The organism is Fischerella thermalis PCC 7521, assembly GCF_000317225.1.
Classification (GTDB): domain Bacteria; phylum Cyanobacteriota; class Cyanobacteriia; order Cyanobacteriales; family Nostocaceae; genus Fischerella; species Fischerella thermalis.
Genome location: NZ_AJLL01000091.1, coordinates 1 through 41,268, shown reverse-complemented (window position 1 = coordinate 41,268; position 41,268 = coordinate 1). Strand labels below are relative to the sequence as shown.

Below are 41,268 nucleotides of genomic sequence, written 5' to 3'. Positions count from 1 at the left end.
TGCTAAATCACCACTACCTTCTTCAACTGACAACTCTGTAACATTAGAGACAAAACAAAATATTGCTGACTGGTTTTACATTCCTTCATGGAAACGTTCATTGCTACCTCAATCTTGTAGGAAATCAGCAGATGAGAAATGGCTTTTGTTTATTGATGAATGTGGATTGGGTTGCGAGTTAGCTAACAGATTAAAAAAACAAGGAAAAAATGTTACTACGGTGAAGGTGGGAGAAAAGTTCACCAAACTAAGTGAAGGGATTTATACAATTAATCCCTACAATTATGAGGATTATGATACTCTGCTGACAGAACTAATAGCCCTAAATGAAACTCCCCAAAATATTGCCTATTTATGGAGCATCAGTAGCTTGGATACTCCTAAATTAGGTGATTTTTTAGAATTCAAAAGTTTGCTATTTTTAATACAAACCCTTGATAAACAAAAAATTACTGAGCGTTTGCAAATTTGGGTTGTATCCAACCAAATCCAAGAGGTTAATGGTAATGAAACTCTCGATCCAGAAAAAGCAACGGTGTTGGGGTTGTGTAAGGTTATTCCTCAAGAGTATCCTAATATTATCTGCCGGAATATAGATTTTGTTTTAAAGGATAGTCGAGATTTTAATAGTAATATATTAGATCAATTACTAAGTGAATTCTCGGCTTTATCATCTGATACGGTTGTTGCTTATCGCCACAACTACCGTTGGGTACAAGTATTTGAACCAGTACACTTATCAGCAGTTGAAGAAAATACCCCACTGAGAAAACACGGTGTTTACCTGTTTCCTGGTGGATTGGATAGTTTTGGAGTTGTGATAGCAAAATATCTCGCAAAAACTCTCCAAGCAAAACTCATATTTATCGATGATTCTACTTTTCCAGAAAAGGATGAGTACTTGCAATGGCTAGAAACTCACACTCAAGAAGATGAAGTGAGTGGCAAAATTAGCAAATTGCAAGCATTAGAGGAATTAGGTGCAAAAGTTTTAGTGGTACGTGCAGATCCAACTAATTCTGAACAAATGTATCACAGCCTTTCACCGGAGAATATTGGTCAAATTCATGGGGTGATTTATTCAACTGGAATCACGCGCGAAAATGTATTTTGCTCAATACCAGAAATTGGTAAAACCGACCTAGAACAACTGCTTGATGCTCAACTTCGTAAGTATGTTGTATTAGAACAAGTTTTACAAAATAGAAAGTTAGATTTTTGTATCATATTTTCTTCTTTATCTTCCATTTTGGGAGGATTTGGGTTAGGTTTATACTCAGGAATTAATCAGTTAACTGATTCTTTTACCCAAAGACATAATCAAACAAATTCTTTTCCTTGGATTTCCATTAATTGGGATAAGTTACAACTCAATGCAATCCAAGAACAAAAAACACTTGGACAGACATCTGGGGTAGAATTAGCGATCACCGAGACTGAAAGTGTAGAAGTATTTAAACGGGTATTCTCTATAGGAGAGGGAACTCAGGTTGTTGTTTCTACGATAGATTTAAAAGCCAGATGGGAACATACATTTAAACTGGACTTAGATCCAAAATCTTTTAATCAAGGAGTCTGTTCGTCTCGCTATTCGCGACCTAATCTGAGTAATTCTTATATTGCTCCAACTAACGAGTTAGAAAAACAAATTACCGAAATTTGGCAAGAAGTTCTCGGGATTGCACAAGTTGGTATTTATGACAATTTCTACGAGTTGGGAGGAGATTCTCTGATTGCTACTCAATTGGTTTCTCGATTGCGAGCAAAATTTCCAGTAGAGTTACCATTACGTGAGCTTTTACTACAAGCAATGATACCTATCAAGCAGGCAGAAATGATTGAGCAGCTTTTGATGGAAAAAATTGAAGAGTTATCTGAGGAAGAGGTAGAAATTCTTTTGGCGAACCAGGGGGGTGTTGATTGAGAATTAGCATCATTGGGGTAAAGGGTTGTGTAAAATGTAGTTTTTTTAAACGCAGAGGAACGCGGAGTATTTTGATCAACTTTTGTAGTGAGAAATAGGAGATTCAGTTTATGCTTTTGGTTACAAATCCTCCAAATTATGATTCTATTGCCCGGTTACAAAATGAATTTAAGAGTCCAGATGAAGTTGTAGTAGAAGCTATCATTCCTGCTTTAGAGCAAATACTTTTACCACATATTCCTGAGGGAGGGCGTATTCTCGATCTTGGTTGTGGTAGCGCTCAGTTGGTACATCAGCTTCAGATCAGAGGATATGAAATGACTGGACTTGATGCTTCTGAGGCGCTGTTACGCTATGCTCGAACAAATGCACCTGAAAGTGAATTTATCCTTGGTGATATACGTGATTTTAAGTTAACACAAACCTTCGATGCGGTTTTTTCCAAAGATGTTTTACTCTTTATTCTAAGTATTGAAGAATTGACAGCTGTTTTTCAAAATGTTTATGCTGCGCTGTGGGATGATGGTTTATTTGTGTTCACTATACCAATAACAGATTGGTTGCATGATATTGCTCAACAAAAAAGTTTCAATCATGTCTATGTTAATGATGAATGTGCTTTTATTGAATTATTTGATTATAAACCGGAAGAAAGGATGTGGGAAATCAAAGTCACTGGTTTTGAGTTGGTAGAAGGTATTTGGAAGCGTTCTGATACAACTTGGTTAAGAAAGGATTACTTTTTAGCGGAAGTTCAATCAGTTTTAGAAAAGGTGGGATTTACAGAATTAGCTCATTACAATATTAAAGATTTTGGGGGTAGTGAGGAAGCTGGAATGGCTTGTTTTGTTTGTCAGAAAAAATCTTTGACGCAATAACGAGTCATGAAAGAATAAAACCGCAGAGGCACAGAGGACACAGAGAGGGACACAGAGAGAATAAAGAGAAGGAAAAAATTACTTAACTGACCTGTATTGCCCTTTGAATATCTATCTGTGTACCCTGCGGGAAGCCGCCCTTACGGGCGTCGACATCGCCTTGCATCGGTGTTCGTTTTTTATCTATCTTGTAATGTATCGAATAAATTCAAAATAGCTATTAATAAATACTAACTATTAACATGAATAAAAAATCTTCTAATTTATCACCTGCAAAAAAAGCCCTTCTAGAAAAATGGAAGGGAGGCAAATTTCGGGCTGATACTATCCCTAAACGTAACAATTCTAATAACATTCCTTTGTCTTTCTGCCAACAAAGACTATGGTTTATTGACCAACTTTATCACGGAAGTTCTTTCTACAATATCCCCAGTGCATTTCATTTAAAAGGGCTACTTAATATTACGGCACTCCAGCAAAGTCTGAATGAAATTCTTAGACGTCATGAAGTTTGGCGTACGAATTTTGTGCTTGTAAATGAACAGCCTGTTCAGCAAATTGCATCGGAATTAATTTGGGAGTTACCCATCATCAACCTGGAGCATTTGTCTGGTGCAAATTGGGAAGAAGAGATTAAACAATTTGCGGCACAGGAAGCAAAAAAACCGTTTAATTTAGCTAAGGGACCTCTTGTCAGAGCAACTTTATTGCGTTTGGGTGAAGAGGAACACGTTTTCCTTTTGTCTATGCATCACATTATTACGGATGGATGGTCTGTTGGTGTGTTTATGCAAGAATTGGCAACACTTTATGTAGCTTTCTCTACAGGTCAGCCTTCACCCTTAAGCGAACTCCCCATTCAGTATGCAGACTTTGCTGTTTGGCAACGCGATCGCTTACAAGGTGAGTTGCTGCAAACTCAACTCAATTACTGGAAGCAACAACTGAGCGGTGAATTACCCGTACTACAGTTACCAACAGATCGTCCACGTCCTGCTGTTAGTACTTTTACTGGTGCTAAACAATACTTTAGGTTATCCAAAACCCTGACAGATGCACTGAATCAATTGAGTCAGCAAGAAGATGTGACTTTATTCATGACTCTGCTGGCAGCATTTAATATACTGCTCTACCATTACACAGATCAAGAGGACATTTTAGTTGGTTCTCCCATTGCTAACCGAAACCGAGCGGAATTAGAAGGAATGCTGGGTTTGTTTGTTAATACGTTGGTGTTGCGTAATGATCTCAGTGGCGATCCCAGTTTCCGCGAACTTCTCCATCGCGTGCGTGAGGTGACTCTCAATGCTTATACACATCAAGATTTACCTTTCGAGAAGCTAGTAGAGGAATTGCAACCGGAGCGAGATTTGAGCCGGAATCCACTATATGAAGTGATGTTTGTCCTGCAAAATACGCCGATGTCGATGCAAGAAGTTTCTGGGTTGACTTTGCGTAGTTTGGAGTTCGATAGCGGTACAGCACAGTTGGATATTTTTCTGTCGATGTGTGAATCTCAAGAGGGATTGACAGGGTTTTTAGAGTACAATACAGACCTATTTGATTCAGCAACGATAACTCGATTCATCAACCATTTTCAAGCTTTATTAGAAAGCATTGTTGCCGACCAACAGCAGCGTATTTCACAATTATCACCACTGACTGCCAAAGAGCGAGAGCAACTTTTATTTGGGTGGAATCAAACTAGTGCAGATTATCCCCGAAATACGTCTGTCCATGAATTATTTGAGCAGCAAGTTGAGCGATCGCCTAATGCCATAGCCATAATTAATCAGTCAGAACAGCTTACCTATAAGCAACTCAATCAGCAGGTCAATCAGCTTGCTCATTATTTACGCAAACAAGGTGTCACAAAAGAAACGCTCGTCGCCATTTGTCTAGAACGTGACCTAGAAATGGTTGTGGGAATTCTAGCTATCCTCAAAGCTGGCGGTGCATACCTTCCCCTTGATCCAAGTTATCCAATTGAGCGCTTGAGCTTTATGCTCTCTGATTCTCAAGCGTCATTGGTAATTAGTCATTCGTCATTGGCTAATAGCTTTAGACAAATGACTTTTGACCAAGAACAAGTGAGGCTCATTTATATAGACAATGAATGGGAAATTATTAACCAAGAGAGTCAACAGAACCCAATTAGCATTTATTCAGGTGATCATCTCGCCTATATTATCTACACTTCTGGCTCTACTGGAACTCCTAAAGGTGTGCTGGGAACTCATCGCGGTACAGTGAATGGCTTGCACTGGTTATGGAAAACCTATCCTTTCACACAACAGGAGGTTTGTTGTCAGAAGACAGCTATAAACTTTGTAGATTCAGTGTGGGAGATTTTTGCTCCCCTACTCCAGGGAATTCCGATTGTAATTATCCCGGATGCAATTGTCAAAGACCCACAACTGTTTATAGAAACTCTGGCACACCATAAAGTTACGCGTATTGTACTTGTCCCTTCACTGCTACGCTTACTATTAGATACTTACAGCCATCTTGCTAAGAATCTATCGCATCTCAAACTCTGGATCACAAGTGGAGAGGTGTTGTCTGTTAACTTAGCCAAAACTTTCCGAGAATTGCTACCTGAAGCAAAACTGATCAACCTTTACGGCTCATCGGAAGTTTCTGCCAATGTTACTTACTGTGATCTGAGTTTGTTACCAGATCAACTAACCACGATTCCCATCGGTCGTCCCATTGACAATACTCTGGTCTATGTGTTGAGCAGCTGTTTGCAACCAACTCCTATAGGAGTTGTGGGTGAACTCTATATTGGTGGTGATGGATTGGCAAAAGGTTATCTGCATCGTCCGGAGTTAACTCAAGAAAGATTTATTGATAACCCCTTTGTCCCAGGAACCAAACTTTATAAAACTGGTGACTTGGTACGTTATCTCAATGATGGCAATCTTGAGTTTTTGGGTCGTCGCGATCGCCAGGTAAAAATTCGAGGTTTCCGGGTTGAATTAGGAGAAATTGAGGCAGCGATCGCCAAACATCCATCTATCCGGGAGTCTTTTGTCATCGCCCAGGATCATAATCCAAAAGACCAGCGTCTCATAGCTTATGTAGTTACCAAGCAAGACATTGACATACCACAACTGAGCAACTATTTACAAGAAAAGTTGCCCAATTATATGGTTCCGTCTGCCTTCGTAATTTTGGATGCACTACCGTTAACACCGAATGGCAAAGTAGACAAACTAGCCCTTCCTACAGACGATGTTATCCGACCTCAGGCGATCGCATCTTTTGTGGCTCCTCGGAATTTTACGGAATTGACTTTGGTGAAAATTTGGGAAAATCTCCTCAATACTAATCCGATTGGAGTCACAGATAACTTTTTTGACTTGGGTGGTCACTCATTTTTAGCTGTGCGATTAATGGCTCAAATTTATGATCTATTTGGTCACAATCTTCCCCTATCTACTCTTTTTGAAAATCCCACAATTGAAAAACTAGCTGCGATTGTTAGCCAGCCATTCTATGAGAACTCCGGTTCTCACTTGGTAGAAATCCAGTCTTCTGGTGACAAGATTCCTTTCTTCTGTATGCATGGTGCTGGTGGAGGTATTCGTAACTACTTTAATTTGTCCAGAAGACTTGGTGAGGACTATCCATTTTATGCCTTGGAAGATAACCCCGACCAAGACAAACCTGAAATTATTTCAGTAGAGGAGACAGCAACTCGCTACCTCGAAGAAATTCGTCAGGTACAACCCCATGGTCCTTATCTTTTAGGAGGTTTTTGTTACGGTGGTGTGCTTGCCTTTGAAATGGCACAACAATTGCAAAGGCAAGGTCAAACAGTAGGTTTGCTAGTTGTCATCGACGCTATATTACCGGAAACTGGGGTTAAACCCGGAGAAGATGACGATGCAAAATTCTTACTCCGCATGGCTGAATCGATCAAAACTAACAATAACATCGACTTTTCTGTTGGTTTTGATGAACTTCGAGGTTTACCACTGAATGAGCAACTTCATTTAGTAAATAAAAAAGCAAACTTCATTTTTAGTGATACAGAGATTAAGGATTTTCTCCGCTATTACAAGCTTTTCAAATCTCATGTTCAAGCGATGCGAGATTATGTTCCGCAGGTTTATCCTGACTCCATGACTTTATTTCGAGCTAAGGAGGAAATTGTGCATGACTTTGAAAGTGCAGAATTTAATACTAGTGATCCTTGGCTAGGTTGGGGTAAATATTCTCGCCAACCTATACAGGTTATTGAAGTTCCAGGGGATCATTTCTCGATGTTTGTTGAACCTCATATTCAGGAATTAGCCAAACAGCTAAGAATTTGCATTGATCATGCTTTGTTTAATATTGCCAATCACTAATAAGACGTTTGTGAAAGTTTGTACACAACTAAACATGAACTACACCCGTGTTCAAGTTATACCCCCACAGGCGTTAGCGTAGCTCCTCCGTAAGCAGGCTCGCCCACAAGCAGGGAATAAATTAAACGAACACCGATGCACACTGATTAACACCGATGGATTATGAGTTTGCTGTTAAGTTAATCCCCGTTTGCCATTTTCAAGCTATATGTTCACGAGCGATCGCCCACAATGAACGCATGAAAACTTCTTTGCCAATCCCTATTTTCAAGATATACCAATGAAACTGCCCCCAGGACCTAAAACCCCCAGTTGGCTGCTAAATCTGCAATTCGAGGCTAACCCCTTTGGGTATATGGATAATATTTACAGACGCTATGGTGATATTGTCACGATAATGTCTGATTCTACACCAGTAGTCTATGTGAGTAATTCTTTAGGAATAAAGCAGATTTTCTCTAATACCAAAGAGATCTCAGCTAGGGGTGCGTTGAATCAAGATTTTGCTTTAATGACAGGTCAGCAAGGAATACTTCAATTGGATGGCTTGCGCCACAAACATCGGCGCAAACTGTTAATGCCTGCTTTTCACGGTGCTAGGATGCAAGCCTACGGGCGACGTATCTGTGAACTGACAGACAAAATCATGAATCAGCAGGCGATCGCGAAATCTTTTGTTGCCTACCGTACCATAGAAGATATTACTCTGCGGGTGGCTATAGAAGTTGTTTTGGGGTTAGAGGAGGGAGAGCTTTACAATAAGATAAAACTTTTATTGGTTTCTATAGTCAGATATCCCCAATCTCCTTTATATGAGTTCGTGACAAAACTTCCCTGGGGACGACAGGATTTAGGTCGGTGGAGTCCAAGGGGATATATGCTGCACCTACGGCAAGAACTTTTTGATTTACTGTATGCAGAAGTTAAAAAACGCCGTGAACAAGCAGATCCTTCACGCACCAGCATTCTCAGTGATCTCATATTTGCCCGTGATGAAACAGGCGCAGTTATGAGCGATGAAGAAGTACGCGACCTGCTACTTTCGCCCGTATTTGCTGCTCAGGATGCTTCTGCTACTGCGATCGCTTGGTCATTATACTGGATTCATCGACTGCCGGAAGTTCGCGAGCAACTGCTGCGGGAACTCGATAGCCTTGGTGAATCAAAAGATCCCATGAGCATTATTGAGCTACCCTACCTCAATGCTGTCTGTAATGAAGCTCTAAGAATTTACCCAACTCAATTATTTACATTTCCCAGGTTAGTAGAGTCAGCAGTTGAGGTCATGGGCTATGAGTTGAGTCCAGGTACAGTGTTAATTGGCAATATTTATTTAACTCATCAACAAGAAAATTTATACCCAGAGCCTAAGCAATTTCGACCAGAGCGTTTTCTGAAACAACAATTCTCTCCTTATGAATTTCTTCCCTTTGGTGGCGGTTCTCGTGTTTGTATCGGGGCAACTTTTGCTCTGTTTGAAATGAAACTTGTCTTGGCAACGATTCTTTCACGCTATCAATTAACACTGGTTAGTAAACGACCAGAACGACCCAAGTATGGAAATTTAATTTGTTACCCTGCCAGTGGAGTCAAGATGGTCATGCATGGTCGGCGTCAGCACCAAGGACAATCACAATCATTTGTTGTTGGTTCAGTGTAGCTCTAGAGTTGGTTTTTATATCCATTCATCATAGAGGTAAGGAATATGGTTCAAAGTAAGAAAGGGGCTGTAGTAATTACAGGAACATCCACAGGTCTGGGTCGAGCAACCGCACTCAAGCTTGCCGAACAAGGCTACCGCGTCTTCGCTGGCGTCCGTACAGAAAAAGATGCTGAATCGCTAAAACAAGCTGCATCTGCTGATTTAACACCAATCATCATGGATATCACAAAAGCAGATCAAATTCAATCTGCTTCAGAATTTGTCTCACTAGCGGTTGGCGACGAAGGACTAGTTGGACTAATTAACAACGCAGTTGCAGCAGTAGATGGACCGTTAGAATGTGTGGCGATAGATGAGGCAAGATGGCAATTTGAAGTCAATGTTATCGGTCAAATCGCAGTCACACAAGCATTTTTGCCCATGATCCGCAAAACCAAAGGCCGAATCATCAATATCAGTGCGATTTGTGGCAGATTGGCTCTACCCTATAGAGGACTCTTATCTGCTTCCAAATTTGCGCTGGAGGCAATCACAGATTCATTGCGAATGGAATTACGTTCTAGCGGCATTGAGGTTCTTTCTATCTTACCAGGGGCAATAGTCACCCCAGAACAAGCTGACAAAGTAGAGGCAGGCTATCAGAAAACATTAGCAAATATGTCACCTGAAGCTAAAGCTATATATGGTAAGAATTACAGAATATATATGCAACGGGCAGTAGAGGGAAATCGCAACACAGGTTTATCAGTTGAAAAAGTGACAAATGTCATTTTAGAAGCTATGGAAACTCCCAAACCGAAAAGACAATATTTCGTCGCGGAATCACCTTGGCAACTTAAGCTAAAAGCATTGTACAAAAGATTACTTCCTCACCAGTATTTTTACGATACATTTTATTTTGATAATCTGCGAAAAGCATTGGGGTTGGATTAACGGCATTGCATATTTGCAGGATGTTTAGGAAGTATCCCAAATGTTTGAGTTTATTTTTAAACCCAGAGGTTAATTCCTCACCCCTACTTTGTGCAACCACAATAAACATGCAAACTCAACTCCTGATCACAGACTGTCGTTTTTGCTCACAAATTTCTAAAGCTAATGGATACGCTGCGTCTGATGGTAGTGTGTCAGGTGCTTATGAAGCCAGAGTAGAAGCTTGTGGTGAGGTTATGAGTGCATTCAACTCAGCCAAACAGATGCAGTTAGAAGTTGTGAAGCAATATTGTGTTAGCGCTTTAGTCAAGGTTGAGTAAACAGTAAAAATGACTCTACAAAAACAATCTCAAGTCACAAACGAAATCCTCCAAGGCAATATCTTTAAGCTGATGTTTAAGTTATCAATTCCTAGTATTCTGGGAATATTGATGCTGAGCTTAAATACTTTTTTTGATGCTTTATTTGCAGGTCAATTTATTGGTACAAATGCCCTGGCAGGTATTTCACTGGCATTACCACTCACAGGTATAGTAGATGGATTTGCTCTTTTAATTGGAGTAGGGTCTGCTTCTGTTCTCAGTCGAGCGATTGGTGCTGGAGATATCAAAACTCAGTCCAAATTATTTGGCAATTTGATGCTAATGGGTATTGTGGTTTCCTTTTTTATCACAATTCTTGGTTATAGTTTTGGCGAAGAATTAATTGTATTCATGGGGGGAAGTGGCGAAGTTACTGCTGCTGGCACAGAATATTTTAAAATTTATATACTAGGTTCAATCTTTTATATCCTAGCGTTATCTTCTAGCGAGCTTATTAAGGCAGAAGGGAAAATCAGACTAGCAACCGGGTTTGAACTGACTTTTGTCCTGATTAACATCATCTTAAATTCTATATTTATTACTGTCTTTAATTGGGATATTGCGGGAATCGCGATCGCTACAGTTATTGCGATGGTTTTTTATAGTATTTTCAACTTCACTTATTTTTTTTCTGGTAAAAGTTCTACCCCGATTAATCTCAAAAAGTTAGCTATAGCAATAGATTTACTACCTGCAATATTTTCCGTAGGAATATCATCGCTACTTTTCCCAATCATGGGGTTTGTTCAAAATTTTGTGGTTTATCAATCAATTTCTTATTATGGAACAAATAACGATATTGCCTTTTTCGGAGCCACAGTCAGATTAACTTCATTTTTCCTCATTCCCTTATACGGAATTGCACAAGCCTTGCAACCGATAATCGGTATAAATTATGGAGCTAAAAATTATCATCGACTCAAGAAAGCCTACTTAACTTTTGCTGCAATGGGTGTGATTTTATTAATATTAATTTGGCTGCCTTTACAATTATCACCAAAAACATTTCTTTGGTTACTTTTACCAGATGTGATTTTTACAAAAAATGATATATTCAATTTTAGAATTCTCAGTTTATTAATACCAATATGGCCTTTAGCAATTTTTGGTAATACCCTCTTTCAATCTATAGGTAAAGGTAAGATTGTCGTCACAGTAATTTTATTAAGGAGTCTACTTTTATTTTTGCCATTTGTACTCCTTATGTCAAAAATATTAGGTTTAATTGGTATATACTATGGCATATTCTTGACAGAGTTTTTAGTTGGAATAATTGCTTTGATATTAATATGTTTAGAATTTAGAGCTTTCAGTCAAATAACAAATGAAAAATTAAGTTTATAAATTTTGAATAGCAAGAGTTTGAGTCAATACTTGGGCAAAATATCTCTCCAACTCTTATTCCTCCGCGGTTTTATTCTTCCGTGATTTGTGCGTAAATCCTATGAGTTTGAGATTCTAGTCTACAAAACTGTACAAATACAAGCATTCACAAATGAAAGGGAGACACTTGCATGAATGAGTTAGTGCAGCGATTGTCAGAAGGAGAACATCCTGTTGAAGCAAGTTTACGACCTGAAAAAACAGCTACAGCACTCAAAGAAAGTATTGACCGGGGGTATGTACATATTAAATTCACTGATACTAGGGGAGGTACTGATTTAGGTGTCAGACTCGACCGAGAAGCATCTAATTTTAATGAAGCTGACTTTGAGCATCAAACAGGGAAGGTTCAGCTAGTTGGTAATTTGACTTTGAACTACGTGAAAGTTCGATGTATTGCAGATATTGACCTAGCAACTTTAGAAGGTAAGGGATACCTGGAACCAGTGGAAGCGTGAAAGCTCTGGTCTTAGGAATTGCAGTTTAGCGATAACAGGAGAAAAATTATGTACCAAGACGACAAAGAAGACACAACCATTTACAAAGTCGTAGTCAATCACGAAGAACAGTATTCCATTTGGCCAAGCGATCGCGAAAATCCCCTTGGTTGGACAAATGTTGGTAAAAGTGGTTCCAAACAAGAATGTCTAGATTACATCAAAGAAGTCTGGACTGACATGAGACCGCTTAGTCTCCGGCAAAAGATGGCAGAATCTGGACGTAACATTTAGTACTTGGTCAATTTCAAGAAGCTTGTTAGAAATGGAGATTTCCTTATGGTAGCCTCGTCTGTTTCTCAGGCACGGGTATGGTTTATCACTGGTAGCTCAAGGGGTTTGGGTCGAGTGTTGGCAGAAACATTGCTTGAGCGAGGTGAAAGAGTGGTTCTCACCGCACGGAACCCACAGCAGGTAGAAGATTTAGCAGCAAAGTATCCAAGTTGTGCATTAGCAGTGCGACTTGATGTCACAAAACCTGAACAGGTGCGAGAAGCCGTAAAACAAGCAATTGCCAATTTTGGACGCATTGATGTACTAGTCAACAATGCCGGATATTCAACTGTGGGGACAATAGAAGAAGTTAGTGATGACGCGGTTCGCCATCTGTTTGAAGCAAACTTTTTTGGTGTCTTAGAAATGCTGCGAGCAGTGCTACCTCATATGCGACAGCAACGCAGTGGACACATCCTCAATATTTCATCAATGCTTTGTTTTGCAGCTAGTGCTACCAATGGATTTTATTCTAGTAGCAAACTTGCACTAGAAGGAATTTCCGGAGCATTAGCTAATGAAGTTGCACCCTTTGGTATCAAAGTCACCATAGTTGAACCTGGTGCATTCCGTACAGATTTTATCACGCGTTCTGTTGTCGTAACTGACACCCACATTGAGGACTATAAGGCATCAATTGGTGATATACGTCAGCAGTTGCGGAATGCCGATCACGATAAACTCGGTGATCCTAAGAAAGCATCACTGGCAATGATTCAAGTAGTTGATAGCGATAATCCACCAATGAGATTGGCACTGGGAGCAGATGCAGTCGATCTTATTGATGGCGCATTGGAGTTTATTAAAGCAGAACTAGATGCTTGGAAAGAAGTAGCTGTAAATACTGCCTTTAAAGAAATTGTAGTGGGGGGAAAAACCTAAGTTGCTGGTAGTTCGTCAAGCTAGATTTAAGCACAATGAAGCTAGACGTTCTCATGATTAATATCATATCTGTGAAGACCGGTAATTGGTAATGGGTAATAGGTAATGGGAAAAATCTCTTGCCCAATGCCCAACTGCATCAGAATAATATCGTAAGTAATTAGCCAGAATTGATATAATACCGTGCTTAAAAAATGAGACGTTGCATAGCAACGTCCACACATTGATTATTGGTTGGAAAATACTAAATTACAACCCACCAATAACACCGCCGTCATTGCGGGTAATCACTACCGTTGCAGAACGTGGGCGACCAGATGGGCCATAGCCTTGAGTATGAGGCCAATTGCTTGTCAGCGTGGGATTTGAGGCATTACCACTATCACCAGGGTGCTGGATGTTGACAAACATCGCTTTACCATCGGGTGTAGTGATGACACCAGTTACCTCACAATCCATAGGGCTAGTTAAGAAAAGCTTAACCTGTTTGGTGTTAGGGTCAGCACACAACATCGTGTTACTACCAATGTTTGCTAAGTCACCACGACCATCACCTGCATGGTCAGTTTGAATCCACAAGCGACCGAAGTCATCAAACCACAAACCATCGGGTGAACTGAGGTCATCACCTTGAATATTACCCTGAAGATTTGGTTCGGGTCTAGTTTTGTCACCAGCTTCAATGAAAATATCCCATTTGAAGGTAGTTGCTGCAACACTGCGTCCATCTTCACGCCAACGAATAATATGACCATAGCGGTTATCAGGACGGGGGTTAGCAGCATCTACGGGAGGACGCGCACTACCCCCTGCTGTTGTGCCGTCTGGATTATTAGAAGAGGGTGGATTTGTGCCACGACGAGTATTATTGGTCAGTGTGCAATAAACTTCAATCTCTTTATACCCACCAATCTGAGGACGCACTGCTGTCCACTCTGGTCTATCCATCATGGTTGCACCAACTCTATCCGCAGCCTGACGTGTCTTCACCAATACTTCAGCTTGGCTTCTAAAACCATTTTCAGGTGTCAGACCGTTTTGACCATATACAAGAGGTAGCCACTCACCAGTACCGTTGTCATTAAATTTGGCGACGTATAGAATACCGTTGTCGAGTAAATCGCGGTTAGAAGCAGGATTTCCAGGTCTTAAGGGCTGAGCGCAAACAAATTTGTAAATGTATTCGTTGCGTTCATCGTCACCCATGTAGAAAGCAACACGGTGATTGTCATCAACAACAACCTGGGCGCTTTCATGCTTGAATCGTCCCAATGCTGTGCGCTTGATTGGTTTGCTTTGGGGGTCGTATGGATCAATCTCAACTACCCAACCAAATAAATGAGGTTCAAGGGGGTTGGTACGGTTGTTGAAGCGTGGATCAACCTCATGCCAGCGATAGTTAAACCCGTCAGCAGAAAGACCGTAACGATTTTGTCCTGCTAGAATCTCTGAATCTTCAATGCCTGAAGTAGAGGCTAAAGGTTCGCCACCGTTACCGAAGTAACCGTTCCAATTCTCTTCACAGGTTAAATAAGTACCCCAAGGTGTGTAGCCGTGGGCGCAGTTGTTGAGTGTACCATAAGCGGTGTAGCCATCATTTATCCCAATTTCAAAAGATCCTTGTGGGGTGATGTCAAACTTCTTCGACTTCAACAACGCACTGCCAGCAGCAGGCCCAGAAACTCGCATCTCTGTGTTAGCAGTAATACGACGACCATAAGAAGAGTTAGGATTGTAAGTCCAATCACTGCCCTTCTTGGAAATTTCAACAACAGACACACCATGAGCAGCCTGAGATTTCCGCACCTTGGCAATTGTGACCGGACTCAAACCTTCAAAACCATGCAGAATCGATTCCTGGGTATATTCATGGTTCACACACAACAAGCCGGTATTGATTGGCCGATTTAAAAAGCGTCTTAACGATCTTGCTTGTGAACTGACTGTCCGACCAACAACCTTTCTTGGTGATAAGGGGAAGTAGTGCATCCCATCAGCGTGCATCCCAAACTGCTTTTCTTGAGCAGCTGCATCTTGAGAAGCATCTGCTAGCCAAGTTGGTGCGTCAGGGATGATTGGATCTCCCCAAGCAACCAACACTTTCACTGTATAACCTTCAGGAACACTGACAAGATCCTTTTCTAGAAGTCCTGTTGCTGGGTTGAGTAAATTTGGTGGAATACTTTTGAAGCCAATACCACCAAATCCAGTTCCCTTGGGAATTGGAACTGCTTCAACACTTTGCAGAAAGCCACCGACAGAAACTTCGCCTACAACGGTTAACACTGATGCACTGGCTGCTGTGAAGATGAACTTACGACGACTCATACTCACGCGGTCAATCACATCACAAATCGATTCGTTACAGGATGGATTGAGGGTTACATTATTTTTAGGGTGAAAGCGTCCTTTCATTCTCAGTTCTCCGTTTAAGGCTTGCGGAATTGCGCTTCAATTTATTTTTTTTGCATGAGCAATTTGTTAGGCAAAACTCTATTTTTAACAGTCAATTAATATCAGCAAATGACAAGTTAAGACTGATTAAAATTGCTCAAAAATAAAAAATACTATCATGTATAACTTATCTGGCTATTATTAATAGCAGGTTATGCATTGATTAATTGAATTTGAAAATTCAATTAATCAATAAAACCTGAATGTCTTTTCTACTGATTTAAACACAGAATATTTAGATAAATTATTTGATAGTAAATAAACACAGTCTAAATTAAATTTATTTTCAAATAAAAATTAAAAGAGAAAAGCGATCGCTGCTAGATGCCCATCTAGATGCGCTCGCTTAAACTGTTTACTACAGATAAATATAGTAACATGGTTATTGAAAGTTAAGCAATCAATGTAGATGCTAACTTCAATAATTTAATAAGAGTTTTTTGTCAATTTTATGAATAGTAAATGTGACATGATACACCCCTTTTTGTTACTATAAAATAACAAACATTCTATCTTTAACCGAATCTGCCGCTAACATAATCTCGTGTATCTTCCTGCTTAGGATTTTTGAAAATTACCTCTGTTGAACTATATTCGACTAAATATCCACTTTTGCTACCTGTTTCTGTGGCTTGTGCATTAAAAAACGCTGTCTTGTCCGAGACTCGCGCAGCCTGCTGCATATTATGGGTAACGATAATAATGGTGTATTGTTGCTTCAGTTCTTGAAGCAATTCTTCAACCCGCAAAGTTGAAATTGGATCAAGAGCAGAGCAAGGTTCATCCATCAGTAACACTTCTGGTTCAATTGCTAAAGCACGAGCAATACATAGGCGCTGTTGCTGTCCACCAGATAGAGATAGACCGCTTTGCTTGAGTTTATCTTTAACTTCGTTCCATAAAGCAGCTTGCCGCAAACTCCGCTCTACTAATTCATCCATGTCACCGCGATAACCATTTACTCTTGCTCCAAAAGCAATATTTTCATAAATTGATTTTGGGAAAGGATTAGGTTTTTGAAATACCATACCAACTCGACGGCGTAGAGCTATTGAGTCCATTTTAGCTATATCTTTATCTTCAAAGGTAATTCTGCCCTCAATACGTGCGCCAGGAATTAAATCATTCAAGCGGTTAAAGCATCTTAGTACAGTGCTTTTACCACAACCAGAAGGGCCAATAAAAGCTGTGATTTTGTTTCTGCTGATGTCTAGGTTAACATCACGAACCGCCTTAAAATTACCATAGAAAACAGATAATTGTTCAGTTCGCAATATATATTCAGAAGTAGCTATTTTTGAGTTGATTACCATCTGCAATTTTCACTAAATCGACAGTATTAAGGTTTGCTCGAAGTGCCAAAGTTAATCGTAGGTTAAATTATCCGCGTGCCTTCTGAAATTTATTACGTAATACAATCGCTGTTGTATTCATAAGTAGCAGCAAAATCATCAAAACAATAATTGCAGCAGCAGCATTAGTATGAAATTCTGGCTGAGGACGGGAAACCCAGTTATAAATTTGAATTGGTAATGCTGTAAATGGACTTTGCAAACCTTTTAAAGAAAGTTCAGGAACAAAAGCAATGAAAGTCAAAGCTCCAATTGTAATTAGAGAAGCAGTTTCACCAATTGCTCGTGAAAGGGCTAAAATTGTGCCAGTGAGAATCCCTGGTAAAGCGAGGGGAAAAACTTGTATTCTGATTACCTGCCATTTAGTTGCACCCAACGCATAACCTGCTTGTCTGATACTATCAGGAACAGTACGCAATGCTTCACGAGTAGCAATAATAATAACTGGTAAAATCAACAAACTAAGTGTTAATGCACCTGCTAGTACACTACGTCCATTAGTTATGGGAAACATCCAGCGGACAAAAAGTTGCAAACCTAGCAAGCCATAGATAATTGATGGTACTGCGGCTAAATTGGCAATATTAATGTCTACAAACCGAGTTAACCAATTGTCAGATGCGTATTCTTCTAAATATATTCCCGCCCCTACTCCTAAAGGAAAAGAGACTAAAGCAACTGTAATTAGCAACCAAATACTACCTACTAGAGGGGACAGTATTCCAGCAGCAGACGGATTGCGAGAAGGATAACTAGTAATGAAAGACCAATTTAATCGAAAAAGCCCATCTCTAAACACAGTGATTAACAAAATTACTAGCATCGCCAACCCGAAAAAAGTTGCTGTCCAAGCTGCAAATTCAAGAATTTTGTCGAGTCTGTAGCGATCAGAGAGAGAGGCATTAAAGTTTGGATTTGCTTCAGAATAATTTTGAAAAGCTTTGGGATCTTGCGCTGTCATTCATATTTCTCCCGGAAACGACGAACAAACCAGTAACTAAAAATATTTAAGGCTAGGGTAATGAGAAACAAAGTCATACCCACCGCAAAAATTGTGTTGTATGCTAGTGAACCTGCTGGCGTATCTCCTTGACTTACCTGGACAATGTAGGCTGTCATTGTTTGAACTGGTACTAGCGGATTGAAACCTAAGCGGGGATTTTGACCCGCAGCAATAGTCACAATCATAGTTTCACCAATGGCACGGGAAATAGACAATATAAAAGAAGCCACTATCCCAGATAAAGCTGCTGGTAATACTACTGAAACTATTGTTTCCCGCTTGGTTGCGCCTAATGCGTAGGAGCCATTCCTTAAACTTTGGGGAACTGCATAGATAGCATCTTCACTTAAGGAAGCCACTAGTGGAATAATCGAAATTCCCAATACTATCCCTGCACTCAAAGCATTGAATCCCTGTAGTCCAGGGATAAATGTTTGCAGAAATGGTGTGACTGTAAGTAGGGCAAAGTAACCAAAAACAACAGTGGGAACCCCAGCTAGAATTTCTAGAGCTGGCTTGAGCCATTTACGAAGTCCAGCAGGAGCATATTCACTCAAACAAACAGCGATTAATAAGCCAACAGGTAATGCTACTGCGATCGCAATTGCAGAAGTAAGCAACGTGGCACTTAACAGTACCATAATTCCAAACTGCTGATTAGCGAATAGAGGTGTCCATTGCGTTTCCGTTAAAAATCGCCCAATAGGTACTTTTTCAAAAAATGAGACTGTCTCAAAAACCAGTGTTAAAACAATACCAATTGTTGTTGCTACTGAAATAAAAGCAAACGTTGCAAAAATTGCTTTTACTCCAGCTTCTACTAGCTTATTTAAGCTACGATTAGGCTGCCACAGGCTAGAATCTTTTGGTGTTGAAAGAGGATTGATACTCATTGTTAACACACCGCATAAACTTGAAGTTCCTTTGTCTTTATAAACTAATAAACAGAGTTAAAAGGCTGGCTAGTTTATTATTTGGACTACAGCATTTAGAAATTATTTGCTAACACTCCACAAGTGATAGCTCACAATAAGAGCCTAAAATAACTGTTTCCCTAGCCTCTGTGCCTCTGTTTTATCAATAAAAAACTCTTATTTTTCTTTTTTGAGTAAATCTTTCAGGGTGACACCCACTGTAGAACCTTGACCTTCAAACACCGAACCTACCTTACCTTTGTTGAAACGCTCTTGAACTTCAGAAATGATGTCCTGAGGTAAAGGTACATAGCCCACTTCTTTGACTAACTTTTGATTTTCTTCAGCTAAATGAAAGTCAACAAATGCCTTGACTTCAGGACGAGTTGCGGCAGATTTTTTGACATAGATAAACTCTGGACGAGATAGAGGCTGGTAGGTACCATCGGCTACTGTTTCTGCGCTGGGAAGAACACAACCTTTACCGTTATCAATAGCAACTAGTTTTAATTTGTCTTTGTTGTTTTCGTAATAAGCAAGCCCAAAGAAGCCAATACCATTAGTATCTGAACTGACACCTTGTACTAAAGTGTTGTCATCTTCACTCGCAGTGTAATCACCCCGACTCTTGCCTTCGGCACCGACAATAGCTTTGGTAAAGAAATCATAGGTACCGGAGTCTGTACCTGCTCCATAAAGCCCTAATCGCTGGTCAGGGAAATCAGGACGAATTTGTCTCCAACTAGTAACTTTGCCCTGGGCTGCTGGTTCCCACATCTTTTTCAGTTCAGCAACTGTGAGACATTTGACAAAATTATTTTGTGGGTTAACTACAACTGACAGACCATCAAAAGCCACTGGTAATTCAATGTATTCAACATTATTTTTTTTACACAGTTCTACTTCTTCGGGCTTAATTGGACGGGAAGCATTGGAAATATCAGTTTCATTATTGCAGAACTTCTTGAAACCGCCACCTGTGCCAGAGCTACCCACAGTGACTTGCACGCCAGGGTTGGCTTTTTGAAACTCTTCTGCCATTGCTTCAGAGATCGGGAAAACTGTACTGGAACCATCTACAGTGACTTTCCCAGATAGATTTGAACCGGCTGCTGTGTTTGCTGCTGGAGTTGCATTACCATTAGCTGCGGGATTTGAGTTGTTGGTAGCCTGATTATCGCCACAAGCACTAATAGCCATTGACAAGACGACTAAAGGGGCAACTAACTGTACTTTTGAAGTGAACATAATAATTTTTGGCTACAAATTCTGAACTTAAGTTACGCTTGAATATTATCATCAAGGGATACTTAGGAAGTTAAGATAAGGTTAAGCAAAATAAATTAACTAACAATAATTTTATTAAGAAATATTGTTCAATTATTAAACTTCAGTGAAATTTTTTGCACATGATAATCTTGGTGCAAATTAAGTTCAAATACAAGCAAACATATCAGTAAAAGCTATTTTTTTAGTTCAACTGATCTTACATGTAGTATCAATGATACTTGAGATATTTAGGTTAAAATTAGGTTAAGCTAAGATTAAAAATAATAATTTTATGGTTTTTTATCCAGTAAACATATAAAGTATCTGAGCAGATCACTTTGCTAAACCGCAAGAGCGACATATCTGTACATCTTTCATTTCATACTCGATGACATTGTCCACAGCATCCATTTGTAGTTGAGAGCAAGTTTGCAATAACTCTTTGAACTTTTGTCGCCCGCGTTGTACTCGTGATTTCATTCCAGACACCGATATAGCTAATTCTTGGGCGATCGCTTGCTCAATATTTAAAAGCGATCCCGTACACCGAGAGCAAGTCGATCAATCGATTGCTAGTAATTAGTTCAAGGTCGTAGTAGTGGTCATCACAGCACTCCTGTGTTGATGTTTACCTACATAGACGGCAGACTTTCAAAAAAGGACGCAAAGTTAGAGAATTTCTATTTTTGCTGCTATGGCAGAGATTTTTATTGTGCAATTTTTATGCAAGTATTTTGTCATAATGTTAGTTATTCCTGCTACAGAATCTCAAACTACATTCGTGTATCAATATCAACTAACAACTTGTTGCACAAGTATTCACTGTTAGTTTCCAAAAACACATGAAAATCAAAAGACGATACTTTGTCTTGTCCAGCCTCATAGCAGTTCTAGTGGCATCGTGGGGATTGCTCCTCAATACAGCACCAGCAACTCAAACGCTAATAGCTCAAAAACCAGTCACACTAACTGTATCTGCGGCGGCTGACCTCAACTATGTGTTTAAAGAAATCGGTGCTTTATGGGAAAAAGAAACAGGAAACAAAGTCACCTTTAACTTTGGTTCTACAGGACAACTAGCGCAACAGATTGAACGAGGCGCACCAGTAGATTTATTTGCGGCTGCTAACAAATCCTTTCTTGAAGACCTTGACAAAAAAGGGTTAATAGTATCTAGTACCAAAACTTTGTATGGCAGGGGACGGATTACTGTCTGGACAAGAGAAGACAGTAAACTTAACCCCAAAGATATTAGAGAGTTAACCAAACCGGAATATAAGAGAGTAGCGATCGCCAATCCGGATCATGCTCCCTACGGTATCGCCGCCAGAGAAGCATTTCAGTCAGTAGGTATCTGGGATGCAATCAAGCCAAAACTGGTACTAGGCGAGAACATCCGCCAAACTCAACAATATGTAGAAACTGGTAACGTTGATGTCGGTATCGTGGCTTTATCTTTAAGCGTCAACAAGCCAGGAAAATGGGAGCTAATTCCGGAAAAGCTACACAAACCCATTGACCAAATGTTGGCTGTAGTCAAAAAGAGCAAGCATCAAACACAAGCTAGACAGTTTGCCCAATTTATTAACGGGCCAAAAGGCAGACCGTTGATGAAGAAATATGGCTTTGTTTTACCTGGGGAGACAGCAAATTAATGGATTGGTTTCCTTATATATTGTCATTGCAAGTCACAGCACTAGCTACAGTTTTTCTGTTAATTATTGGACTGGGACTAGCAATTTTTTTAGCTCGTGTTCGTTTTCCAGGGGAATTAGTCATCTCTACAGTGCTGAACTTACCCTTGGTACTACCTCCTAGCGTCGTTGGTTTTTACCTATTGTTAGCATTAGGTCGTGGTAGTCCGATACGAGAATGGTTCGGTATAGATATTTTATTCACATGGCAAGCAGCTGCGATCGCTAGTGCAATTGTCGCGTTACCTCTAATTGTGGAAGCAGCTAGAGCCGCAATTTTAGATGTCAACCCCGAACTAGAAGCAGCAGCACGCACCCTGGGAGACTCAGAAATCAAGGTATTATGGCGAGTTACCCTACCTTTAGCTCGTTCGGGAATTTTAGCAGGCTTTATTTTAGCAGTCGCCAGAGCTTTAGGTGAATTCGGAGCCACGTTAATGGTTGCAGGGAATATCCCCGAACGTACCCAAACTTTACCCCTGGCTATTTATGATGCTGTGCAGAATCAAGAGTATGGCAAAGCCAACTTGATGGTGCTAGTAATGACCTTTTGGGCATTTCTATTGTTGTTATGGGCGCGTAGCCTGGAACAGCGTCGGCAAAAGCGTTTTACTCAGAAAATAATCAAAACTAAGAATGCAACTGTTAGTAGACATTCACAAACAACTAGCCAGTTATCCCCTAGAAGTGAAATTTAATCTAGAGGGGCGAGTCCTGGGAATATTGGGCGGTTCTGGTTCTGGCAAAAGTATGACTTTACGTTGTATTGCAGGGCTAGAAACTCCTAAGCGGGGTCGCATTGTCGTTAATGGAAGGGTTTTGTTTGATTCATCCAAACGAATTAACCTACCAATTCGCTTACGCCGCGTGGGGATTGTCTTTCAAAACTATGCTTTGTTTCCCCATTTGACAGTCGCCCAAAATATTACCTATGGATTACAAGATTTGTCTAGCGCAGAACGTCAGCACCGTTTGCATGAACAAATTGCCAAATTACAACTTTTTGGATTAGAAAATCGCTATCCCCAGCAACTATCTGGCGGACAACAGCAGCGTGTCGCTTTAGCCAGGGCTTTAGCAGTAGAACCAGAAATCTTATTGTTAGATGAACCTTTTTCGGCTCTGGATACCCACCTGCGACACCACTTGCAAGAACAAATGATTGAGACGTTGAGCAGTTATCAAGGGGTAACGTTATTTGTCACCCATAATTTAGAGGAGGCTTACGAAATTTGTGAACAACTGTTAGTTATGTCCCAAGGGCAAGCGATCGCTTACGATCAAAAACAAGCTATTTTCGAGCGTCCAGCTACTTACACAGTCGCCCAACTAACTGGTTGTAAGAACTTTTCTAAGACAAGAGCAATTTCCCCCACACAAGTAGAAGCTATTGACTGGGGTTGTACTCTCAATGTGATTGAGCCAATTCCTGAATCTTTCGCTTATGTGGGAATCCGCGCCCATCATCTCACCTTTACCAATGACCCCAACACTGAAAATACCTTCTCCTGTTGGTTAGCTCACACACGGGAAACGCCCCACAGAATGACGCTTTATCTCAAGCTACATAACCCGCCAACTCAATCAAACGATTACCATATGCAAGCGGAAGTATTTAAAGAAAAATGGGCAACTATCAAAGACCGTCCTTTCCCCTGGTATGTCAAGTTAGATTCGCTCAGGCTGTTTTTAATGCAGGCATAAGTGTCTTATTTCCTGCCATCCTTTCTAAGTGTTCAATTGAACATAGATATGGCTTAACTCATCAACCATCAATTTTCTGAGAATCAAAACATGAAACAGGAAGTTCTTCGTAATAACTTAAAACAAATCAGAACCCGCTTGGGTATGAACCAACAGGATTTGGCTAACTTGGCTGGCGTTACCCGTCAGACTATTAGTGGCGTAGAGTCAGGACAGTATGCTCCCTCAACTACAATATCCTTGCGTTTGGCGAAAGCTCTTGGCTGTCAAGTAGAAGATTTGTTTTGGCTAGAAGAAGATTTACCAGAAATTGCAGCTGTACCTGCTCAAAATTTACCAATAGGGCAGGACTTGCGAGTAATTTTGGCAAGGGTAGGGGGACAATGGGTGGCACATCCTCTAATTGGTACAGATGCCTTTCGGACTGAGATGATTCCTGCTGATGGTGCGGCAAATCACTTGTCTTTAATGGATACTGTTCTGGTCAAACTTTTAGATGACCCCAAAAAATTGTACAACACCGCAGTTTTGGCTGGTTGCTCTCCTGCACTTTCTCTCTGGGCAAGAGCCGCCGAACGCTGGCATCCAGAATTACGGGTACACCTGACTTTCGCTAACAGTATGACCGCCTTAGAACGCTTATATCGGGGTGAAGTTCACATCGCTGGGATGCACCTATACTGTCCACAAACAAAGGAGCATAATACACCCTTTGTGCATCGTGTATTAAAAGATAAAGCAGCAGTGCTGATTAACCTTGGTGTTTGGGAAGAAGGAATTTTAGTACAACCGGGAAATCCCAAGCGATTAAAAACCATTGCTGACTTAGCACAACCTGGGGTGACGATAGTTAATCGCGAACAGGGTTCTGGTAGCCGGGAGTTACTAGAGAGGAAACTTCAAGAGGAAAAAATATCTTTTACTGCCGTACAAGGATTTGATCAAATCGTCAACGGTCATCAAGATGTTGCATTGGCTGTGGCTACTGGAAAAGCTGATGCAGGCGTGAGTTCGGCATCTATCGCTACTGCCTTTGGACTAGAATTTATCCCCTTACATCAGTCACGATATGACTTAGTAATTCTCAAGCAATATTTGGAAGAAGCACCTGTACAACGATTACTCGGTACTTTGGGACATCGACAGGTGATTTCACAACTGCAAGCACTTGGTGGTTATGATACCAGCTTGACGGGGGAGGTAGTAGCGACAGTAGAGGCTGTTAGTAACGGTAAGCACAATTAGCAAGATACATTTAACTATGGCGCAGGGTACATCGAAATCTGCTATCAAATTTGGGTGTTGCTGAATCAAGATATGAATTTACAATTCACGGGTATGACCAGACGTAGTAGAGACGTAGCATTGCTACGTCTCTACAAAAATGTATGCAAACATAATTCATGACCAAATTCAGCAACGCCAAAATTACTATAGAGACGGATTATGTCGGTACTTGTGTAAAATTCGTTAGAAAATCGAGGAGTTTCACAGATAAATTAAACAATTAACTGGTATCGAATCAAGGCAAGTGGCGTAAAACTAGGCTCCAAAGAAATCATGTTGCTTGTGCAATGTTAGTTTGGGTTAGGTTAAAGAATCTAGCCTATACCACTGGTTAAACTATTTATCAAATTAAGCATAACTGGCTTTAGGAATTTGTTGGTGAATTCCTTAGTGTTCATACCAATTCTATGCAGCGCCCTTAAAAAGTACTTTTGTGCTTTTTGACTAAAAACCCTTAAAAAGTACTTTTGTACTTTTGTGTTAATAGACTTTTTTGGCTGAACGTACAGAAATGTCTGGGAATAACGCTACCGCTCATGGAGTCCGCAATTGCGTTCTTTTGCTTGCTAATGCACAAGTAAGGCTTATGTGGTCAAAATGCTGGAAGATATGGGAATGCAATATGCGTTTGGTTTTTTGGGAGGCGCGATCGCCCCCCAATGGCACGCACTGCAACATAGTTCAATCAAAGTACTTCACTTTCGTCGCGAAAACAGAACTGGGGATCGCTAACGCGTTCACCGAGCTGTTTGCTGCACGGTGGGAAGGTGCGGAGGTAATTATCCCTGAGCAATAACTTTTCCCACGAGTGATTTTCTCTCATTCTGCAACAACCACAATTGAGGAAACGAAATATGCGTAATATGCGTAATGACTTTTTAATTGATACGGAATCGGCGTGTACTGTATCTGACGAAATAGCAGTGAAGACAGCCAACCCAGTTCTGTAGAGAGTGGGGCTGGCTTTGCTGCAAAAAAGGTTGATACAGACAGCGTAGCTAAAACACGGAAGCTCTTGGATAGGGCAATAGTATTAGCCTGGAAGGCTGTGAAGTCAAACCGCAGACCACCAGCGCTTCGCTGCATCTGGTCGCAAGAGTTTGGCACAGTGGGCTGCACAGAGAGCCAGAGATGAAGCAGGTCACGACCGACTCGCCTTGCTTGATATCCAGTCGATGGGATATGACGCTGAGGCTGTCGTAAAAGCACTCGTTCCTCCTGCTGTAATATTAATCTTCAGTAATTTTTTTATCTGGTAGCATATCCATCATATAAAAATAAAATTCAAATTTTAGGGATCTTCGTGTATATCAGTTTCAACATCATTATTCAGACCTAATTCAGCAAGCGCAACTTTAGTTTCCTCAACCGTTTGCTGGGTAATTTTTCCCTCAACTAAAAATTCCACTTTTAATGCTAATTTTAAGTTTTTATTAGTAGCAAACTTGGTAAGCACCTTTGTGTAAAAGTTCATCCATTTTTGCGGTGTAATTGCACCACTCCATCTTAATAATTGTGGTGATGGAACTGGGGTTATAGTCTCAGGTTCATCTGTTGGTTCTAGTTCATCTTTGAGCTGATTAATATTATTGCTAACATAAGATGTAGGATTCTCTCCCACAGTGTTTGTAATAGGTGTAGAACCACTATTAGTATTAGCTTGTGTGTAAGCTCCAACTTGCCATGCTTGGGGTACAGCAACACTTGCAGCTAAAGCTTTTTGGTAAGCTTCTGCTGTTTCTTGTGTAATGATGAACATATCCTCAGAAATTTCTACATCCGCAGCATTAAATGTGCATTGGTAGTGGAATGGTTCATAACCATTGCTGCTTTTGCCAACATAGGCTAAAGTTCCATCTTTGACACCGCGTGCGATCGCATCTTTTACAGCGTCACCATTCAGCAATACACCAGTCCAGTTGTTAGCAGTGGGACCGCCTTTGGCTAGATGATAAAGTAAGGTGAGAGCATGAGTTTTACCTCCACCGAACTGGGTAGACAAGTTAAACACAGCAGAAGTTTCTGTTTTTTCACCGGAGAGACGACGAACAACTTGGGCAGAAAATTCAGTTAAATATTTGGTGATATAGGTACGATTAAAAAATTGTTCTGGATCTTGGTAGTAGGCAGGTGCAGTTTTATCTCGTACTTTGTCAAGATGGACAGCAAATTCGGAAGCATCTAAGGGTTTACCTTCCCTTAAGTCTTCGCGGGGTGTCAAGCCGTCAATTTTGTACCAAGGTTTAATTGCCATAAGTGATTCACCTGCTAGAGTATGCCGAATTTTCCAGTATTTGTTTCCAACTGCCACCAGTGGTTAAAGCTGTTGTCATTAGAAACCCAATCCCTTTTTGCGAGCTAATACCCCATCTACCCAGCGTTTTTCATCTGTACCAGTGGGGTACAATCCGGATAGGGATTGAGCAAGTCCCCAAAAGCGTTGGTCATTTCCTGCGCCTTCTTCAAGAAGGAAGCGTTTCAGGGCTTCGCTACGTCCGGCTGCAAATAAAATCATGCTTTGGTGAATGCGGTCTAATGTAGTATTCCCTAGTTGGGGTACTGTTTTTTCACCCCAGTCTGTATCCTCTTCTGTTTCAGGGATACCCATGACTGCAAATAAGTTGAGTTGTTCAACTTCTTTCTTTTTGCCTTTTTTACCTTTGGTTTTGCTGGGTGCTTGGGACTCTTCTTTACCAAATAAATATTGTGTGCGTTCGGATACAGGTAAAAGTCTAGCTGTACTGCCTTTGACTTCTACTAAGCGGGTAAGTTGTTCTAAGTGTGCGCCTAGTCCTTGGGCTATTTTCCGGGCTGCGTCAAATTCTAGGGTGTAACCGCCGGTTTTACTGGTTTTGCTGCTGGTTTCGTCGTCTTCGTCGTCGGGTTCTGATTCGCTGGTGTTGTTGTTGTCAATGTTACCTGTGGAAAGTGTCCATAACCACATGGCGGTGATGCGGGCATCTTCTTCAAAGCTGGTAGTATCTGCATTTGAAAAAATCATACTCAGAGCTTCTTTTGATACTGCTGCCCAAACGTATTCTAAGTATTCTTTGAGGGTGACAAGTTCGCCAGAGGCTTTTTCAACGCTGGAGTAGCGGGAGAAGATTTCTAAGGCGGGGCCAAGACAGGCGAAGATGGCATCTGCACCAACTACGCCTTCTGATGCAAGGCGTGGCATCCATTCATGTATGCGTTGGGGGAGTTCTTGAAGTACATCGCGCCAGTCGCCGATGTCGTTAGTATTGCGGGGACGGCAGACTATGTGAACTGATGAAGCGAGGGCGGCTGAGTTCATGGCGCGTAAACGAGAACCCATTTCTGTATCTATTGCCCATGAACCTGTAATTGTCCATCCAGCATCTATCATTGCTTGTAGTTGTGCTTCCCAGCCTGATGTTGATTTATGGGCAAAGACGATAACACTAATTCCATTCTCTGACAGAATGCGTTTACCTTCTGCCATTGCTTGCGCCATTGTTTGTTCAAAGTATTGGCGGTCTTTACCTTTAATTTCATCAACTATACATTCATCTTTTTTAGGTGTTAATTTTTCAATAAAGGAAATGCCGACAGATAGCGGTAATGTTCGTTTCAGCCACACATAAAAAAAGTCTGATAAGTCCGAATAAGGTATCGCATCATAATATGGTGGGTCTGTAATGAAACCTTGTGCTGATTCATTAGGAAGAGAATGGTAATTAGCAGAAAATTGCTCAGTTTGTCCGCTTGTAGCAATGATACTAAAAGCTCTAATCACTTCGAGCATCGTTGTTAAAGTCACATAGTAGTTACCTGCGGCATCAGCAAATATATTCGGTTCTGCAAAATCCCACATCATTGAAATAGCTTGACGAGTAAAAGCGTGGCGAACCTGAGTCTTTGTGTTTTCCCACATACATAAAGAATTGCAAATATCACTCAATCGGCTCACTCCCATCCCCAGTATTGTTTGTGCCGCTATTGCGAATCCTGAATCATTATCATTAGCCAGTTTGTTGCCTACTTCTTGTACTAATCTAGCCAATGTCGTTAAAGCTAAATTTTGACGATGAGTAAATAAATCATGAAACTTATCCATCCCATAATTTCGCTGAGAAAATGCCCTACCTGCTCCACTTCCACCACCTTTAGGAGTAGGTTCATCAGGAATTAAACTTAAATTTCCTGTATGTTGATTAACTCTCTTTTTTAATTCAATACTTGCATTTTTAACAGCTTCTAAATCTTGTTCATTGGGTAAACGATAAAATCTTCCTTGTTGACTTGTTCTAGTCGTCACCACACAAAATAAACGTGCATCATTAGCACCACCTTGACGGGCTTTTAATTGTATTCTCACAGATGCCACAGGAGTAGTATAACCACAACAAGGACAAGTGGCAGAACCTCTTTTAACAGTGCCATCAAAACTAGGATTTTTTACTTCTATTTCTGGGTTATCTGCAACTACCCATTTATTTTTATGCTTTTCAATAATTTCAAAATCTACCCGCTTTTCTTCCGGTTTTGGAATTATCCTTAAACCAATATTGCGATTACTTTTTTTACACAAATATAAAGACCGCATTAACGGCACTTCCGCACCACATCCTGGACCTTCACAAATAATAGTCCTCGCCCATAAATAAGCAATTGGTGTACTACCATCCGGGTCTTTAGGATAAAATTGGGCTAATTCTTTTTCTGCTTCTTCTTTTACCCACTGTCCCCATTTTCGCACTTCATCCGCTAAAGTTTGCCCATATTTAGGAATATATTCCAACACAACTTTATTTAACAACACTGCTACCGGATTTATATCAGAAGCAAAAGCATCCGCACCTACTCGTAATGCTTCCAAGGGAATAGCACCACCACCAGCAAAAGGGTCAACAACTAAGGGTTTTGTTCCTGGTATTCCTCCTAAAGCTTCGTGTGCAGCTTGAGTTAAATTCCGACTGGTTTCTAAATAATCAGTTTGTGTAGAATTATCCCAATTTGCAAAATCAGCAATAAAATCTAGGAGGCTATTTCTTAATATATTCCAGTGTTGAGGATTATGAGAATTTAACTGATTTTCTGGTTTAGCTAAAACTTGCCATTTATTCCAAATTTCAGTAGAACAATTTTTAGAGAAATCACTATTTATAGCTATAGCTTTTTTAGCAAAATTATTAATATATTCCGTAGCTAAATCTCGAAAAGACTGGGGACAATTTTCATCAACAGGGTCAGGCCATAAAGCCGCACAAATAACAGCACGACAAGCGGCTAAAGGTCGTCTAGCCCACCAAATATGTAATGTGGAAATATGCCCATGTTTGATTGATTTCTCCCGTCGTGCGTGAGCAGAAATGCGTTTAATGGGTAGGTCAACTTCGATTAGGCGTTTGGGGTATTGAGTCATTTTAAACAAGCTTCTTTAAGTTGATTTACAAGAGAAGATATCTCGTTTTCGGGTAAATTTTTAACATAATCTCTAGACACCTCAGTAACTAATGCTAATTCTTCAACAGAAAGCTTTTGTGCTAATTTTTCAAACCATTGATGGTGGTCTATATCAACTAAGCAAGAAAACTGAAAATCATCCAAGTCTAGCTGATATTCTTTTTGAATATAAGTTTTAACCGCCTGATTATTAAATAGTTCTTTCTCAGGAGCTAATTTCCCTGGAAGAGTGAAAATATTCTGTTTTGGAATAGCTTTTTGATCCGCATCCAATACACCAACTACTTTAATTTCGGTATCATTTAAAGCTCTAACTGTATTTTTTACTCCTGCGGGGTATATTCCAACCGTACTTAAAAAGTTAGAATCCACACGCCGAATAATTTCAGTAAGAATAGCTTTAGCTATAGATTTAGTTTTTTCATCTTCTACGAAAATTACTAAAGCTTTTGAATGTCCATCTGACATTCTCTATAACAGTATTTGTATGACAACGAAATCCTTGAACGTGCATCTTAACTAAAACATTACCAAAGTTATTATAAAGATTTGCTTCTTGAAATTTTGATTTTAAATCGTTACATTTGTCTACATTAGTCTTTGGTTTACTCATGATTTCCTCCTAAAATTTTTTCGGACCCAACGTGATAATGCTCAATTTTAATTAACGGTTCCCACCCCAACCGCACAGGGTCTTGAATAGTGTGAACTTCTGGTGATGAATCACAATTAAATACCACATATAACCAGTAATCACCCTTTAATCTTTCTGCTGTTTTATATTCATTTGTTGTTAACGCTACTTCACCAATACTTGCCCGTCCTTTAACTTCAATAAACCTCACTGCACTAGCTTTGAGTGGGTCGCCAGAATCAATTTCACGGGATATTAAATCAAATCCGCGATTCTCTTTTTCTACACTGACAACTTGCCATCCTCTAGCTGTTTCATATTCTATAACTGCTTGAATTGCTATTTTTTCAATCTCATCATCAGATACCATCGCTGCAATTTCTGGGGAACTTCTTTCAGGATGGGGTAATACCCAAGCACGTCCATGATGACGAATATCAGTAATTGCACAACTGGCTTCTTGCTGCAATTCTTCCCGTCGCTGATCTAACCTCCCATTTAATTCAAATAATCGGTCTTCTAACTGCTTAATGCGACCATCCAACCCTTGTTCTTTAGAACCAGATTCTTTGAGTTGAAATAATTCTGCATATTGAATCTGGACTTTATCAATAATCACATTCAGACTAATTTCCATGTGGTTAGAAATTGTCTCTACTTCCTTCTGTCGCTGAGTGCGAATTTCTGTTAAAAAGCTATTTAATTCTTGTTCTATTAATGCTTGTTCAGCTTGTTCTCGACTAGGTAAATTAGTATCATCTGGTAAATTATTAACTAAGTTCCCATTGTCCATACCTTCCCCATTTTGGACATTGGACTCTACACCCTTAGCAGGTACTAAATCTAAAAATAAAGTTGGTTGGCGCACAGTCATTGTCCCATCTAAATCTGTCTGCACCACATATAAACGTTCATGGAGTTTTCTACCTCGTCCATCTGCGATCGCAGCCGAGAAAACATCTAACCTAGCTGGTGTCTCACGATGTAAATCAAAAAACACCGCACCCCGCCGCAAGTCTTCCTGTACCTGTGCTGAAACTTCATCCCGCACACATTCAAATAAGGGATGTCCTGGTGTCACCCATTCCAATGTCGGGTCATCTGTCAAGATATTTTTATCAAACGTAATCTTTTTATACTCCCGTCCCAACTTACCAAAGCGATTTTCTAACCTATCTCCCGTTCCCCATAAAGTCCGAGGAACACGCCCAATTCTGTATATTTTCTTACCCTTGGCTGTTTCCTTGGGATGAATCCCCGCTATATGTGCTGCTTGCACAAAGAAATCATGGATAACTTCAGGTACTAATCTCCGTTCCTTAGCTTCAGCAGATTTACCAATAATTTGTGATAAATTTAATTCCCGTTTAGCAAGTCCTTCTAAAGCTGAATCACTAATTTTACGGAAACGTTCTGTATCTACCTGTTCCACAATCCGATTGAGAATTACAGACTCAGTGAGGTTATGAGCATACATATCCCGCATCATCCGTTCTAACTGATTAGCAGGGAAAATATCACCAAGTACGTTAAATACTTTACCCGTTCTCTCTGGGTCTAAATCTATTTCAATAGCACGAATCCGCTCAAAAAGTTTCCATAATACTTTACCTTCGCTAGTATTAATGGCTACAAAGTTAAAGATTAGACAATCCTTATCCTGTCCATAGCGGTGAATCCGTCCCATACGCTGCTCTAACCGCACTGGATTCCAGGGAATGTCATAATTAATCATGAACCAACAGAATTGTAAATTAATACCTTCCCCTGCTGCTTCTGTGGCTACTAAAACTTGACAATCTTCTCTAAATTCGCGTTCTGAATATATACGAGTATTGGGAGTATCTCTATCACCAATTTTCATTCCTCCATGAATTTGCGTAACAGATAATCCCCATTCTTTTAATTTTCCTACCAAGTAATCTAAAGTATCTTTATGCTCAGTAAAAATGAGCATTTTCATTTTTGGATCTTTAAATATGCCTTCTTGAATAATTACTTCTTTCAGCTTGACTAACTTAGATTCAACTTCCCGTTTTTCTAAAATTAATGCTTGGGTAATTAATTCATTTAGTTGCAAAATTTCTTTTTTCAAAGCAATGGGGTCAACAGAAGCAACTACACCTTCTAAATCACCGATAATTTTTTGCTGTTCTGTTTCAGTTAAATCATCAAAATCTTCTGGTAGCTTCTTATTAATTTGCTCTTGACGATAGGCTTCAGGGTCTTCTAAAATCCTCTGGCGTTTATCGCGCATCCGCTCTAAACTACGCCGTACAGCATAAATACTAGAAGCAAAGCGACGCTGTAGCATTGCCATTGTAAAACCTAAAGCCCTACCTCTTGCTGTATCATCAGTTGAAGCTTTAATTGATTGCTCTTCTACGTAATCAGTTAGTGCATTATAAAATTCCAATTCTTCTGCATCAATTTGAAATTCAATAGTTTCAACTTTGCGATTAGTGAATAATTTTTTAACAATACCCGTTTCTTCAGGAAAGGTGACAAGGGCTTCTTTAGTACGACGCAGGTAGAAAGGAGCATTATTCCGTAGCATTGCTTCTTCTAAACTGCTGACATCACCATAAACATCTCGGTCTAATAGTTCTAGGAACAGACAAAAGTTTTTCGGATCGCCTTTATGGGGCGTGGCTGTCATTAACAAATAGTGGTCGGTAATTTTTGAAAGTTCTTCACCCAGTTTATAAGCTAAGGTTTTGTTATCTGAACTGTAGGCACTCATTTTATGTGCCTCATCCACAATAATTAAGTCCCAGTTACTTCTTAATAAACTATCTTTTGCATCTTCAATACGAGAAACCCAAGATACTGAAGTAACAACTTGATTTTTTTCTTGCCAGGGATTAGAACCATAGTTAGCTCGTAGGATATCCCCACGTACAACTTCAAATTCCTCTCGAAATTTATCTTTCAGTTCTCGCTGCCATTGAAATGTAAGGTTAGCAGGGGTAATAATGAGTGTGCGTTTAACTAATCCTCTAACTTTAAGTTCTTTGAGTAGCAGCCCAGCCATAATAGTTTTTCCAGCACCGGGGTCATCTGCAAGTAAAAACCGGATGCGTGGTTGTTTGAGGAAATAGTCATAAACTGCTTCTAATTGGTGGGGTAAGGGGTCTACTCTGGCGATCGCCAGAGCAAAATAAGGATCATATTCGTAGGCGAACCCTAAGCGTAAGGCTTCCACACCTAGACGAAAGTGCTGTGCATTACCATCAAAAGGCTCTTTATCTGGTGTCGATGCTAACAAATCCAACTGTGAAGCACTAAGTATTGGTTCGTGAACCTGATTAGTATTGAGTCCTTTACCAATGAGTTTTACTGAAGCACCCATTGGAATAACTACCAGCACTTGTACAGGCTCAGGAAGGATGGAACCACGAACAATCACATTTGGCTTCAGTTGGTCAATTTTCATGTTGTTACAGTGACCTCAAGCTTTAGGCTAACTTTTGAAAGTAAGTTTGCGAGTTGTTAATCATCGCAGATTATTGATAGTTATTATAAATACATCCTATATAATGTAGCTATTGACAATCTAATATAATAATCGTATTGTTTCTTGCTCAAAACCTTGGTAATATTACTTAATAAGATTTAATTGATTATATATAAAGAATAATTTCAAGAAAAAACTCTATATGGTTTTTATTAAAAATAAAAATTTATATGTCATTAAGTAAAAATGTGGTTTTTAAGGCATAGAGATAAAAGTATATACAACAACTTATGACTGACTATTCTCAGCTCTTCTAAGTAAATATATGTAATTTATGGTTATTTAATTAACGGGATGGTACAGATTCAACTGAGAGTTATATTGCCACCCCAGCCTACCTGGATCTCTCGACCTACACCATCTCAGAAAATCTTCTGGGCTGCTAGTTGTTCGCTCCTTAGTTAAAGTAGCTGTATCCACTCCCAATCGTCGTGCTAGATTTTCCTCACTCATAGACTGAAGCTGTGATTGAAGGTGCGAATCATCAAAATATGGGGAATATTGCTTTCTAGTTGACCTTTTACTGTTTTGAAAGTTTTGGAAGCGCACAAATGCTGATTCTAGTTGTGTCAGCCTGTTAGAAATCATTTCTAACCTCTGCTCTAAATCGCTGGGAGATTTTGCAATCACACTGCTATCAAAATCACCATTGCCAAAGCGCGATTCCAGGCTATCCATCCTCTGTAATAGCTGCTTGAGGATTTCATATGACAACTCACTTCATCTTGTCTCATAAATAAATTTATTTCTTGGCGGACGAAAGAAGAAGCAAAAATTATTGATTTAGTTTAAATTCATCAAACTTAATTACCTCTCCATCTAGCTTGCGCGTATCAAAACGATAGCTACTCACCGTTCCCGTACCTGTATCGAAGATACTAAACACTGTTATGTCATTACTGGCAATGTAAGGCATGGGTTGACCATCTTCATCTAAAATAGGTGCAATTGTAGGTGTGAGTGGTACTAACCCATAAGGATCACCACTTGCTACATAATCCTGACTTTCCCAAGGTGGTAAATTCTTACGTTTTGTTTTACCGTACGCAGCGCCATAAGAGTTACCAACGTTGGAAGTTTCTAAAAAGTGCATCCCCGATGGACTGCAAAAGCGGTTCCATAAATGAGAATGACCAAAAAATACTAATTGCACCTCAGCTGCTTCTAATAATGGCAGCACATCACGAATAATGTAGTCTGCTTGTTTGGGGTACTCATAACGTACTGCTTGAATATTGCCAGTTTCATCCTGTTCAATCATTTGTACTGGATCAGTATAGGCAGGGATAATGTTATCACCTAGAGTATGAGGCGGATGATGCAGCATCACGATTTTATACTTGGCTTTTTTAAATTCAGGGCTGTTGAGTTCTTGCACTAACCAGTTGTACTGTTGACTTCCTTGAGCAATTGGTTCGTATATATGCTGACCATAACCCCACTCTTGGGGATTGTTTAATTCTGTTTCTGGTTCACCGTATTTTCCCTTATATTTACCTTCATTAGTGGTATAGCGCCACATATTGGTAGCATAAAGCACTACCAAACGCACATCACCAAAGGTAGTGGCATAGTAGGTTTTTCCGCCTTCTGAACTCTGCGGTAAAGTAAATATCTCTTCGTATGTATCAGTATTAAAAGAATTCTCTTTGAGGGATTGCTCCCCGTATAATTTGAGCGCTGCTGCACGGGGAATAGTATCGTTAAACTCTTCGTTCAAACTGCCTTTTTGAGCATAACGCCCCATGATTTCATGATTACCAATGCAGGTAAACATGGGTGCATGTTGAATAATTTGCCCGCCAGTGTAGCTTGTTTTTATACCGTTATGTTCTATTTCATATTTAGCACGACCTTGTAAACAGGGGAAAAATGCACCACCCCGATTATCATCAAACCATTCACTGGCGCGATCGGGAATATTCGCTAAATCACCAGCAAACCAAACTGCATCTACTCGTCCAACTGTTTCTACAACTTTTTGTAAATTTGCCGCAACCATCGGTTTGATTTGGTGATCGGAGGTAAGGAGAATTTTTAGTGGGGTGTTGGGTGTAGGTGTAGGTGCAAGAGTAAACACTTCACTACTGACACTTTGGTTATCTTCCCGTACACTTGTAATTTGATAAGGAATCCTTGTATTGGGAATTAAACCAGTTATTTCAGCTTCATGTCTCCAAATATGACGGTAAACAGGGTTTTGATAAATTTGTCCGTCTTGAGTTTGACTTCCTACTCTTGATTGTTGATCTTCACGAGTACGGCTAAGTTTGGTTGTTGTGGCTAATACTTTTATGGCTAAGTTTTCACCATAGGAAACCAAATGTTTGTTACCAGCAAACTCGGTAAACCACACGACTCTGACTGAATTTGGAGTTGGGAGTTGCAGAAATGGATCGGTAAGCAATTGGGGTGGTGAAGTCATACAGATTTTGGATCGGGGATTTTTACTTACAATCAATTATTAACCTGGGAAAAATCATATTTGAAAATCGACCACCGATGCACACAGATGCACACAGATGCACGCAGATAGATTCGCTAATTGCTGATTGGGGATTGGGAGTTATTAATTGAGATCAAGTATTAATTGTTTCATCATTGATCTTTCATTTACCAATATCTTCGTTCCACAGTTCGGGATTTTGTTGAATAAATTCACTCATCATTTTTTCGCATTCTTCTAAGTCTAAATCAACGACTTCGACGCCGCGAGATACCATAAATTCTTTTGCACCGGGGAATGTTCTGGATTCTGCGGCTACAACTTTTTTTATGCCAAATTGTACTACCGCACCGGCACACAAATAGCATGGCATTAAGGTTGAATAGAGTGTTGTACCTTGGTAATTGCCAATTCTACCTGCGTTACGCAGACAATCAATTTCGGCGTGGGTGACAGGATCGTTGTCTTGGACGCGCTTGTTATGTCCTCTGCCTACAATTTTGCCATCTTTGACAAGCACAGAACCAATGGGGATTCCACCTTCTTGTCTACCTTGTTTTGCTTCGTCAATGGCGGCTTTCATAAACTCATCCATTTATTTATTCTCCTGTTATGGCTAAACAACTTGTATTAATGGATCACGATGGCGGTGTAGATGACTACTTAGCAACTATGTTGTTGATGACTATGGATCATATCCAACTTCTAGGTGTTGTTGTCACTCCTGCTGATTGTTATGTACAACCTGCTGTTAGCGCTACGCGGAAAATCCTGGATTTGATGGGTGGTACTCATATTCCCGTCGCAGAAAGCACTGTACGCGGTATCAATCCTTTCCCCTATCTCTATCGCCGTGATTCTTTTGTGGTAGATCATCTGCCAATTCTTAATCAAAGCGATCGCATTATTACACCTCTAGTTGCCGAACCTGGTCAGGATTTTATGGTAAAAGTGTTGCAACAAGCACCAGAACCTGTGACGCTAATGGTAACTGGCCCATTAACGACGATCGCAACAGCCTTGGACAAAGCACCAGATATTGAAGCCAAAATTCAAAAAATTGTCTGGATGGGAGGAGCGCTAAATGTCCCTGGTAATGTGGAAAAAAATTGGGAACCAGGACAAGATGGTTCCGCAGAATGGAATGTGTATTGGGATCCTGTTTCCGCTGCACGGGTATGGCAAACTCAGATTGAAATTATTATGTGTCCTTTAGATTTGACTAATAATGTACCTGTGACATCTGAGATCCTACGAAAAATCGCACAACAACGCCACTATCCCATCTCCGATTTAGCTGGACAATGTTATGCACTGGTAATTCCCCAAGATTATTATTTTTGGGACGTACTAGCAACAGCTTATTTAGGTCGCCCAGAATTATATCAACTCCGGGAATGGGAAACTGAAATTGTTACTTCTGGTCTTAGCCAGGGACGTACAAAGATAGTATCTGGAGGTCGCAAAATTTACGCGATGGATAAGGTGGATAAAGAGGCTTTTTACGCTTATATTTTGCAACAATGGGCTAGATTTGTTAATGGTTAGTAGTTGGTAGTTGGTAGTTAGTAGTTAGTGGTTGGTATTTTTCACTTTCCCCTTTCTCCTTTACCTTGTCCCAATCCCCGTTGTCCCTAATCCCCACCAGGGGTCGGTGAGTTCCCCGATCCGATTTCAAGCTATATTTATCAACCAAAAAATTTCATAATTCATCATTCATAATTCATAATTCATCGTGTTTGGTTTTCTCAATCTCAACAAACCATTTGGTTGGACTTCTCACGACTGTGTGGCGAAGACGCGAAAACTTTTGCGCCTCAAGCGAGTCGGACATGCTGGTACTCTCGACCCAGCAGCAACGGGTGTGTTACCAATTGCACTTGGTAAAGCTACGCGTTTGTTACAGTATCTTCCTGGTGAAAAAGCTTATCAAGCAACGATCAGGCTTGGTGTACGTACGACAACTGATGATTTACAAGGAGAAATAATTGCAGAAAAATCAGTGACAAATGTAACTTTAGAAACGGTAAAAACTGCACTCCAAAAATTTCAAGGCAAAATAGAACAAATTCCACCGAGTTACAGCGCCATACAAGTAGACGGAAAGCGTTTATACGATTTAGCGCGTAAGGGTGAAATGGTGGAAGCGCCAGTACGAATAGTGGAAGTATTCAAGATAAAGATTTTAGACTGGCGAGAGGGGGAATTTCCGGAGGTGGATGTTGCGATCGCCTGTGGTACGGGAACATATATTAGAGCGATCGCTCGTGATTTAGGTACAGTATTAGGAACTGGCGGTACTCTCGCGGCTTTGCAACGTACTGCTAGCAGTGGGTTTCAATTAGCAGATAGTCTGACTTTTACAGATTTAGAAGCACAATTGCAAGCCAGAACTTTTCAACCCCTTCCCCCCGATGTAGCTTTGCAGCATTTACCTTGTGTCAGTTTAAGCGCACCAGCAGATCAAAAATGGTGTCAAGGTCAGAAGATCACTTTTGAAAATAATTCTTCACAAATATTGCGAGTTTACGCAGAAGATGAACGCTTTTTGGGGATTGGACAAACAAAAGATGGTGTTTTGACTCCTCTGCTTGTTTTGGTTTGATCATTCGTATCTAGCTAAATTAAACTTTACAAAATATCCCAGTTTTACACATATCTTGGCTGATACCCTGGAAGTCTCTAAATGATATTGTAGGAACAGACTGTGGTTAATTAGATCCTATATTGTTGAACTTGTTTATTTCTCTACATAAGAAAATACGGTTGTGTGTACAAGTGTCAGAGAAAGCAAGAGAAAACAATGGTAAACCAGCATAGATAAGAAATCGCGATCGCAGATTTACTTTGAAATGGATGTTTGAGTGGTTTATTAAACACAGTACTTTTGATTTTGTCAGTTTTCAAAAGTAGGTCGTTTATTAAAACTCGAATAATAATCCTATATATCTATTCAGGATGAAGAATGAACTGGGAAGAAGGGTTAGAAATTTTAGATGGAGTTGTCTTTAACAAAATTAACAGACACTTGAAAGATGTAGAAATAATTATCCTTCAAGGCTCATGGCAAGGACTAAGTTATGATGAAATTGCCACCAATGAAGGTTATGCAGCCAAATATCTCCGGCAGGATGTAGGTTTCAAACTGTGGAAGTTACTTTCAGAAGCATTAGGAGAAGAGGTTAGTAAAACTAATTTTCGTGCAGCGATCGAGCGTTATAACTTTAGGAATATCAATATTCTGCCAGCAGCAGTGCATCATGATAGTTACAGTACCATAAAAAATGAATTTACGCTAGAATACCCAGAAGGTTTAGTGCCACTGAATTCTGCATTTTATATACAGCGATTCTCCACAGGAGACGCTACGCGAACGCCAATAGAAGAACGTTGTTATGAAACGATTCTCCAAGCAGGTTCTTTAATTCGGATTAAAGCTCCAAAACAAATGGGTAAAACATCTCTGCTTGAGAGAATTATTGCTCATTCAAATCAGAGAGGTTACTATACAGTACGTTTAAACTTGTTGCAAGCAGAAGCAACAATTTTTAGTAATTTGGATAAATTTTTGCGCTGTTTTTGTGCTTATGTTAGTCACAAATTGAAATTAACTACTTCATTCAATGAATCTTGGGATGAGTATAGGGGTAGCATTATTAATTGCACTACATATTTTGAAGATAATATTCTATATCAAATCAACAATAATTTAGTTTTAGCATTAGATGAAGTAGATAGAGTTTTTCAATATCCTGACATTTCTCAAGGTTTTTTTGCCATGTTACGTAGTTGGCATGAAGAAGCGAAAACGGTAGAAATTTGGGAAAAATTACGATTAGCTGTAGTACATTCCACTGAAAACTATGGGTCATTGGATATAAATCAATCACCATTTAATGTTGGGTTAGTAGTTGAATTGACGGAGTTTGCTCCAGAACAAATAGAAGACTTAGCCCAGCGTCATAAACTTGATTACAATCCAACCCAAGTACAGCAATTAATGTCTATGTTTGGAGGACATCCATATTTAATTAGATTAGCACTTTATCACCTCGCAGTTGGGGATATAAGATTGGAAAATTTATTAAAAACTGCTCCCACAAATGCCGGAATTTATGAAGAACATTTACGGCGATTTTTGCATATTTTTCAAGTCAATCCCACCTTAGCCAAGGTATTTATGCAAGTAGTGACGGCAACAGAACCAGTTGATATAGAAACAATACAAGCGTATCAGTTATATAGTATGGGATTAGTTAAGAGAGTTGGTGATAAATTAGTCCCACGCTGTCAGTTATATCAACAATATTTTCGGGAACACTTGAAGATATAGTATTTGATTGCTGGCTGGTAGATTGATACCGAGTTGCATTCATAGATATTACCTCACCCCGCCTTTGGCACCCCTCTCCTT

At 40.0% G+C, this 41,268-nt stretch carries 31 protein-coding genes and 2 pseudogenes; 20 read left to right on the top strand and 13 right to left on the bottom strand.

Translation table 11 applies throughout. The annotated features are described in order from the left end of the window. The 10 genes from UYK_RS0119970 to UYK_RS0119925 form a co-directional block, all read left to right on the top strand. On the top strand, positions 1-1,924 hold a 1,924-nt coding region (locus tag UYK_RS0119970), incomplete at its 5' end, for a KR prefix domain-containing protein (protein WP_016872030.1). 110 nt (positions 1,925-2,034) lie between these two features. Further along, positions 2,035-2,802, top strand: a complete 768-nt coding sequence (locus UYK_RS0119965) for a class I SAM-dependent methyltransferase (protein ID WP_009454438.1) — start codon at positions 2,035-2,037, stop codon at positions 2,800-2,802. A gap of 242 nt (positions 2,803-3,044) precedes the next feature. After that, entirely contained in the window at positions 3,045-7,160 is a 4,116-nt protein-coding gene (locus UYK_RS0119960) for a non-ribosomal peptide synthetase (RefSeq protein ID WP_016872029.1), read from the top strand. A 280-nt stretch (positions 7,161-7,440) separates the two neighbouring features. Next, entirely contained in the window at positions 7,441-8,820 is a 1,380-nt protein-coding gene (locus tag UYK_RS0119955; protein WP_009454434.1) for a cytochrome P450, read from the top strand. Between the two features lie 45 nt (positions 8,821-8,865). After that, positions 8,866-9,756, top strand: a complete 891-nt coding sequence (locus UYK_RS0119950; protein ID WP_009454432.1) for an SDR family oxidoreductase — start codon at positions 8,866-8,868, stop codon at positions 9,754-9,756. 107 nt (positions 9,757-9,863) lie between these two features. Next, complete coding sequence (locus tag UYK_RS0119945; RefSeq protein WP_009454431.1) at positions 9,864-10,076, top strand: hypothetical protein; 213 nt, start codon at positions 9,864-9,866, stop codon at positions 10,074-10,076. Positions 10,077-10,085: 9 nt separating this feature from the next. Continuing rightward, entirely contained in the window at positions 10,086-11,462 is a 1,377-nt protein-coding gene (locus UYK_RS0119940) for an MATE family efflux transporter (RefSeq protein ID WP_009454430.1), read from the top strand. Positions 11,463-11,632: 170 nt separating this feature from the next. Next, the gene (locus tag UYK_RS0119935) at positions 11,633-11,959 is read left to right on the top strand and encodes an MbtH domain protein (RefSeq protein ID WP_009454429.1); all 327 of its coding nucleotides are present in this window, start codon (positions 11,633-11,635) and stop codon (positions 11,957-11,959) included. A gap of 48 nt (positions 11,960-12,007) precedes the next feature. Then, complete coding sequence (locus UYK_RS0119930; RefSeq protein WP_009454428.1) at positions 12,008-12,232, top strand: MbtH family protein; 225 nt, start codon at positions 12,008-12,010, stop codon at positions 12,230-12,232. Between the two features lie 45 nt (positions 12,233-12,277). After that, the gene (locus UYK_RS0119925; RefSeq protein ID WP_009454426.1) at positions 12,278-13,153 is read left to right on the top strand and encodes an oxidoreductase; all 876 of its coding nucleotides are present in this window, start codon (positions 12,278-12,280) and stop codon (positions 13,151-13,153) included. Positions 13,154-13,402: 249 nt separating this feature from the next. Here the strand turns inward: UYK_RS0119925 and UYK_RS0119920 are convergent, their stop codons facing one another. The 5 genes from UYK_RS0119920 to UYK_RS0119900 form a co-directional block, all read right to left on the bottom strand. Further along, entirely contained in the window at positions 13,403-15,568 is a 2,166-nt protein-coding gene (locus UYK_RS0119920) for a PhoX family protein (RefSeq protein ID WP_016872028.1), read from the bottom strand. Between the two features lie 554 nt (positions 15,569-16,122). Continuing rightward, entirely contained in the window at positions 16,123-16,920 is a 798-nt protein-coding gene (pstB, locus tag UYK_RS0119915) for a phosphate ABC transporter ATP-binding protein PstB (protein ID WP_009454420.1), read from the bottom strand. A 67-nt stretch (positions 16,921-16,987) separates the two neighbouring features. Then, positions 16,988-17,920, bottom strand: a complete 933-nt coding sequence (pstA, locus tag UYK_RS0119910; protein ID WP_009454418.1) for a phosphate ABC transporter permease PstA — start codon at positions 17,918-17,920, stop codon at positions 16,988-16,990. After that, entirely contained in the window at positions 17,917-18,855 is a 939-nt protein-coding gene (gene pstC, locus UYK_RS0119905; protein WP_009454417.1) for a phosphate ABC transporter permease subunit PstC, read from the bottom strand. The genes pstA and pstC overlap by 4 nt, the downstream gene beginning before the upstream one ends. 198 nt (positions 18,856-19,053) lie before the next feature. Beyond that, on the bottom strand, positions 19,054-20,124 hold the full coding sequence (locus tag UYK_RS0119900; RefSeq protein WP_009454416.1) for a PstS family phosphate ABC transporter substrate-binding protein: 1,071 nt from the start codon (positions 20,122-20,124) through the stop codon (positions 19,054-19,056). A gap of 463 nt (positions 20,125-20,587) precedes the next feature. Here UYK_RS0119900 and UYK_RS26335 point away from each other — a divergent pair, with 463 nt between their 5' ends. The 7 genes and pseudogenes from UYK_RS26335 to UYK_RS25650 all read left to right on the top strand — a co-directional run. Continuing rightward, complete coding sequence (locus UYK_RS26335; protein ID WP_157221842.1) at positions 20,588-20,728, top strand: hypothetical protein; 141 nt, start codon at positions 20,588-20,590, stop codon at positions 20,726-20,728. Between the two features lie 259 nt (positions 20,729-20,987). Continuing rightward, positions 20,988-21,800 carry a molybdate ABC transporter substrate-binding protein gene (modA, locus tag UYK_RS0119895; protein ID WP_009454415.1) on the top strand — a complete coding sequence of 271 codons (813 nt, stop codon included), beginning with the start codon at positions 20,988-20,990 and terminating at the stop codon, positions 21,798-21,800. Continuing rightward, entirely contained in the window at positions 21,800-22,537 is a 738-nt protein-coding gene (gene modB / locus UYK_RS27685; RefSeq protein ID WP_009454413.1) for a molybdate ABC transporter permease subunit, read from the top strand. Before modA ends, modB begins: the two co-directional genes overlap by 1 nt. After that, positions 22,476-23,543, top strand: coding sequence for a sulfate/molybdate ABC transporter ATP-binding protein (locus UYK_RS27680; protein ID WP_009454412.1), 1,068 nt, complete (start codon positions 22,476-22,478; stop codon positions 23,541-23,543). Before modB ends, UYK_RS27680 begins: the two co-directional genes overlap by 62 nt. Before the next feature lie 90 nt (positions 23,544-23,633). Then, a complete protein-coding gene (locus UYK_RS0119880; protein WP_009454400.1) occupies positions 23,634-24,788 on the top strand; it encodes a substrate-binding domain-containing protein in 1,155 nt (384 codons plus the stop codon). A 229-nt stretch (positions 24,789-25,017) separates the two neighbouring features. After that, positions 25,018-25,162: pseudogene (locus tag UYK_RS27410) on the top strand (IS701 family transposase); the annotation flags it as partial. Positions 25,163-25,418: 256 nt separating this feature from the next. After that, positions 25,419-25,611 (top strand): annotated as a pseudogene (locus UYK_RS25650) (thiamine pyrophosphate-binding protein); the annotation flags it as partial. Positions 25,612-25,649: 38 nt separating this feature from the next. On the opposite strand, the gene UYK_RS27825 reads toward UYK_RS25650, so the two are convergent. The 8 genes from UYK_RS27825 to UYK_RS0119835 all read right to left on the bottom strand — a co-directional run bounded on the left by UYK_RS27825 (position 25,650) and on the right by UYK_RS0119835 (position 37,449). Continuing rightward, positions 25,650-26,039 carry a hypothetical protein gene (locus tag UYK_RS27825; protein ID WP_009454391.1) on the bottom strand — a complete coding sequence of 130 codons (390 nt, stop codon included), beginning with the start codon at positions 26,037-26,039 and terminating at the stop codon, positions 25,650-25,652. Between the two features lie 82 nt (positions 26,040-26,121). Continuing rightward, entirely contained in the window at positions 26,122-27,084 is a 963-nt protein-coding gene (locus UYK_RS0119865) for a hypothetical protein (protein ID WP_016872024.1), read from the bottom strand. 78 nt (positions 27,085-27,162) lie between these two features. After that, entirely contained in the window at positions 27,163-30,216 is a 3,054-nt protein-coding gene (locus UYK_RS0119860) for a DUF1156 domain-containing protein (protein WP_016872023.1), read from the bottom strand. Then, complete coding sequence (locus tag UYK_RS0119855; protein ID WP_009454382.1) at positions 30,213-30,725, bottom strand: hypothetical protein; 513 nt, start codon at positions 30,723-30,725, stop codon at positions 30,213-30,215. Before UYK_RS0119855 ends, UYK_RS0119860 begins: the two co-directional genes overlap by 4 nt. A gap of 137 nt (positions 30,726-30,862) precedes the next feature. After that, entirely contained in the window at positions 30,863-34,327 is a 3,465-nt protein-coding gene (locus UYK_RS0119850; protein WP_016872022.1) for a helicase-related protein, read from the bottom strand. Positions 34,328-34,690: 363 nt separating this feature from the next. After that, positions 34,691-35,122, bottom strand: coding sequence for a hypothetical protein (locus UYK_RS27400; RefSeq protein WP_235182360.1), 432 nt, complete (start codon positions 35,120-35,122; stop codon positions 34,691-34,693). 61 nt (positions 35,123-35,183) lie between these two features. Then, a complete protein-coding gene (locus UYK_RS0119840) occupies positions 35,184-36,833 on the bottom strand; it encodes a purple acid phosphatase family protein (RefSeq protein WP_009454375.1) in 1,650 nt (549 codons plus the stop codon). Positions 36,834-37,017: 184 nt separating this feature from the next. Further along, entirely contained in the window at positions 37,018-37,449 is a 432-nt protein-coding gene (locus UYK_RS0119835) for a nucleoside deaminase (RefSeq protein ID WP_009454373.1), read from the bottom strand. 17 nt (positions 37,450-37,466) lie between these two features. Between UYK_RS0119835 and UYK_RS0119830 the strand changes: the two genes are divergently transcribed. From UYK_RS0119830 to UYK_RS0119820, 3 genes are all read left to right on the top strand, one after another. Then, the gene (locus UYK_RS0119830) at positions 37,467-38,402 is read left to right on the top strand and encodes a nucleoside hydrolase (RefSeq protein WP_009454371.1); all 936 of its coding nucleotides are present in this window, start codon (positions 37,467-37,469) and stop codon (positions 38,400-38,402) included. A 187-nt stretch (positions 38,403-38,589) separates the two neighbouring features. Further along, positions 38,590-39,459, top strand: a complete 870-nt coding sequence (gene truB, locus UYK_RS0119825; protein WP_016872020.1) for a tRNA pseudouridine(55) synthase TruB — start codon at positions 38,590-38,592, stop codon at positions 39,457-39,459. 360 nt (positions 39,460-39,819) lie between these two features. Continuing rightward, on the top strand, positions 39,820-41,187 hold the full coding sequence (locus UYK_RS0119820) for an AAA-like domain-containing protein (RefSeq protein WP_016872019.1): 1,368 nt from the start codon (positions 39,820-39,822) through the stop codon (positions 41,185-41,187). The last annotated feature ends 81 nt before the right edge of the window (positions 41,188-41,268 follow it).

What these genes read in the sequence shown, in the direction of transcription:
- UYK_RS0119965 (WP_009454438.1), top strand. Translation starts at nt 2,035, where the DNA reads ATGCTTTTGGTTACAAATCCTCCAAATTATGATTCTATTGCCCGGTTA.
- UYK_RS0119960 (WP_016872029.1), top strand. Translation starts at nt 3,045, where the DNA reads ATGAATAAAAAATCTTCTAATTTATCACCTGCAAAAAAAGCCCTTCTA.
- UYK_RS0119955 (WP_009454434.1), top strand. Translation starts at nt 7,441, where the DNA reads ATGAAACTGCCCCCAGGACCTAAAACCCCCAGTTGGCTGCTAAATCTG.
- UYK_RS0119950 (WP_009454432.1), top strand. Translation starts at nt 8,866, where the DNA reads ATGGTTCAAAGTAAGAAAGGGGCTGTAGTAATTACAGGAACATCCACA.
- UYK_RS0119945 (WP_009454431.1), top strand. Translation starts at nt 9,864, where the DNA reads ATGCAAACTCAACTCCTGATCACAGACTGTCGTTTTTGCTCACAAATT.
- UYK_RS0119940 (WP_009454430.1), top strand. Translation starts at nt 10,086, where the DNA reads ATGACTCTACAAAAACAATCTCAAGTCACAAACGAAATCCTCCAAGGC.
- UYK_RS0119935 (WP_009454429.1), top strand. Translation starts at nt 11,633, where the DNA reads ATGAATGAGTTAGTGCAGCGATTGTCAGAAGGAGAACATCCTGTTGAA.
- UYK_RS0119930 (WP_009454428.1), top strand. Translation starts at nt 12,008, where the DNA reads ATGTACCAAGACGACAAAGAAGACACAACCATTTACAAAGTCGTAGTC.
- UYK_RS0119925 (WP_009454426.1), top strand. Translation starts at nt 12,278, where the DNA reads ATGGTAGCCTCGTCTGTTTCTCAGGCACGGGTATGGTTTATCACTGGT.
- UYK_RS0119920 (WP_016872028.1), bottom strand. Translation starts at nt 15,568, where the DNA reads ATGAAAGGACGCTTTCACCCTAAAAATAATGTAACCCTCAATCCATCC.
- pstB (WP_009454420.1), bottom strand. Translation starts at nt 16,920, where the DNA reads ATGGTAATCAACTCAAAAATAGCTACTTCTGAATATATATTGCGAACT.
- pstA (WP_009454418.1), bottom strand. Translation starts at nt 17,920, where the DNA reads ATGACAGCGCAAGATCCCAAAGCTTTTCAAAATTATTCTGAAGCAAAT.
- pstC (WP_009454417.1), bottom strand. Translation starts at nt 18,855, where the DNA reads ATGAGTATCAATCCTCTTTCAACACCAAAAGATTCTAGCCTGTGGCAG.
- UYK_RS0119900 (WP_009454416.1), bottom strand. Translation starts at nt 20,124, where the DNA reads ATGTTCACTTCAAAAGTACAGTTAGTTGCCCCTTTAGTCGTCTTGTCA.
- modA (WP_009454415.1), top strand. Translation starts at nt 20,988, where the DNA reads ATGAAAATCAAAAGACGATACTTTGTCTTGTCCAGCCTCATAGCAGTT.
- modB (WP_009454413.1), top strand. Translation starts at nt 21,800, where the DNA reads ATGGATTGGTTTCCTTATATATTGTCATTGCAAGTCACAGCACTAGCT.
- UYK_RS27680 (WP_009454412.1), top strand. Translation starts at nt 22,476, where the DNA reads ATGCAACTGTTAGTAGACATTCACAAACAACTAGCCAGTTATCCCCTA.
- UYK_RS0119880 (WP_009454400.1), top strand. Translation starts at nt 23,634, where the DNA reads ATGAAACAGGAAGTTCTTCGTAATAACTTAAAACAAATCAGAACCCGC.
- UYK_RS0119865 (WP_016872024.1), bottom strand. Translation starts at nt 27,084, where the DNA reads ATGGCAATTAAACCTTGGTACAAAATTGACGGCTTGACACCCCGCGAA.
- UYK_RS0119860 (WP_016872023.1), bottom strand. Translation starts at nt 30,216, where the DNA reads ATGACTCAATACCCCAAACGCCTAATCGAAGTTGACCTACCCATTAAA.
- UYK_RS0119855 (WP_009454382.1), bottom strand. Translation starts at nt 30,725, where the DNA reads ATGTCAGATGGACATTCAAAAGCTTTAGTAATTTTCGTAGAAGATGAA.
- UYK_RS0119850 (WP_016872022.1), bottom strand. Translation starts at nt 34,327, where the DNA reads ATGAAAATTGACCAACTGAAGCCAAATGTGATTGTTCGTGGTTCCATC.
- UYK_RS0119840 (WP_009454375.1), bottom strand. Translation starts at nt 36,833, where the DNA reads ATGACTTCACCACCCCAATTGCTTACCGATCCATTTCTGCAACTCCCA.
- UYK_RS0119835 (WP_009454373.1), bottom strand. Translation starts at nt 37,449, where the DNA reads ATGGATGAGTTTATGAAAGCCGCCATTGACGAAGCAAAACAAGGTAGA.
- UYK_RS0119830 (WP_009454371.1), top strand. Translation starts at nt 37,467, where the DNA reads ATGGCTAAACAACTTGTATTAATGGATCACGATGGCGGTGTAGATGAC.
- UYK_RS0119820 (WP_016872019.1), top strand. Translation starts at nt 39,820, where the DNA reads ATGAACTGGGAAGAAGGGTTAGAAATTTTAGATGGAGTTGTCTTTAAC.